Origin of the sequence: Sphingobacterium sp. UBA7855 (assembly GCA_002500745.1) — a bacterium.
Classification (GTDB): Bacteria; Bacteroidota; Bacteroidia; order Sphingobacteriales; family Sphingobacteriaceae; genus Sphingobacterium.
In genome coordinates, this window is sequence record DLST01000001.1 from 1 (window position 1) to 57,671 (window position 57,671).

A 57,671-nucleotide genomic window follows, 5' to 3' on the forward strand; every position below is an offset into this window, starting at 1 on the left:
TATTCCGTATTTCCATGTAGAAGCTATTGCCTATCCTTCGCCTATCGGTCATCGCAGCACATGACCGTCGGAGAGCCCGGTCCAGCGGCAGCTGCTCCGAAGCCGCCGCTAGCCTGCAACATTACTATTGGACAATCGTTTGCATTTGATAATCGCTTTTTTACTTCGATTTACTATTGTATTATTGTTAAGTTAATTTAATGCATTATACATCATACGCATGAAGATATCTTTTTGGTGCGCAAAAGCACAGGTAAGTTTATTAATAGGATTGGCTTCACCTTTTATTTTTCAATCCAATAGGCTTGAAGCCCGAACGAATACAATCCATTATTTGAGTACTCATTACACTGATCATACCAATAAGATTAGCACCGTTCAAAAAATTAACCCGACGACAGTAGAGATTGTATACGATAATAATCAACGGTTGACTTTAGATTTCTACGGTAATCATATTTTTAGAATGTTCCAAGATATTCATGGGGGTATTATCCGTGATCCTGAAGCAAAACCCGATGCAAAAATTCTAGTAGAGCAGCCACGTAAAACTGTCACCGGGCTTGAGGTCAAGGATGAAGGAAATAAAATAAGCATCTCCACCAAAGATATCCTCTTTTCAATGGATAAGCAGACCTCTCTGTTTAGTATCCTCAATCGTAAAAACAATAGGGTAGTCGTTGAAAGCTTAAAACCAATCAATTTGGATCATCATCAAGTCAGTCTCGAATTAAAAGAACAGGCAGACGAATATTTCTTTGGAGGGGGTGTAAAAATGGACGCTTTTCTCATAAGGGGAACACAATCGCAATCGAAAACCAGAACAGCTGGACAGATGGTGGCGTAGCTTCTCCAACCCCTTATTACTGGTCTACGAAAGGCTATGGCTTTATGTGGCATACTTTTAAGAAGGGAAGTTATGCCTTTGGAGCCAAAACCCCTGGGACAGTAAAATTGGCGCATGACACAGATTATCTGGATGTCTTTTTTATGATTAATGACGGGATAGTACCTTTGCTCAACGATTTCTATCAATTGACGGGCAACCCAATTCTTCTACCGAAATTTGGTTTATATGAGGGTCATCTTAATGCCTATAATCGCGATTTTTGGAAAGAAGATGAAAAGGGAATTCTATTTGAAGACGGCAAACGCTATAAAGAAAGTCAAAAGGACAATGGCGGAATCAAAGAATCGCTGAACGGTGAGAAAAACAATTATCAATTTTCGGCCCGCGCTGTAATAGACCGGTATAAAGCACATGATATGCCTTTGGGCTGGATTCTTCCAAATGATGGCTATGGTGCTGGCTATGGCCAAACGGAATCTTTAGATGGAAATATCCGAAATTTGAAAGAGTTTGGTGATTATGCACGTAAGAATGGTGTAGAAATCGGTTTATGGACACAGTCTGATCTCCATCCGAAAGATAGTATAAGTGCATTACTGCAACGGGATATTGTAAAGGAAGTGCGGGATGCGGGTGTCAGGGTTCTAAAAACGGATGTTGCCTGGGTTGGACCGGGATATTCTTTTGGCCTCAATGGAGTCGCTGATGTGGCGCATACCATGCCTTATTATGGAGACAATGCGCGTCCATTTATTATTTCATTAGATGGTTGGGCAGGCACACAACGCTATGCCGCTATCTGGTCGGGTGACCAAACGGGAGGTGTATGGGAATATATTCGATTCCATATACCTACTTACATCGGGTCAGGGCTTTCAGGTCAGCCCAATATTACCTCCGATATGGACGGAATCTTTGGTGGGAAAAATTTTAAAGTTAATATCCGTGATTTCCAATGGAAGACCTGGACGCCAATGGAACTCAATATGGATGGCTGGGGATCGAACGAGAAATATCCACATGCTTTAGGTGAGCCGGCTACTTCTATCAATCGTCTGTATCTGAAATTGAAATCTCAGTTGGTTCCCTATAGCTATAGTGTTGCGAAACAAGCAGTAGATGGACTGCCGATCATTCGTGCTATGTTTTTAGAGCAAGCAAATAGTTATACGCTCGGAAAGGCAACGCAATACCAGTACCTCTATGGTCCAAATTTCCTTGTAGCACCGATTTACCAGGAAACACGGGTGGATGAGAAGGGAAATGATATGCGCAATGGTATCTACCTGCCGGATGGTGAATGGATTGATTATTTTACGGGTGAGAAATACAAGGGAGGGCGTATTATCAATAACTTTAATGTGCCTATTTGGAAGCTGCCTGTTTTCGTGAAAAATGGAGCCATTATTCCGGTGACCAAGCCAAATAATAATGTGCTGGAAATCAAAAAAGATCAACGTATTTATGAAGTATATCCTTATGGAACCTCTAGTTTCCTAGAATATGATGATGATGGAAAGACAGAGGCCTACCGTTATGGTAAGGGGGCAAGTACGTCCATAACTTCGCAGTTAAACAATAATAAAGTTGTTTTTGCGATTGCTCCAACGCAAGGCGAATTTGACGGCTTTGAGAAAATGAAGTCTACGGAAATTCGTTTCAACGTTAGCAAAGCACCGAAGAAATTGACGGTAAAGGTCAATGGGAAAAATAGCAAACTTAAAGAAGTGAATAGCATAGATGCGTTTAATACTTCTGAAAACGTATATTTCTACGACGCACAACCAAACCTAAATCAGTTTGCAACCAAGGGATCTGAATTTGAAAAAGTACCTTTGGTGAAAAATCCGATGTTGCTGGTACGACTAGCCAAACAGGATGTCTCATCGACCGCAATAGAAGTACAATTGGAGGGGTTCGAATATGCTCCTGCTGACAACTATCTAGCTCAGACTGGTGCTTTGACTTCGCCCAAAGCTGTTATCACAGATCAACATACACAAGCATATACCTTAACGCCAACCTGGGAAAAGGTTGCAAATGCAGATTATTATGAAATTGAATTCAATAATCTGATCTATTCGACTATCAAAGACAGTCAATTGCTATTCGAAGGATTGGCCGCGGAAACGGATTACCAGTTTAAAATTAGAGCTGTCAATAAATCTGGTGTTTCAGATTGGAGTACATTTGCCGCAAAGACAAAGGCAAACCCATTGGAATTTGCCATCGAAGGAATCAAAGCAGAGACTTCTGTGGATAACCAAGGCGGAAGTGGTATCAATAAATTGTTCAATTATGATGAGGGGGATATGTGGCATACAAAATGGGGACAGACTGCGGTTCCGTTTGATATGACCTTAGATCTAAAATCTGTTAATCAATTGGATAAGTTTGAGTATCTCCCAAGAACCGATGGCGGAAATGGCATCCTTTTAAAAGGAAGAGTGTTCTATAGCAATGACAAGATGACCTGGATCGAAGCAGGCAGCTTTGACTGGAAACGCGATGGCGAAATGAAACGTTTTGATTTTGGAACCCATCCGGTGGCTCGATTTATTAAAATTTCAGTTTCTGAAGCTGTTGGTGGTTTCGGTTCAGGAAGAGAATTATATGTGTTTAAAGTTCCAGGATCGTCAAGCTATTTACCGGGCGATATTAATAATGACCGATTGATCGATCATAATGACTTGACTTCCTATATTAACTACACGGGATTGCGCTTTGGAGATGGAGATTTCGAGGGTTATGTTAGCAACGGCGATGTCAATAAAAATAATCTGATTGACGCTTATGATATTTCCAATGTTGCTGTTGTCATAGAAGGTGGTGCAAAACCAGCAAAAGAAGAAAAAGTGGCTGGTAAACTAAAATTGGTTCCCTCAAAAACGACTTTAAAATCAGGAGATATTGTGGAGATCAGTGTTAGTGGAGAGAATCTTAAAGCTGTCAATGCACTTAGTTTTGCTCTTCCCTACAATCAAGGCGATTTTGAATATGTCGGTATTGAGTCCGTACATTTAAAAGAGATGAACAATTATAGCAACGATCGTCTTCACACCAATGGAAGTAAGGCTCTGTATGCTACTTTTGTTAATCTAGGCAACAAGGAGACCTTGAATGGCTCTGAAGTTTTATTTAAGATTAAATTGAAAGCAAAACGAAATGTCAACTTCAATCTGAAAGCGATAGATGGTATTTTGGTTGATAAAAAGCTGAATTCCGTTACTTTCTAAAATATAAATAGCCTTAACAAAAAGGGGAGCCTCATAGGCTCCCCTTTTTTTATTAATTGATGTCTAACTAGTGCAGCTAATTAGTCCAATATCATACTGAGATCCATCAACAGGATTTCAGTATCTGCTGAGGTCACTTTAAGGTTAATTTCAGCGACATCCCATATTCCAAAGCCATCTCTGCTTTCTAATTCTTGTCCTTCGACAGTAACACTACCTTTTATTACAAAAACATATACACCATTTCCCGCCTTTTTGATTTGGTATTTTGTTTGGACGTCCTTGTCAAAATGCCCCATGGAAAACCAGGCATCCTGATGGATCCATACACCCTCGTCTTCTGGATTTGGAGAAAGAATTTGCTGGAATTTATTCTGTCTTTGTGTTATATCCAATGTAATTTGATCGTATCGGGGGCTCACATTCCGTTGATTGGGGTATACCCAAATCTGTAAAAATTTGACTGCATGATCGGTATTTTTATTATACTCGCTGTGTACGATGCCAGTTCCTGCACTCATAACCTGAATATCTCCCTTCCGGATAATTGCTTTATTACCCATGCTGTCTTCATGTTCCAAATCGCCTTCCAACGGAATGCTGATGATTTCCATATTATCGTGGGGATGTTTACCGAAACCTCTTCCCGCAGCGACGGTATCATCATTTAGTACCCGCAATACACCAAAATGCATGCGCTCCGGATTGTGATAATTAGCGAAACTAAACGTATGATTGCTTTGTAGCCAGCCATGATCCGCATGCCCGCGAGTAATTGCTTTATGGAGGACACTGTGGTTTTCCAATTTGTCTGAATGATAATTTACAGCTTCGGCATCCAGCGTTTCAAGCGGTTCTATCTCGTCAATATCATTCTTCAAGATATCAGCTGAAGACACTGTTGATGCAAATATTCCGGAACCCAAAAGTCCCTTTTTTATAAAGTTCTGTTTGTTCATGATCATTTTATTTAGTATCCAAAATTAGCCTTTTAGTAGCCGATCGCCATTGATCTAGTTCAATAAAGAAGCATTTTAGCGGTTTCCAGTTATATCGTTCGGATATTGCGCTGCTCTTGGCTGCATTAGCCTGGTAGTAAGTCTGGAAATAATGTATAAATTTCATTTTTTAAAATCCCGCTCCCGCCACCATAATGGGTAATCAGGCCAATGGAATAAGGGAGTTGCGAAAGATAATCCGTTATTTCTTGTTCTTCCTGCAGCGAGAGCCCCGAGCTTAACAATAATACATCTACAGCATCATCAATCAAATGCTTTTTACAACTATCTAACTCTTGCAGAAATGTTGCTTTCCACGTAGGGGTGCTCTCAATAATTCTTTTTAGCGTAAGCAAAATTTCTTCATTTTTGCCAAATAAGAGAAATGTTAAGTTCTTCATAATGAACAAAAGTAAACATGGACCGATTCATTTCCATTGATGTAGTTTAATAAATGCAGCTACATGCTCTCCACACGCTTTCATCATAAAAGGAACGCCCCTGAGCGATTTAGATCGATATGCCATATGTCAACAGAAAAAGAAAGGGCTGAAATAAGTACAATCACATAAATTTTCTTACTTTTAGTGATCGGATATAGATAATCTTTTAGCGATTTTAATTATTATTTAGTTTATGATGAAGAGATTTTTACTTGTCGGGCTTTTTGCTGGTGTAATTCATTTTATGGCCTTCTCGCAAACGCACGAACTTCGAGTGGGTGTGACTTCTGGGGTATCCAACTTTACGGGTGCAGGGAGTGAGGCCAAGAGCACGTTGATTGGATCCACTCAGCAGGACTTTTATACCAGTAATCCCTATGGAAAAAAATATGGAATAAACATAGGTGGAGCATTAGACTACCGTTATATTTTTGCCAACAATCTGATATTAGGTCTAGAAGGCGCCTACGAAAGATTGCAGACAAAGATTGATTTGGAGGGAAGTGAATTTATGAATGGAAGCCGTGGTCAAACCCAACTTAATCAACAGTTTATCAATTTTAATCCGTTTGTCGGCTATCGCGTCTTTTTTGAACCCATGACGATGGATATTCAGCTGGGGATGGATATCGCCAAAGTATTGAGCATCAAGGAAAAAGGTAGTATTGAGGATAAACAGGGAAATAAAACAAAATTTGATCGTGACAGAGGTAAAGTAATTGATATGGATCTGAGGCCACGTTTACAATTTAACGTAAATTATGACCGCTATACCGTGTTTGCCGGCTATTCATGGGGATTGAAGGATTATACTGGACAGATGCTGGGTAGCGACCCTGGTGCGGCACGACTAAATGTATTCCGATTGGGCCTACAATATCAGTTACTAAGACCGATATTTAAAAATGACTAAAGCTTACTCCCACGTTTGTTTTCGATTATAGGTCATTTCCGTAAATAACAGATCGGGGCGCGAAGATATTAGTGGTATTGTTTGGCAATTTTCTTCTCGGGTTCGATATAAAGCATATATAAGAAAAATAGAAATAGATATTCTAAGGGTTTCATTAAAATATAAGTCATATTTGATGCACCGGTTGAATTGATTTTGATGGAAATGTTGAAACCATATTTATCATAGCAATACCGCACAAACCGGTGCATCGAAGGTGATAGATCACTCAAAATTTCTTCAAACGCATTGGCAATCTGAAGCTGTCTATTGACGACAATGGTATTGCCGTGCCTTTTGCCTAATCTCAACGGTTTTACAAGGGCAGGATTACCTTTCGCGGCGACTGTGCATAAATAATGTCCTTTATGATCCAAAACGGGAGGATGCATTTTTTGTGAAAATGCCCAAGTAGTTGTCTCCGTGAATACTTTCGCCATTGAATCGTGATCCTGCCCCAATAAGATGAGGATGATGGTCAGTAACAGAAAGACCGGAACAAGTAATATAATAGCCCATAAGTGATAATTCAGCTTGGAAGAAAGTAAGGTATTGATCTTGTTGAGGGTGGGATTGGTATAAGTTCTGTTCATGGCGTAACCCTTTTCTTCTATGATGACTCTACGGATTAATCCGACACCGATAATTAAGCTGCAAATTGGTGTAAAAATAAAGTATAAAGTTCCTTCATTGCCAACATACATATCCAGTGTGGATGTATCGTGGTGACTGACCTGAATAAGTACAAATACACTCATTACGCTGCCTATCAATAACATCACCAGCATCATAACGAGAGGTATGGGTGGAATTTTTCGCCCTTTTATCCAGATGGTAACTGCTGAAATATTGAATGCAACGAAATAGATAAACAGCGATAAGATGTGTTTGCCGCCGAAGGGAATATAGCAGTCTCCATCCACGGGGTCCACGGGTTGGTTATATTGGCTCGAATGGAATACAAAACCAATCCCCGCAAGCAGCAGCGCTAAAAGGTAAGCAGTGACAACGGTATATTCAATAAAGGATACATCCCGCTGTTGTTTTTTTACGCGCGCGCGCAGCAGATATAAAATTCCGAAAAGCGTGATTATAATGAAAAGAAGAATTAAAATCATAATAGAATGAGCAGTTATAATGCGAAGAAGAATATAGTCAAATCAGTGTGCTGGATTCAGATTCGACGTTATAGACATATATGCCAGAAATCATCACAAGTGTTGAAAACAGTGTTATTATCGAGCGAATAATAGCTCGTTTAATCTTTTCCAAATAACCTGTTCCAAAAATTTCTTTTTTTAGTGTTTGCAAAGTTTTCGGCCGTTTCAGGCTTCTCCGGCTGCACATGTATCGTATCAGTCTTGACATTTGGCAAAGCCTCATTTTCAGGAAGTCCGCTGCGTTGTGCTATATCCTGAATCTGTTTTAAAGCTGCAGCCTGATATAAGAGTAGACCTGCTTTGTCACAGTTAAACAGGTTGGAGTAACTTTTCGATTCATTCAGGTCAAAAGGTTGCGGCTCCACGACTTCGGTTGCTTCCAAAAGGCCGAGATTTCGCTCCTTGGCATATTGCAATGCATCGAGAAAAATTGAAATCCGGTCCTCTGAAAAAAGTGTATCTAATTCAGCCCTGATGGCTGGGTTATGATGATAGTCTATCCATAATTGAGCGGTTTTCTCTGCTGGAATAAAGACACCCGAGCAATAGTTTTCAACAAGCCTATTTTCGATCGTATTGGTTAGGAATTCTGGTTGTATAAATTCTTCCCACCTTTTGTAATAGACAGACAAATGTTCATTTTGGGAGAAGGACAAAGCTCCGCCGCGAACATAAAAGTACTTTTCGAAAAAACCTTGTACCACCGCTATAAAAAAACCGTGGGTCTTGTCAAAATAATCATTTTTCCCGGTTTCACGGCCCGCATTTAAAGTGTCTTGGTACTTGGTTTTATAGAAGTCTTCGAGCTGATGAAATGTGGATATTTCCTCAAGCTTTTCGGGATTTTGGAGTAAATCAAAATACCACGTTTCTACTTGTTTTTCTGAGATGGGGTGGTAACTAATATCATAGCCCATAATGACTTTTTTTAATCTCTTGTATGTTAATTACTAAGGTATTAAAAATTAACATTTTCTACAATACTTATCGTTCATATCTCTTCTTTTATCATTGAAAAGGGCAACTGGTTGAAAGTGTATGCGACAGTCAGAGGACTTCATATTTTGTCTGTTTCATAATTATTAATTACTTTGGGAACAAACAATATGTATATATGAAGCAGTTACTAGTTATTATTCTTATGTTGTCGAGCTCGTTTTTTACGGCTTGTCAATCCACCAGTCCGGATAAGTTTTTCGGAAAAGTTGTTTTAAATACCAATCTTATTGCGGATTTTGCACCTGAGCGCTACGGCAAGCATCTTGAACAGGAGACTGTGGAATTTGCGGACATGCCTTCCAGTAAGAAAGTGGGCGATGAAGCTCAAAAATCCGTTGAGATCAAGATTCAGGTTGTCGAAAAGGCCTTAAAGGATATTAAGGAGCTGAATGTTTCCGAGGCGGAAGCTAAAACATTGAAAGAGCAGTCTATTGCGTTATTCGAGAAAGTCCTGCCCGTATATAAAAATGAATATATGGCCTATGCAAAGTTATGCGATCGCAAGGGGTCGGCTGATGAAAAGCAGGCTTTACTTCAAAAGATTGAAAAGAATGATATGCCCGAGATCAATAGTGCTTTTGACAATGTATATACCTTAGGTAAAGCTTACGCAGAAAAGCACAACCTAAACGTGAATTGGGGTAACTAACTCATGAAGGAAACTCATCTTTACAGAAATAAGCGAAAAACAACGCAAATGCTGCTAATTTCAGCAGTATTTTGTTTGCTACTCTTCATCATATTACTTTATAGTACTGGTTTGTTTGATGGAGTTTTTAAAGCTAAGCCCACGATCTTTTCTGCAGGAGTATTGTTGGTACTTCTCATCTTGTTGATTGTAAACTTGCTGAGTCTTCGGGATAATTCAGCCCAGATTGTTCTTAGTGAAAAATATTTTTTCGGAAAAACTACGCCATTGGCAAAAGCTTTTGGTCAAGGGAATTGGCAAGATGTAAAGTCTATTGATTTAGAGAAAGTGGGTGGGGATACCATGATCATTGTTACCCTAAAAAATTCAGGGAAGTATAAAGATAGACTACCATCACTACTATGGAAGATGGCCTACCAGGAATCTGCTCAGGAATTAAATATCATGTATTCGGCGTCCACCATTGATCTGGAGCCTTCAGAATTGCATCAACTGTTTTTATCTTATTGGAACAAGCAAAAGTAATGGCTCGTTTTTTTTTGTTAATTTTAGGCAAATTACGCCAATGAAACTTAAAATATATATCCTTGCTATCGCTGGACTCGGGCTGATGGCTTCCTGTGGATCAGGAGCTCATAACAGTCAAACTGTTGCTGATACCGCTACGAATGAAAATTTTAAATCGTATGAAGACCATTTTATTCTTCAGCTTTGGAAAGAAAATCCAGAATGGGCTACCCAAGTTGGTTTTCATCAGTATGATTCTCTATTAACCATACCAGATGCGAATGCCAGAAAGCGACGGCTGGAATTTTCAAAGAACCAGTTGGACAGCCTGAAAAGCTTTGATTTGAGTTCTTTGAATTTATCGCAACAAACAGATTATCATTTGATTAAAAATTATCTTGAATCAAATATTTGGTCGATAGAGCAAGAGCGTGCCTATGAATGGAACCCGTCGTCTTACAACGTTGGCGGGACCATCGCTTTTATGCTCGCAGAGCGTTATGCACCGTTATCGACGCGGCTTAAAGCCATTCAACAGCGTTTAATAAAAATTCCGGCCTATTATGAGGCTGCAAAGAAACAGCTTAAAAATCCAGCTCAGGTATTGACCGATTTGGCCATTCAACAGAATTTGGGCGGATTATCCGTTTTTGAAAAAGACTTACTGGATTCATTGAAAAAATCAGAGCTATCAATTGCGGAAAAAGAAGCCATTGGGAAGGCATGCCAGGAAGCTGTTGCGGCGATAAACGGGTATGTACAGTTTTTAAAAGTAACGCCTAATCCGTCGCCACGGAGTTTTAGATTGGGGAAAGCGCTTTACGACAAAAAATTCGATTTTGATATACAGTCTGGATCCACTGCTGAACAGGTTTATCAGGCTGCGCTTGCACGGAAAACCTATTTGCATGGTGAAATGTATAAAATCAGCAAGGAACTTTGGCCAAAGTATTTTGGGAAATCAGCTGTGCCTTCAGATAGTTTGGCTGTCATCCGAAAAATGATCGATACCCTTTCGGTAAATCATGTCAAAGCAGAAGACTTTCAGTCGGCTATCGAAGCGCAGATACCTAAATTGGTCGCTTTTGTCAAACAGAAAGATTTACTATATATCGACGAGAGTAAACCGCTCGTGGTGCGCAAAGAGCCTGCTTATATGGCTGGTGTCGCGGGCGCATCGATCAGTGCGCCGGGACCATATGATAAAGGAGGTAACACCTATTATAATGTCGGTAGTCTAAGTGGCTGGACGAAAGAGGCTCAGGAGAGTTATCTGAGAGAGTATAACCATTACATCCTGCAGATACTTAATATCCACGAAGCTATTCCGGGGCATTATACCCAATTGGTTTATGCCAACCAATCGCCAAGTCTCATCAAGAGTATTTTAGGAAATGGTGCTATGATTGAAGGTTGGGCAGTGTATACCGAGCACATGATGTTGGAAAACGGTTACGGTGACAATGCGCCCGAAATGTGGTTGATGTGGTATAAATGGCATCTACGTGCTGTTTGCAATGCCATATTGGACTACAGTGTACATGTGAAAAATATGAGCGAGATAGACGCCATGCAGCTATTGGTGGATGAAGCCTTTCAACAGCAGGCCGAAGCAGCCGGTAAATGGAAAAGAGTGTCGGTAAGCAGTGTTCAGCTGACCTCTTATTATACTGGGTATAAAGAAATTTATGAACTTCGGGAGGCTGTTAAGCAAAAAGAAGGTAAACAGTTTAATTTGAAAAAGTTCCATGAGACTTTCCTGAGTTTTGGAAATTCGCCAGTGAAGTATATCCGGGAGATGATGCTAAAATAGCCATCGTGACCATTAACTGAGCCACTCCCCGGGAGTGGCTCAATTGTTTTCAGGCAGGATGGGTGTGGGTATTTTTGTCTTCCATTTTCTTTTCTTTTTAACTTTTACTATATTCATGTAACATATCATTGTTTTGGTATACTAACCTACTATTAACAGTTAAAATTAATCATGAATTTATCCATAGAAACCCTTAGTAAGACCTATTCGAATGGGGTCAAAGCGTTAGACCATGTAGACTTGGAAATCAGACCTGGAATGTTTGGTTTGCTGGGCCCAAATGGTGCGGGTAAGTCTTCTTTAATGCGGACGATCGCTACACTTCAGAAACCCGACAGTGGCCGTATTACTTTTGGCGATATTGATGTGTTGAAAAATCAGCTGGATTTGAGGAAAGTTTTGGGTTACCTGCCCCAGGAATTCGGTGTTTATCCCAACCTCTCGGCTTCTGATCTGCTGCAATACTTTGCTAAACTCAAAGGAATCAAATCCAAGGCGGACCGCAATGCTATTATCAATCGCGTCCTTGAAGTGACTAATCTTTGGGAAGTCCGCAATAAAAGTGTAAGCGGTTATTCGGGGGGTATGAAACAACGTTTTGGTATTGCACAGTTGTTGCTGAATGATCCAAAATTGATTATCGTAGATGAGCCAACTGCGGGACTTGACCCAGCGGAAAGACATCGTTTTTTAAATGTCCTACGGGAAATAGGTACAGATCATACGGTTATATTTTCTACCCATATTGTCGATGATGTACGCGAATTATGTCATGAGTTAGCTATTCTAAATGGTGGTAAGATCCTTTTAAGAGGTACTCCGAAAGAATCGATCGACCAATTGGAGGGAAAGATCTGGGTACGTATCATCAGTAGAGATCAATTGGACGAGTATACTCAAAAGTTTAATGTCATTTCGACCAATTACAATCAGGACAATACGCTCAACATTAGGGTGCACAGTGATGAGCGTCCGGACGAGTCATTTGTGAATGCCCAAGGTCAATTGGAGGATGTCTATTTTGTTGCGCTAAAAAATGATCAACGCCATGTTTAAAGCTATCTTTAATTTTGAATTTGCGCGCTGGTTTAAAAGTTCGTCCGTTTATATCTACATGGCGCTGTTCTTTACACTCTCGCTGTTTATTATGCTTTCGTCGCTGGGCATTTTTGACGGTGTAACGGCAACCACTTCATCCAACACCATCCGAAACTCTCCTTGGGCCATTAATAGTATGGTCAATGGGATGTCAACAATTATATATTTTTTGATTCCTTCCATTGTTGGGGCCTGTGTCTATCGTGATTTTCAGTATCAGGTGCATACGATACTGTTCAGTTACCCCTTCTCAAAAACGGACTACCTGATGGGAAAATTCTTTGGTTCGGTAGCCGTGGTATTGGTTATTGTATTGGCGTCAACCCTTGGTATTGTCGTGGCACAATTTGTACCAGGCATCAATCAATCCTTGTTGGGGCCAGTGGATATTTGGGCTTATCTACAGACGTATATCGTACAGGTTATTCCCAATCTGGTTATGTTTAGTGCCATTATCTTCGTACTCGTAACGTTGACAAGAAACGTATACGTTGGTTTTGTTGCCGTGCTGATCCTTATTATTCTTCAGGTGCTTGTTCAGAGTTTGGCAAACAACATGGACAATCGTTTTGTCGGTGCATTGATCGATCCGTTTGGCGATAGCGCCATCTCGTATTATACCCAATACTGGTCGCCAGATGAGAAGAATATCAACAATCTGCCTTTTACCGGAGTAGTTATTTATAACCGCCTCATTTGGCTCGCTGTAGCGGCATTATTCATTGGTGGGTTTTACATGTTATTTTCATTCTCGCAACATTCGATTTCCTTTAAATCGTCAAAAAAAGGAGCTCGTTTAACAAAGAATAACTTTGACAGTATCTTCCGGATCAATCTGCCTAAGGTCAGCTATGATTTTTCGACATCTCATTATTTGAAAACAACATGGACAATGGCGCGATACGACTATCGTTATATCGTCAAAAATCCCGTTTTTTTAATATTGACGCTCGTTGGGGTATTGTTCATTATTTTGATGGCAAGTACCATCGGATCGATCTTCGGAACGTCGACATATCCCGTTACCTGGAAAATGCTAATGGTCCCGGGGAGTACGTTTAAGTTTTTCCTGCTGATCCTGACTTTTCTTTTTATGGGACTTTTGGTTCACCGTGGAAGCATTACGCGCATGGGAGGGCTACTGGATACTACAGCAGCTCCCAACTGGGCTTTTATGGGATCTAAAGTTATTGCCGTCCTGTTGATGCAGTTGACCCTGTTGGGTGTCGTGATCTTAACTTGTATGGCTTTTCAGGTTTACCATCGTTATTACAATTTTGAAATCAAACAATATGTGCTGCATTTGATGGTCTATGGTATGCTGTCTAATGTGGTATGGCTTTTTATATCACTGTTTGTCCATACGGTTTTCAAAAATTACCTGGCTGGATTCTTTGTGCTACTGACCTTATTTATTGGATTGCCATTTTTGTCTATGGTCGGAGTTGAGCAGGAAATCTATCAGTTTAATCAGGGGCCAAATCTTGACTACTCCGATATGGACGGTTTTGGTTATGTACTTCCCTTTTTGACGTATCGGATCTATTGGCTGCTCTTCGCAGTTGTTTTTGCTACGCTCGCACTAGTATTGTGGCGAAGAGGTAGTTTTTCGGGTTTTGGGGAGCGTTGGGCTATTTTTCGGGCCAACTGGAGTCCGACGACAGCTACGATACTCGTGATCGCTTTCTTAGGCTTTGTTGGTATCGGCTGTGCAATATACTACGAAAACCACGTCAAAAACCCTTATTATACAAGTTTGGATCATGAAAAGCAAGCTGTCGAATGGGAAAAGAGATATAAGAAATATCAATATCGCCCGCAGCCACGCGTTGTGGATATTCAGTTTAATCTCGATATTTTTCCGGATACGCGTAGTTTTAAAGCAACAGCAGCCTATGTACTGAAAAATAAGACCAATATCGCTATCGATTCTATTTTTGTCAATTATAATGATTACGATTATCAATTTTCTTTCAATGTGCCAAATAAGCTACTTTCTGCCGACGATGTATATAATTTTAATATTTATAAGCTCGATAAGCCCATGGCTCCGGGAGATTCCATTGTGTTGAAATTTAGTACGGAAAGTCCGGCCAATACCTGGATAAATGAAAAGTCACCAGTGAAAGGAAATGGTACATTTATCAGTAATATGCTTTTTCCGAATATAGGCTATTTGGATCGGGGCGAGCTGGTGGATAATGATGTGCGCAAGAAGTATGGTTTACCGTTTCGAAATAGGATGGCCCCGCAGACTGATCGAAGAGCACTGCAAAATAATTATATCTCCAATGATGCGGATTGGATCCGTTTTGAAGCGACCGTAAGCACGGCTAAAGATCAATTGGCTATTGCTCCGGGCTATCTGACAAAAGAATGGGAAAAAGATGGCCGCAAATATTATCAATATAAAATGGATTCAGAGATCCTCAACTTTTTTGCTTTTAATTCGGCCGAATATGAAGTCAAAAAAGATAAGTGGAACGGGGTTAATTTGGAAATCTATTACCATAAGGGGCATACCTACAACATCGATCGGATGATGGCTTCCAGTAAGGCTTCTTTGGCTTATTATACGAAAGAATACAGTGCCTACCCGCATCGACAATTGCGTATTATTGAATTTCCGCGTACCGCTGGAACGTTTGCGCAGTCTTTTGCCAATACCATTCCTTTTTCCGAAGCGATCGGTTTTATTGCCGATGTCGATGAAAAAAAGGAAGATGCAGTAGATTATCCGTACGCGGTAACAGCTCATGAGATTGCCCATCAGTGGTGGGCACATCAAGTGGTAGGAGCCAATGTGCAGGGTGCTACTTTGATGTCCGAAAGTATGTCTGAATATTCATCGCTCAAGGTGTTGGAAAAAAGATATGGCAAAGGGCAGATGCGTAAGTTTCTTAAAGATGCACTTGACGGCTATTTGAAGGGGCGAAGTGCCGAAAAGCTAGGGGAGAAGCCATTGATGTACAATGAGAATCAAATGTATATCCATTACCAAAAAGGATCTTTGGTGCTGTATGCATTGAGTGATTATTTGGGTGAGGATCTTTTTAACAAGACTGCGCGAGCTTATTTGCAACGCACAGCTTTTCAAAATCCGCCCTACACAACCTCAACCGAGTTTGTGGATAGCTTAAGGCAGGTAACTCCAGACTCACTGCGCTACCTGATCAAGGATATGTTTGAAACGATTACTTTGTATAACAATAAAGTTGACAAAGTGAGCGCTAAGAAACTTAAAAATGGCAAATATCAGGTTGATATCCAGTTTGAAGTAGCTAAATATCGTGTCGATGGCAATGGAAAAAAGAGCTATAGTGACGCAGGGGGGCAGGCGCTGTCATTTAAAAAATCGGATCGGCTGACACTAAAGTCTTTGCCTCTTGCAGATTATATTGAAGTTGGCGTTTTCTCTAGTAAAAAAGCCAAAGATGGAAATAACCGGCAGGAACTTTATCTCAAAAAGCATAGAATTGATCGGATCAATAACTCCCTGACACTAGTTGTTGATCAAAAACCCGAACAGGTAGGCATAGATCCTTACAATAAACTGATTGATATTGAATCAGATGACAATAGGAAGGAGCTATAGAAAAGGTTGTGGAATAGAAAAGGGTATGAAAATCCTCATCGGAAGATGAGGATTTTTTTATTCGGGCAATTTAGGAGTCATCATACGTTGTTGCGTACTGCTACTGATTGCTCCCAGAAATTTGAGGACAGCGTTAATCTCTTCATTGGTTAGATTTAGCTTTTTCAACTTTGCCGAATGTATAGGCCTTGTTTTTGGGTCTATCGTCACACTACGTTGTATTGGTTCGGGATTGCCGAGGTTATAGAGTTGAACGACATCTAACAACGTCGGAAAATTACCGTGGTGCATCCACGGGCCAGTTAGCGTAATCTCACGCAACGAAGGCGTCCGGAATGCGCCTATATCTTCCTGTTTACCACTAATATGGTAATGGCCGAAATCCTGCTGCTTGGTACCATATAACGTCTGTCCATCGTTGTGGAACTGATTATCTGAAAATAGAGGCGTATTGTGACAGTTGATACAACGTGCTTTTGTCCGAAAAAGATGCAGCCCCCATACCTCTTCATCCGTCATAGCATTCTTATTTCCCTGGACAAAGCGGTCAAACTTGCTGCTATAACTACGAATGCCCCTTTCAAAAGTTGCAATCGCCTGTTGAATGCGCAAGATATTGACCGTACTGTCTCCAAAGGCCGATTGGAACAAAGGGGCGTAACCAGCGATCTCCTGAATATGGCGAACAGCTACTTGGTGATCGGTGTTCATCTCCACACTGTCGGTTAGCGGAAACAATACCTGTGCTTCCAATGAAGATGACCGTCCATCCCAGAAGAAGGAGCGGTAGTAACCTACATTGTAGAGGGTCATGGCATTTCGTTTTCCTACTCGTCGACTATGTCCATGGGCTACACTCTTTCCATCTCCCCAGCCCAGTTGCGGATCGTGGCAGCTCGCACAGGCCAACTGTTTTGTAGCCGAAAGCCTGGGGTCGAAAAACAGTATTTTCCCCAACGCCGACTTTTCCTTGCTAAACGGGTTATCGGCAGGATACTGAACATTGGGCAAGGTGCCAATATCGACAAAGTTTGCCTTTACATCATCATCCAGATGTGGTTTCGGCCATCGCTTGCTATCGCCCGAGGAATATAATTTGCGCCATAAGGCAATATCAGGAATATCCTGATCCTGCACAAAAGAAAGTAAGATCAGGACGACGCCCAATAAACCAAATACAAGTAATCTTCGTATCATTTGTTATTTACAATTCTAACGCTTTGGTACTTAATTTATATTTACGGGTAACCTTATTGGGTCCGCCGATCGCTGTCTCGTTAAAATTCACCTCCAGGTCGATTAAACCCTGTTTTAAATCGTAGGTTCCCGCACCACTGATACCGATTTCGAAAAATTCCATATCTTTCCGTTCTTTGGCAGATTCGGTTTTCTTGTAGATTTTTACCTGTTGCTCCTTTACAGTCACTTTACCGAGCTGGTTGTTATGCTGATCGGGTAAGAATTGCAATACCTGGTCCACATTGATACCCGCCGTTTTGATGTTTGTCGTACCGATCTTATCGCTATATAGTGTGACCATTTGGAAAAGATTGACTCCACTATCGGTTACATAGGGATTGGTAAAGCCCATGTATGTGGTGTCCGTTTTAGACACTGTGGGATAATGTGCGCGGATACGTTTTCCCCAGGTTTCTGTGGCCTCATCAAAACGGTAGATATATAGTTCAAAATAAGGATCCGTACTCGTAAAGGTAGCGATAGCATTATTGTCTGGCTTAGGAATATATTCTGGCTCCGGAGCCACGGTACTATCTTTACTGCAGGAGATGGTAAAAAACAAGATGCTGAAGATAGTGACGAATTTGGATAACTTAAGAATTGCTTTTAAACTGTTCATGTCGTATTGTATTAATTTGTATTTTATTGTTAATGATTAATATTAATAGCCAGGATTCTGTATCATGCGGTTATTGGAAAGCACGGACTGCTTTGGGATGGGCAATACCATATGATCATTTGGAAAAGTGACGTTACAGTTTGTTCCTGTACAGTCATTGCGCTTAACAGATAGCCCCCTGCGCATCAAATCAAGGTATAAAACACCTTCAAGACAGAGCTCACGGCGACGTTCGTCAAGGACCTCATTGATCAACAGATTTTTCGTGGTGAAAACATAGGCTTCGAGTTTCGGATTACCCCTTAGCCGGATGGCATTCAGACTGACAATAGCTTCGTCAATGTGGCCGAGTTCAGCTGCTGCCTCAGCGTGAATCAGGTATATTTCCGAGAGGCGGATCAACTTCACACTGGTTACTGCCGTTTGTAGTGTTGGATATTTAAATATTCCACCTGTAGCCCTCACATCATCCGCACCATACAATCCGAGGAGATCTTGACTTGGCGCGAACTGATAATAAGAATTGCCGGCATCCTTGACATAGTAACTGCCGATTGAGTTGCCGGAATAATTGCTCGGAACGGCCAATTCGAAAATAGATTCTTTGGTATTGGCCTGTTTCCAGCTACCGACATACTCAGCGTTGGTGTATAGCGAATAGTTTGCTTTGAGCAGTTCGGCACTCAGCTGGTAAGCTTTCTGCCAGTCACCGCGATTGAGAGCTAACCTTGCTTGAAGCGCTTTGGTTGCCTGCAGATTCATATATATTTTGGCATTGCCCTCAAACACGGTTTTGCTATTGGCAAATAAAGAATCAGCCATATTCAGATCACTTTCGATATGTTGGTATACTTCTGCCACGGTAGAGCGTGCTATTTGTGCATCTTTGGGTAGAATTGTGCTTTTGGCAAGTATGATGCCCATATGCGAAGCATCCTTTGTATAAATATAGGGCTGTGCATAGAACTGTACGAGGTCAAAATGAACCAATGCCCGCAAGCCATAAGCCTGCGCCATGATGTGATTGCGTTCAAGTGGATTGAGGTTGGCTATTTCCGGGACACGCTTGATGATATTGTTGATTGCATTGAGCAACGTATACTGATAGCTGTATAACTTGTTCATGGTATCATTGTCAGCGTCGGTTTCAAATGAATAAAGAGTTAACAGCGTTGTTCTACCCGCTGCGGCAAATGTCAAATTTCCGCCGAGTAGATCCGGGTAAACCATGCGTAAACCATTGTAATAGTCCGACTGAAACAGGTTGTTGTATACCCCTGCAAGTGTTGATTTTGCGCCCTGCATATCGGAGAAAATCAGTTCGACCGATACTTCGTTTTCGGGTTCTTTATCTAGAAATTTTGAGCAGCTTATTGTGCTACAGGCCAAAAGGAAAGCAACACTTAGTGTCTTTATGTTCATAACTCGAATTATATGAAAGATTAAAGTGTGGTTCGTAAACCAATCGAAAAATTACGTGTCTCCGGATAGATAAATCGGTATTCGCGGATGCCGTTTCTGCCCGCCGGACTTTTGTCTTTGAACCAGTAGAATACATTGGTCACGTTAAAGCTCAATGCTGTCTGTCCTATACCTATGCGTTTCATTAGACGATCGGCCAGGCGATAGCTTAAGGAAACGTTGCTTAGCTTGATATAGGTCGTGCTGTACAAATAACGGGAAGAGTTATTAACTGGTGAGCTGGAGTTTAGCCTTGGAACTGCCGTGATATCGCCCACCTGCTGCCATCGGTCCAGTAAATTGACAGACATGTTGGAGTTTGACAGACTGTTTCCATCCCGTAAATAGGTTGTGGCTACAAACTTGTTGCCACCAAGATTATATTGTAAATTGAGCGTAAGCTGAAATCCTTTCCATCCCAAATTATTAATAAGACTGCCCTGAAAATCGGGCATCGTATTCCCCAGCAATTGGTAGGCGCTCTGTCCCATAGCCCGTATTTCAGTTCTGTTGACCACATCACCGGCAGGGGTGTAGAATCCTTCCTCCCCGGTATTAGGATCGACGCCGGCCCATCTGACTCCCCACAATGAAGTAGAGCTGTATCCTACCCGCTGGCCTGTACCTATATTATCTGAAGAGTTTGCAGCATACTGCTCAATCAATGGATTATTAAACGAAGTCACCTTATTTTTATTCCAGCCACCAATAAGGGTGCTGTTCCAGGTGACCTTGGACTGTTTTAACCATTGGTAGGCAATGCTCAAATCCAGTCCTTGATTGTACATATTTCCTGAATTGAGCGGCATACCAGCATAACCGGTTTCCAATGGCACACTGATATTTGCGATCAGATTGCGGATATTATTTCGGTATAAATCCAGGGCCACACGTAATCTATTGAAAGCATTCAGGTCAACGCCAACATTGAACTTAATATTCGTTTCCCAGCCTAAGTCGGGGTTTTGTGCCGCAGTAGAGGATGGGCTTGCACTTGTCTGTCCGCCATAAGTCACATTGTTGAATTTGTATAAACCTCTGGATGCATAGGAACCAATCCGCGAATTGCCTGTCGTACCGAAGCTACCGCGTAAACGCAAAAAGTCTATTGCCTGAATTTCTTGCATAAATTTTTCATTGCTGATATTCCAGCCCAATCCAAGCGCTCCATTTAGTGCTACCTGTTTGTCCCCACCAAACATAGACGACTGATCGGCGCGGCCACTGAGAGCAGCATAAAGTCGCTTGTCATAGTCGTAGTTCATCTGCACATAGTTGGATACGGTCGCGTCGGAGATTTTCGACGAGGAAGACGTCTTGGTGCTTGCGAGCCCGATTGCGATCACGCGATCGTAAGTAAACCCGCTACCCTGGCCGACTAGTAAATTGCTGTATTGATCTTTTAGCTCCATCCCCGCGATTCCGACAAAGCGGTGTCCACTTTGCCATTTTGGGCTGTAGGTAAGCTGTAGCATGGAAGTCCAGCTGTATGTCGTTCGGTCGTTGATGCGCAGGCGCCCATCTTTCGCCGTGGATGCGCCGGCTACACCCGAAAGGAAAGTTTCCTGCTTGGACTGCAGCATATTTCCACCTATTGCTCCGCGCAGACTCAGAAAAGGTAAAAGGGTATATTGCAGTTCGATACGTGCTGTACCTGTAAAAGCCAACGCATTATCCTTATTTTCGGCTAATGCTGCAACTGGATTGACGAGGCCTAAGAAGGTGCTGTAACTTCCATCTTCCTGGTAGGGAGGTATATTGGGTGGCATATAAGCGGCATTGGCAAATTGGTCGAGACCTTGCCGCTGCATCAGAGCCGGCGATATGGTCGTGGTCATTTGCAGTTTGTCGCTAAACTGATTATAATAACGTATGGAGCCTGTGTATTGCTTCAAACCATTTCCAGGACTGGCGTTCTGCTGATTACGGTAGCCCATGGATAGATAATATGTATCTTTACCTTTCCCGCCTGAAAGAGATAAATTGATATTATCATAACGAGCATTACGTGACGTCAGTCCAAACCAGTCGGTATCGATGCTGTTGTTACCGGCCTTTTTTGAGGCATCCGTTGCCGTTGAGCCCGTATTTATATAAAATTCCCGCAGTAATTCGTAGTATTCCGGTCCGGAGAGTAATTTCATCCGGTTGATAAACGTGGAGACCCCGGTATTGTAAGAGGCTGTTAACTGTGCCTTGCCACTGCGACCAGATTTGGTCGTGATCAAAATAACACCATTTGCGGCGTTTGCACCGTAGATTGCTGTTGCGGCAGCATCCTTAAGTACCGAAATAGATTCAATATCCAATGGGTTGATTCCTGCGATCGGATTCAATAACGTCTCGCCAGAGAAAAGTGAATTCGCATCGCCTATTTCCTGTTCTTGTACAACAACACCATCAACAACGTACAGCGGCTGCGAAGAGGTCGATCGTCCGGTATTGCTTGTGAGGTTTGTTAGTGTGCCCTGGCCACGGATATGAAGCTTGACAGAGGTCCCTAGTGAAGTACTCGGTTCGACATATAACCCCGGCACTAGTCCTTCTAGCATCTTATCTACGCTTTCTATTGGCCGGTCGGCTTGTAAATCCTTGGCGCTGATCGTATATACACTTCCGATCATTTCCTCGCGAAGTTTCGGTGCTTCGTAGGTGCTGCTGACAAATACTTCCTCGAGTTGTTGATCTAAGGGAACGAGGTTGATCCGCTGAAATGCGGTATCCACCTTGATATCGTAATTCTGATAGCCCATGTAACGTATCCCAATTTCTTGCCCGCGATTTTCAGCGGCGGTCAGTATACGATATCGCCCTAAGCTATCCGTGCGATAGGTTTTGTTTTCTTTCCTAAGTATTAGCGTTGCTCCGGTCAACGGCAAGCCTGTTTTGGCATCTTTCACAATACCGTTGAGCAATATGGGCTTAGCTGCCTTGTTGACGGCAATAACGTTGGAGCGTTTGATTCGCTGAAAGCGCAGCTGATGGGTCGATGCTAATCTAGACAAATACGTGTCTAGGTTTTCTTTGGCTGTGGGAAGAGGAACACGCCGCTGCAGTCCAATGGAAGCATCATAGGAAAAATGTACGGCGTGCTGCTGGGTCAATAATTGAAAAGCAGTTTCCAGGGTGCCTTGCCCAGATGTGCTTTGTGCGGAAGCGGCCCCAGCGGATAGTAGAAAAATGGTGTTCAATAAGAAGGTTCGTCTTACTGTTTCTTTAATAGAGCACATACGTATCTGTTGCTATTTTTTTTGATGACAATTTTTTTGAAAAACAAATCGCGGCGAGTGCAGCCTCAACAGGCAGCTTCTCAAAATGGCCGGTATATCTCCATCGCGCATTGGGTTTGCGGAGGGAGAGGTTGATTCCATAATATTGCTTCATTTTACGAGCGACTTCAGCGAAAGAAGCATTTTGAAAATGTAAAATACCTTCCGGAAAATTATTGATCTGTGTGGGCGCAAATTTATCGAGATGGATAGTTGTATTGGTGACATATCCCTGTTGCCCGGGACTGAGCAGCATTTGTCTTTTATTGTTGCGGTTGGTCAATCTAATCTTTCCGGAAAACAAACTTACACGTGTATTTTTTGAATCAGCTTGCTCCACCAAAAATTGTGTCCCCAGTACCGTCACTATGGCATTATCTGTTTCTACTGCAAATGTACGGCCTGCGTTTTTTGAAATATTAAAGCGTGCATCACCGTTCAGCAGAACACACATGGTATCCTTACCGAAATGTTTTGGATAGTGTAGTGTACTTCCACCCATCAACGTAATCTGGCTTCCATCACTGAGGTTAACCTTCATTATTCTGCCATTTTGGGCGGAGACATGAAGCCATTCTTCGGTGGAAGTAGGTTGTAAGGTGAGCGTAGGCGGAGTTGTGCCTTTTAAAAAAATCTGATGGAATGAAAATATAGCGATGAGCAGGATAGAAGCTGCAGCAATCCATCGCCATTTTCCTCCAAGCCGATGTGTTTTTGCAGGTGCTTTGCTTTCCAGCTTCGCCAATAGTTTATCTTTTTCAACCTGAAATTCCGCTTCGCTGATATGCACGTTTAGGGCATTCAACATCGTCCTTGCTTCGGTAACAAGATGTAATTTATCTGGATTTTCTGCAATCCATATCGTCCAAAAATGAATTTCCGCGCGTTTTGCGTTTCCATTGTGATAAGACACAAAGCTCTCATCCGTTATTAAATCAACGCTATCGTTGTAAATTTTTTTCATCTATATATGAGTGTAGAGGAGAGAAATCCGGTTTTTTACCGGATTATTTTTCATTTTTTTTCTTTAGAATCTTAATAGATTCATAAACAAGGTTATAGATTGTACGCTGACTATTTCCCGTTTCAGCTGCAATCTGTTCATAAGACTTGTTTTGAAAAAACTTGAGATCAATTACCTGTCTTTGTTTTGGTGTGAGGGATTTCAAAGCTTGGCTTAAGCGAGAGCTGGTTTCGCGAACGGATTCCAGTTGTATGAGCACAGTTTCATGTGAGGGAGCATTGTCATTGGACCGATAATTTATTAGTGCCAATTTCTCATCCAATAACCGATGGTCATTCAGAATACGCCGCAACCATGTCATCAAATATGATTTGATATTATCAACGGGGGACAGGCGGTCACGTTTTTCCCATAATTCTAGAAATAGATGTTGTATACCATCTTTTACGGCTTCACGTGAATATCCGAGCATCATGCCGTAGGCAAAAAGCTCCCTGTATACTAAGTCATATAAGGATTCAAAGGCCTCACTTGACCCTTTCAATGTAGCTATCCAATGTTGTCTCATGGTATGAAGGCGCAAATCTACATTTTTATTTAGAATAATTACAAATAAGATTGCTATTTGGTTGGTTTCTGAATGCATGTAGTCGTCCTTGTGCTGTTTGTATCACGTGGCTTAGATCAAATGTATTTCTCGTTCTTCCCACTGATTAAATTTTGACTATTGTTAAAAAGTTGCTGCAAAAGCCTTAAAGGTCAATAGCGTATGATTGGCGGTTGGTGCCTTCAACGACGATTGCGAGTTAAGCAGATTGAATGGTCGTTGCCGATGGTTGTTTTGAGATCGATTGCGTAGAAAAAATAGTAGAATACATTCGTAAAAAGCTATTTTTAACTGGTAACCAAAATTAAAAAGTAGCAGATAAACCTAAGGTATCATTTCATAACATGCTGGCTATAGAAATGAGCTTAAGAATTTAAATGAATATTTTATGCTCGAATTGTATGATAAGAATTAAAAATAAAACGATTGGAACGATTTGCCTGATCGCTTATATGACCTTGTCTAGCTGTTTATTGACATTCGGACATAATTACACTTCTGAGGTGTGGCTTCCGGATGCGATCCGTGTGCTGCCTGGCCGGGCTGCACATCCCGAATTGATCACAGTAGACCAACAGGGAAAGGGTGATTTTACAAGTATACAAGCAGCTGTAAATTCAGTTCGTGCATTTCGCGGCGAACAGGCCGTTCGGATTTGGATCAGGAAAGGAATTTATCATGAAAAAATAGTGATCCCAACGTATATCGAAAATATGGAGCTTATAGGTGAGGATGCTATCCATACTAAGATTGTTTTTAATGATTATGCGGGTAAGCAGGTTGACTGTCCAGATGAGCGGGGGGATCTTACGCTTGGAACATTCAGCAGTTATACCCTATTGGTTCGGGGGAGTAGGGTGCTCCTCAAGAATTTAACGATCGAAAATGCAGCTGGTTCAGTGGGGCAGGCGGTGGCACTTCATCTAGAAGGCGACCAGATCGCATTGGTCAACTGCCGTCTGTTGGGTTTTCAGGATACCTTGTATCTAGGTAAAGGTGGTGCAAGAAGCTATTTTTTTGGTTGCAGTATCAGCGGAACGACGGATTTTATCTTCGGGCCGGGGATTGCTTTTTTTCAGCAATGCCGGATTCTATCCCTTCGAAATTCGTATGTTACAGCTGCTGCTACACCTGAGGGGCAAAAGTACGGTTATGTCTTCGAGGAGTGTGATTTTGTTGCTGCAGATGCAGCGGTCGATAAAGTATTTCTCGGCAGACCGTGGCGTCCCTACGCAAATACGGTTCTGGTAGACTGTACCTTGGGGGCTCATATTGTTCCTGAAGGTTGGAATGATTGGAAGGGTGATAGCTTGTTTCCAGATAAGCATAAAACAGTGTTTTATGCCGAATTGGGGTCGAAAGGAGCTGGGGCATCGAATCTCTCCAAGCGTGTGGAATGGTCACATCAGCTCCAGGAAAAAAAACGGGATGTATATAAGCTGAATCGTGTACTGGGCGATTGGAACGTTAAAAAGATGATAACGCCGTAGCTGTTGCTGCAAAAAGGCGAGCGGGATGCGAAAGAAAAAAGCGGATTTTCTAGCTAGAAAATCCGCTTTTTTGCTTTGTGCTCCCACCTGGGCTCGAACCAGGGACCAAAAGATTATGAGTCTTCTACTCTAACCGACTGAGCTATAGGAGCAGGTCTGTAATTTTGTCAATTTAAGCAGCTGTTGTGCACTTTTGACGATGCAATTATCGATATTTGTATCGATATTTCAAAATAATTCGATGGAAAAAATTAAAAATATTGTTCTTGATTATGGCAATGTGATCTTTATGATCGACTTTGTGAAATTGAAAGGTGCTTTTACTCAGTTAGGTATAGGGAATGTAGATGCTGTATTTGGACATCATGGTCAAAGTGCACTTTTTGATAATTTTGATAAAGGAAAAATTGATCCGGCTCAATTTCGGGATGGAATAAGAGAATTGACCCAAAATTCGGCATTGACAGACGACGAGATAGACGCTGCCTGGAATAGCCTGCTGATTGGTGTGCCACAAGGTAATCATGAAATTTTAATCCAGTTGAAAGAACGATATCGAACCTTCTTATTAAGCAATAACAATGCTATTCACTATGCCTATTGTATGAATGATATCCAGCAGAAATATGGCGTTGCAGACAACGAAGGGTTTTTTGAGAAGACCTATTACTCTCATTTGGTAGGAATGCGTAAACCTGATGCGGAGATTTTTGAGTTGGTTATGCAAGAACAACAACTGGACCCAGCAGAGACTTTATTTATCGATGATAGTCCGCAGCACCTAGCCACAGCTAATCAATTGGGATGGCGTACGGCATTATGTACCAAAGAGAAACCGCTGCAAATTTTACTGGAAGAATTCAAGTTGTTATAAAAAAACAATTTTGTTTCCCTTTTTAGAAATAAATAGCTTACCTTTGTCCCACTTTAAATTTAAAAGCGGCGAAAGGAGGTATATATAACGCATGATTATCGTAAATGTAAAAGAAGGAGAATCTTTAGATAGAGCATTGAAACGTTTCAAAAAGAAATTCGAAAAAACTGGAGTTTTAAGAGAGTTGCGTTCACGTCAAGCTTACGAAAAGAGATCTGTAACTCGTCGCATTCAAGTGAAAAAAGCGATTTACAAACAATCTTTGAATCAAGATCTAGCTAACTAGTTGATTCGTTGATAATTTTAAAATATAAAGGGAAAAGCATTGCTTTTCCCTTTTTTTTGTGCTTTTAAGTTCGTAATTTAAGGCATATAGCAAGGGAAAAATGTTGGAAAAGGAGTTTATTCGGTTTTTGCAAATTGAGAAAAGGTATTCAGAACATACAGTTGTCGCGTATAAGCATGAGCTGGATCTGTTTCATTCTTTTTTGGGTCGGGAAGGACTGACGGTGCAGGATATCTTGTATCGTGATTTGCGGCATTATTTTGCGCAAATGGTGGAATCTGGGAAGAATGCCAGCTCCGTAAACAGAAGCATGTCTGCATTGCGCACATATTTTAAATTTTTACAACGTGAGGAATGTATCCCCAAAAATCCCATGACACTTATTAAAGTGTTAAAAACTCCTAAAAAATTACCGGTAGTTGTCGAAAAGGAAAAATTGGTGCGCTTATTGGATCAGATGGAGCAGGAGCAGGATGGATTTGAATCCTCTCGTGATTATATGGTGATGGAATTATTGTTTGGTACAGGTATCCGATTATCGGAATTGTTGAAAATTAAAGAAGAGGACATTGATTTTTTTAATAAAAACATTCTTATATTAGGTAAAAGGAACAAAGAACGCCTAGTTCCGATCAATAATCTTTTATTGAAAGAATTGAAAAACTATTTACAACAAAAAGCGACGCAATTTGTTGATACTAATAATAGCTTACTGATCGTTACTAAAGAGGGGAAGCCGGCATACGCAAAGCTGATTTACGATATCGTACATCGGCAGCTGACACTGATTTCCACACAAGGTAAACGAAGTCCTCATATTTTGAGGCATACGTTCGCAACGGCCCTATTGGACAATGGGGCAGATTTAAATGCAATTAAAGAGCTGCTGGGGCATGCAGGACTTGCGGCAACACAAGTATACACGCATAACTCAGCAGAACGATTGAAGTCAATTTATAAACAAGCTCATCCAAAAGCTTAAAAAAAGGAGGAAAAATGAACATTACTGTGCAATCCATTCGATTTACTGCTGATCAAAAGCTAATCGATTTTATTAAAAAGAAAACAGGAAAATTGGAGCAGTTTTTGGATTCCATTATTGGTGGCGAATGCTATCTGCGATTGGAAAATGTCGATGATGAGGCAAACAAAATTTCGGAAATTAAATTGAATATCCCAGGAAGTCAACTTTTTGCAAAAGGGCAGGCAAAAAGTTTTGAAGAGGCAACAGATATTGCTGTCGAATCGCTTCGTAGGCAGATAAATAAGCATAAAACAAAAACAAAAAATACCGTGATCAATAATCGTAATGACGTTCTTGTGGTAGAGGAAGAAGAGGAAGAAGAGTACGATTGAAAACGATTAAAATAAAGTTATTCATGTAAGAGGTCAGTATCACTGGCCTCTTTTTTTATGCATAATGAATGATGAAAAAGGCTTATTTATATTAAATCAAAATAATCTACAGTTTTACTTGGATTGATTATAAATAATATTTATTTTTGATCGATTTAAATGATAAGCGAAGTAAAAATGTCAGAATTGGTTTGTTCGTTAGCACAGGTAGAGGAAGTTTTTTCAACTAAGGCAGGTAAAGTCTATCAATGTAGCCGCAAAAATTGTTTTTGGTTGGAATATAACAAGGAGACTACTTCTTTCTCGGTATCTGATTTTTTACTATTCAAAAAACGTATAGACGCCATTGATGTCGAACATATGCTTCATGACACTACCCGGTCTTCGGATTTTGAAATCATCATGCCCTTCCGTACGGAAAGATGTTTCATCCTAGCTGTCGAAGATGTACTTCAGTTACGTGAATTATTAGACGGAGCTAAATTTATGATTGAGCTGAATAGCGTAATTAGAACGTGTCTCCAGGTTTCGCCATTTGCAGTTTTTGCGTAGTCGATACATCAGAGGAATCGTATTAAGCCTAATCTTTATTTTAAATAAGCAGTCTATACTGCTGTCCCTCTCTTTTGTTGGTATACACTATTTTCAGCAATAATCTCTCCAATCGTTTTAATTGATCGCTTATCGAAAGTATTGATGAGCTGTATTTGTAATTGTATTGATTCTAAACAAGTTGTGCTCGCATAGCCTAATTTAGACTGAATTCGTATTACATATTCTTGATACAAATTTTAAAGTTCTGCTGTATCTTTGTCTTACAATCAGGTGAGGATGTGTTTCACCTGTGCATGTTTTAGAATTTAAACTTAAGGTAAATATGAAAGATTTATTGAAATTAAAATCTTCTTTGAAAGAAGAGATCGAAAATATATTGAATGCGCAAATTAAAGTTGAAGCTCACTCTTCGGCATTGTATTTGGCTATGTCATCTTGGTGTGATGATCAAGGTTTGGAAAACGCTTCAGAATTTTTTGCGAAGCAATCCAACGAAGAGCGTGAACACATGTTGAAGCTTTTCAATTATATCAACAATCGTGGTGGACGTGCAATTTCTCCGGAGGTGGTCGGTATTCCTCAAGATTTTGAGTCGTTCCGCGGCGTGTTTGAACAAACTTTGGAACAGGAAATGTTTGTCACTGAACAATTCAATAACATCGCTGATAGATGTGCGAAAGAAAAAGATTATGTTACCTTTAATTTTGTTCAATGGTTCTTGGAAGAGCAGGTCGAAGAAGAGTATGTAGCAAGACGCATTCTTGAATTATTCGATGTAATCGGTGAAGACGGTACTGGCCGTTGGGAAATTGACAAACACCTTCTTAAAGTTAGTTTTCCGGGGGAATAGTCATTTTAAAAAATAGGCATAAAAAAACGAGCTGTTTATCCGACAGCTCGTTTTTTTATATACAAAATCACAACTTTTTACGTTAATAGCTTAAGAATTCTTATATTGAATTGTATTATCGCAAAGTCTGTTTGATGGAACTAAGGGACGGGAATATTATCCGGTTAGTACTTTTTTTAGCTATAACGAACTTGTTTTTTTTACCTAAAAACGCCTTAGGGCAAGTGTCAAAAAAAGAGGTGTATGGTATTGTTGTAGATACAGCAGGAAAGCCGTTAAATGGTGTGAGTGTTCATCTGACAAGCTCTCGCGATACCTTGTTCTCTTCAACGTCCGCCACAGGGTATTTTCATTTCAGCCGTGTGCAAGGTAATGATATTCGTATTAGTTGTAGTCAGTTGGGCCTGAGTATATTGGAGCGTAGCTATCCCCTGTACAATAGTACAACAGCGACATTGGATGTGGGAAAGCTAACGATGTTTCCCCATGTGTCTTTGCTCAAAGAGGTTGTTGTACTGAAATATAAGCCTATTGTCTATAAGCAGGATACTGTTCAATTCAATTTGGATGCCTTCCAATTCGATCACCGCGCACTGTTGGAGGAAGCTCTCAAGGCGTTGCCAAATGTACAGGTTTCAAGGGATGGTTCTGTTTATGCCTTTGGCAAACCTATATCCTCCGTTAAAGTCGATGGAAAAAAATTCTTTGGCGGCGATGTACTTACAGCTACACGCAATCTACCGGCAGATTTTGTGAAAAGTGTTCAGGTGATCGATTTTTATGGGGATGAGGCTACAGCGAAAGGAATTAAAAGTGCTGAATCTGAAAAGATTCTGAATATCGTCCTTAAAGATGATAAGAAGAAAATTACTTTTGGACAGGTCACATTAGGCGGTGGTTCGGCCGATCGTTATTTGGGCAGTGCTGGACTGAACCGCTTTAATGATGGAAGGGAATATTCTATTATCACATCAGTAAACAATACCAATACAAACCTCTTTTCTTTCGGTTCCCCCAATGGTGGAGAGCGGGAGCGGGAAATGGGCGAACTTGCCGACTTTGCAGACCCTACAGATGGACTGAATAAAATCGGATCTGTGGGAGGCAGTTTTTCTAGTCCGCTTTCTAAAAACGTGACCGCCAGTGGTAAATATTCTTTTACACAGCGGAATAATTACATCCAGGGAAATTCATTATTGCAGTCCATATATGGATATGGGAAAGGGGTTAACAATTTGATCAGCAATTCTGAAGAATACAGCATAAAATCGATTGATCGTACTCATAAAATGGACTGGGATTTTGATATCAAGCTGTCTCCCAAAGATCAGCTTAAAATATCGCCGAAAGTGTCATATACCAATGCTACCAGCCATACGTGGAAAGATAGGAAGATACAGAATAATTTATTGAGTAGTACGGGTAACTATGATGCGGGCAGTAGTACGGAAAGTCCGGCAGCAGCTTTAGATCTTTTTTATGTCAGAAGTTTTACCAAACCGGGACGCAAAGTGCTTTACACCTTGCATACCGACTTTAATTCTTTGGATAAAGATGAGGAAGTCCGCGACTTTAATAAAGCAATCGATAGTAGCTCAAACTTGCCCAGAATAACAGAGACGTATCTAAACCAAGGCGTCCGATCCAGCAGTGAAAATAAAAATATCCAAAGTCGCTTATCCCTCGTCGAACCCGTTGATTTAGGAGGGACTTTGGAAATCAATTACGATTTTGACTATACAAAGATTGATGCTAGACGTTCCACTTTTGACAACAACTTTGACAATGGGCCTATCTTGGTGGATTCGCTGAGTTTGAAGTACGACTATGCTTTTGCAAGCAATAAAGTCGGCATGGTGTATCGGCAGGATCTGAGTGACAAAGTGAAAGTGAGTTTCGGCTTTGCTGTGCAACCTTCGGAACTGACAGGAAGTTCTACAGACAAGCTGATAAAAACTTCCTATTCCAATGTGAACCTTGTGCCATCCGCAGGATTGAAATGGAAATTCAGCAAAGAGGAAGACCTTTCGATGGATTATTATGGTCGTAATAATCAACCTAGTTTCTATCAAATACAACCTGTGGTGGACAATACCAACACACAAAATATTGTCGTCGGAAATAAAGATCTAAAATCGGAATTTGCACATAGCTTTGTTTCAAAATACCGGAAATCAATTACACGCCGTGGTCAGTACTTGGAAGCTAGTCTTGCTCTTAATCTGGTGAATGATAAGATTGTTGCCAACCGCACAATTGATCCCAATTCGACTATACAAAAAACGACCTATCGCAATACCGAAGGATATTACGATGTTAAGAGCTATTATCTGTTTACCGCCTCGTTGTTGTCCGATAATCTGCAGATGAGCCTGAATGGAAATGCAGATTATTATAACAATATCTCGTATGTAAACGATAAAAAGAGCTTTGGTGGCCATCTTTTGGTTACTCAAGCGATTCAATTTCGCTATACGTGGAGTGATATATTCGAAGCCGAATTAAATGGTAACTATTCCTTGAACAGGGCGACATTTGATTGGCCTGTTCAAGACAATATCACCGTGCATTCGGGTATTGTTGGCCTGGGATCTAAGGCGTATTTGGGTACACATTTTACGATGGGGCTTGAGCTTTCCCAAAAGTTTAACGCAGGATATTCAAGCTCTTGGAGCAATATTAGCCCAACGATAATCAATGCCTATATGGAATATACGTTTGGTCGCAATAACCGCGGTATGCTGCGTTTTCAGGGATTCGATTTGATGAACCAGAATACAGGAATTTCGCGCGTCGTCTTAGGAAATGACATTTTAGATGTACGTAATAATCGACTGGCGCGTTACTTTATGCTTTCCCTTAATATAAGATTACAAAAATATCCTAAAAAATCATGATGAAAGCTGTTATTATTACTGCACCCGGTGGACCGGAAGTTTTGCAAGTTAGCGATGCGGAAATGCCGCAGCCCGGACAATACGAAGTTTTAGTGGAAGTAAAAGCTGCAGGAGTCAATAAACCTGATGTATTCCAACGTAAAGGGAGTTATCCTGCACCAGCCGGAGTAGATCCTCGGATACCTGGCTTGGAGATCGCCGGTGTTGTCGTTGCGAAAGGGAAGGATGTTACGGACTGGAATGTCGGCGATCGCGTCTGTGCACTCGTAGGGGGCGGAGGTTATGCCACCTATGCCAAAGTCTATCAGGGTCATTGTTTGCCTATCCCAGATCATCTGGATTTTGCCGAGGCAGCCTCACTTCCAGAAACCGTTTTTACGGTATGGGACAATGTTTTCCGACGGGGGAAATTACAGACAGGTGAGCACTTTTTGGTACATGGCGGCGCTGGTGGGATTGGTAGTACAGCAATTCAGCTCGCATCATTGTTTGGTGCGGAAGTATATTCGACAGTCAGCTCGCCCGAGAAAGCTACTTTTTGCGAATCATTGGGAGCCGTCAAAACTATAAATTATAAAACAGAAGATTTCGAGCAGCAGCTCAAGGCTGTAGGCGTGGATGTTATTTTAGACAGCATTGGTGGTTCCTATTTTGAGAAAAATATCCGCCTCTTGAATCCCGATGGCCGACTGGTGTATATTAATGCGATGGAAAACGCAAAAGTTGAATTGAATTTGCTCCAATTGATGCAAAAACGCATCCTTTTAACAGGGAGTACACTACGTTCCCGAGACCGCGAATTTAAGCAAATATTACGTGACGAGATCTGGTCTCAGGTATGGCCCAAGCTCAATACTGGACATTTTAAACCCACGATATACCAGGTGCTTCCTTTTGCTGAGGCTCCCGAGGCTCATCGGCTGATGGAAGACTCAAGTGTATTGGGTAAGATTGTTTTAAGCTTTTGATCGCTGAAAGTTGAGGGGAGTAGTACCGGTTACGTTTTTGAAGTACTTGTGAAAGCTGGAGAAGTTTTGAAAACCGGCTTCAAAACAGATTTGCTTTACCGTCTGTTTGTTTTCTATCAATAAATTGCAGGCTGTCTTCACGCGCATTTCGATTAAAAACTGAAAGAGTGTTTTTCCGGTCTGTGACTTGAAAAAGCGACAGAATGAATTTGGTGTCATACCCGTTAGCGAAGCAAGGTCCTGCAGCCGTATTTGGTCGCGGTAATTTTCACCTATAAATTGCATTGCAACCTGCATACGGTTGGCATCCTGATCTTGCAATTGGATGGTAAAATTGGCGCTGGTTAATAAGTCATGTTTTTCTTCTTCCGAAATGCACGCTAAGATTTCCAGTAAATGAATAATGCGTGGCGTGCCTGTTGTTGTCAAAATAGCATCAATTAATTGCATGGTTTTTAATCGGCTGTGCGTTGCTAAGGAAATGCCTCTTTTGGATACGCGAAAAAGCTCTTTGAGGGCTTTATTTTCAGGTAAACTGATAAAATCATTCCCCCAGAAGTTCTCTTTAAAATGAAGTACGCGGATATCTGCGTGTTCAGCTTTTTCCTTTTGCAGATAAATGGCATCAAACAGCCAATAATGAGGTAAATTGGAACCCACCAGTGTGATGTCGCCCGATTCAAAACGCCTAACGCTGTCTCCAATAAATTGAGTACCCGAGCCTTTAGCAAAATAAATCAATTCCAGTTCTTCGTGATAATGCCAAAGGTTGTGGTATTGCGGGGTATTGTCTCTTCTGGCATTGAATGAATGCTCAGGGTTACTATTTAAATGAAGCAGCTGTGCTTTCATAATTGTGAAATATATGCTGTAAAGTTACCAATTTGAGTTCGGTTATGGTAATATAGCTTAATAATTTGATAATATACTTGAATGTTGTCTAGCATTTTTAAACTTATTTTACATAAATAACTACTTATAACCATTTGAAAGATATGACGAATAAAAAGAGTTACACATTTGCCTTGATTTTGGTGACATCCTTATTCTTTTTTTGGGGATTTATTCATAACCTAGATCCAATCTTAATTCCGCATTTGAGGAATGCGTTTAGTTTGACGCACTTCCAAGCGTCATTGGTCGATTCTGCCGTCTTCATTGCTTATTTTGTGATGGCCATTCCTGCAGGTATTATTATGAAACGATATGGCTATAAAGCTGGTATTTTGATCGGATTGATCTTTTTCGCGATTGGCTGTTTTCTTTTTGTACCTGCTGCCAACACGATCAGTTATGTTTTCTTTTTGGGTGCCCTATTCGTTGTTGCCTGTGGTCTTACCATTCTGGAAACCGCTGCCAATCCTTACGTTGCTATCTTGGGGGATCCGGCTTCATCGGCACAACGGCTTAATTTTGCCCAGTCCTTTAATGGATTAGCAGCCTTTGTGGCTCCGATTTTTGGTGGCAAATTTATTTTATCACATGAACCCAAATCACAGGCGGAACTTGCGCAAATGGCTGAACAAGCAAAGATGGCGTATATTCAGTCGGAAACAGCTGCTGTAAAATTGCCCTATGTGGTACTGGGGATATTGATTTTATTGATCACTGCCTTGTTTTTCTTTACCAAATTGCCTGATATCAAAGATGCGGAGGAAGAAGGTAGAGCCGGTTTTTTCCATGCACTGCGTCATAAAAATGTGCGTTGGGCGGTGGTGGCTCAGTTTTTCTACGTCGGAGCGCAAGTTTGTATTTTAAGCTTCCTGGTATTATATGCAACAGAAGCTGCCGGCATATCGGGTAAAGATGGTGCCGATTATGCTGGGTTTGCTGGATTGGCTTTTATGCTGGGCCGGTTTATCGGTACATTTTTTATGCGTTTTGTGTCCGCATCCAAACTCCTGGTCATCTATTCCGCTATAGCGATTGTGCTATCGCTATTTGTCATCTTCGGATCAGGTATTCAGACCCTATATGCTTTGATTGGCATTGCTTTCTTTATGTCCATTATGTTTCCGACGATATTCGCGTTTGGTGTACAAGGCATCGGTGCCGACACCAAATCTGCCTCTAGTTTGATCGTCATGTCTATTGTTGGTGGCGCTTTGTTGCCTCCAATATTGGGTTTTATCTCGGATAAAACGGGACATTTCCAATATGGATATTTTGTGCCATTGGTTTGTTTTATTGTTGTCTTGTTGTTTGCTTTCCAAAATAGAAATGTCAGTATTGCGGAAACGGAAAATCTTAAATCACATTAATTAGTTAGTAATGAAAAGATATGTCATGGCCCTGGATCTTGTAGACGATCCACAATTGATCAAGGAATATGAGGATTACCACCGTGAAGTGTGGCCCGAAATAAAACGCTCGATACTGGATGCAGGAATTCTGCAGATGGAGATCTATCGTTTTGAAAATAGATTGTTTATGAACATGGAGGTTGGCGAAGATTTTTCATTTGAGAAAAAATCTGCTATGGATGCTGCCAATGAAAAGGTGCAGGAATGGGAACAGCTGATGTGGAAATATCAATCGGCTATTCCGGGGGCACAGCCGGGAGAGAAATGGGTAATGATGACAAAAATATTTGAATTAGTATAATGATGGCTATACAACGCTATTTACAGATCCATCCAATGGATAATGTCCTTGTTGCATTACAGGACTTGGCTGCGGGAACAACGATTCTTTTTGAAGGTAAGGAATTTACATTAAAGCAAGCTGTTGCTGCCAAACATAAATTCACCATTCAACCCATGGAACAAGATACGGAGATACTGATGTACGGTGTTCTGGTTGGGAAATTGAACACACCCTTAACGGAAGGTGAACTCATTACCACTGAAAACTTGCGTCATGCTTCGGAAGATTTTAGAATGGGGAACCGTAAGACAGCTTGGACAAAACCAGATGTTTCTGCATTTAAAGATAAGACGTTCAATGGATTTCACCGTTCAAATGGGACTGTTGGAACGGCCAATTACTGGTTGGTTATTCCATTGGTTTTTTGCGAAAATAGAAATGTATTGACCTTGAAGGCTGCCTTTGAGGAGAAACTCGGCTATAAAGTAAAAGCAAATAATTATGTTTCTGAAGTAGAAGATTTGATTGAGCGCTATAAGTCTGGTGCGGACGTTACTGACATTCTTAACCACGAGCTACTGGCTAATTCGAGTGCGGGCGAGCACGACCGTCTGTTCAAAAATGTTGATGGAATCAAATTTTTAAATCATGAGATGGGATGCGGTGGAACGCGTATGGATTCGGATGCGTTATGTGGTCTTTTGGCTGGTTATATCACACATCCAAATGTGGCAGGGGCAACTGTGTTGAGTTTAGGATGTCAGCATGCGCAGGCTTCTATTCTGAAGGCGGAAATTGAAAAACGAAGTCCCGGTTTCGATCGGCCTTTATATGTTTTCGAGCAGCAGAAAGAGGGAACTGAAAGGGAGCTTATGCAAAAGGCCATCAAAGCAACTTTTGCAGGGATGATGCAAGCCAATCAAAATGAACGCAGACCTGCTCCGCTGGACAAATTGTGTATCGGTTTGGAATGTGGCGGCTCAGATGGGTTCTCGGGCATCTCTGCCAATCCAGCGCTTGGTTTTGTGTCGGATATTTTGGTGAGCTTGGGTGGCTCTGTGATTTTGGCGGAGTTTCCAGAGTTATGTGGTGTAGAACAAGAGTTGAGTGATCGTTGTATTGACGAGCCAACAGCAGATCGTTTTATGTCGCTGATGCGTACATACAACGCAAAAGCCGAAGCTGATGGTTCGGGTTTCTATATGAATCCTTCGCCAGGCAATATTCGTGACGGTTTGATTACAGACGCGATCAAATCTGCAGGTGCTGCCAAAAAAGGAGGAACATCGCCTGTTATGGCGGTGGTTGATTATCCTGAACTGGCTAACCGCCCGGGATTAAACCTATTATGTACTCCTGGTAACGATGTAGAAAGTACCACTGCAGAGGTGGCAGCTGGTGCCAATATCGTCCTTTTTACAACAGGGTTGGGTACGCCTACAGGAAACCCAATCGCTCCAGTAGTCAAGCTTTCGACAAATACAAAGACTTTTGAGAAAATGCCGGATATATTGGATCTAAATTGTGGAACTATTATCGAGGGAACAGAAACTATTGAGGAAGCTGCACACCGCATTTTGGATTATGTGATTGAAGTTGCTTCTGGTAGAATACAACCAAAGGCCGTGCTGTTGGGCCAAGATGATTTCATCCCTTGGCGTCGAGGTGTTTCTTTGTAGTTGGATATCATGAGTTTATTGGAAATCAAATGACAACTAATCATTTACATATGAAACTTAAGCATGTAATCTTTTGTTTGGCCTTGCTAATCGGATCTTTATCTGCGAGCTATAGCCAACAACATGATCAACCGAGTTCCGAAAATTTGAAAAATAGGGAATGGTTCGCACAATCCCGGTTTGGAGTATTTATCCATTGGGGGGTATATAGTGTGCTGGGAGATGGTGAGTGGGTCATGAATAATCAGAATATCAGTTTGGATGAATATGCGCTCTTACCTAAATTTTTTAATCCGATTTCTTTTGATGCAAAGGAATGGGCAAAGTTGTTTAAACAGGCCGGAGCAAAGTATATCACCTTTACCACGAGACACCATGATGGCTTTTCGATGTGGAATAGCCAGGTTTCCGACTACAATGTGGTTAAGAAATCTCCTTTCAAACGGGATATCGTAAAAGAATTGGTGGAAGCCTGTCGCGCGGAAGGGATAAAAGTGATGTTCTATTATTCGCTTTTAGATTGGCACCGGGATGATTATTTGCCTGTGGGTAAGACGGGGGGCGGTATTGCAGGTCGGGAATCAACAAAAGGTGACTGGAATCATTATATACAGTTTATGAAAAGCCAATTGACCGAACTTTTGAGCAACTATGGCACGATCGATGGAATCTGGTTTGATGGTCATTGGGACAAGCCCAATGAAGATTGGCATTTCAAAGAGATCTATGAACTGATTCATACGTTACAGCCACAATGTTTGGTCGGGAACAATCATCATCTAGCTCCATTTGAAGGAGAAGATTTTCAGATGTTCGAACGCGATTTACCTGGAGAGAATACCACTGGGTTTGGCACGAATGCACGTGATGTTGGGAAGTTACCGAAGGAAGTCTGTGGAACAATTGCTGGATCGTGGGGATTTGAGCTGAAAGATCGGACACGTAAATCATTTCAGGAAGTACTGAAATACCTGGTCAAGGCAGCTGGTCATGGCTCCAATTTATTGCTCAATGTAGGTCCCATGCCCAATGGTGAGATTCAGGACTATCAGCAGGAGCGTTTGAAAGAGCTTGGAAAATGGCTATCGGTATATGGTGAAACAATCTATGGAACAGAAGGGGGAGCGGTGCCGCCAACAGAGGATTATGCGTTGACAAAAAAAGGAAATCAGGTGTATCTACATGTGTTTAAAACGGATAAAAAGGAATTGTTGATCAATAACCTGCCTTATCAGGTGAAAAAAGTAAGCACATTTATCGGAAAGAAAGAGATTAAGTTTAATTATAAGAACAATAGTCTACGCGTGGATTTGCCAACATCGACAGATGAAGCAGATTTGGTATTGACATTAACAATTAAGTAAAAATGGGAAAGTTAGAACAAAAAGTAGCTGTTATTACAGGGGGAGGGAGTGGGATAGGCCGTGCCATCAGTTTGCAATTTGCTGCAGAAGGAGCAAAAGTTCATATTTTGGATTTAAATGAAGAGGGGGGCGAGGCTGTGGTTACCGAGATCGTGTCTTTAGGAGGACAGGCTGTCCTTCACCGATGCAATGTAACTGATCAGCAAGAAATTAGTTCTATAGCACAAAATATCGGAAAAATTGATATTTTAGTAAATAATGCTGGCATTGCTCATGTGGGTAATTTGGAAAATTGTCAATCAGAAGATTTTGACCGTGTTTTTAATGTGAATGTCAAAGGTGCTTATCATGCCTTGTCTGCTGTTGTACCTATAATGAAAGCGCAAGGTTCAGGAGCAATCCTTAATCTCGCTTCAATTGCTGCATGGGTGGGTATCACGGACCGTTTTGCTTATTCGATGAGTAAGGGCGCTATCCATGCGATGTCGATGTCTGTTGCGCGGGATTATATGGCCTATGGGATCCGTTGCAATAGCATTTCGCCTGCACGCGTGCATACCCCGTTTGTGGATGGATTTATCGCAAAAAATTATCCGGGCAAAGAGGACGAGATGTTTGAAAAGTTATCGGCAAGCCAGCCAATAGGCCGTATGGCACAACCGGAGGAAATTGCAAAATTAGCGCTCTTTCTGTGCAGCGATGATGCAGCCTTTATTACCGGAAATGACTACCCGATTGATGGTGGTTTTATTAAATTGAATAATTAATAAGCTAAAAATAAATATCTATTATCTCAATACTATAAACATGAAATTAATACGTTTTGGAGCTCAAGGCAAAGAGAAGATCGGTGTTCAGATCGATGGCGTAAATTACGATGTAAGCGCATTTGGCGGTGACTATGATGAACAGTTCTTTGCAGAGAATGGTATAGCCCGTTTAGAAGAATTTGTAAAAGCAAATGATGGTAAGTTAATTGAAGTTCCCCAAAGCGAACGTATAGGAGCACCATTTGCCCGCCCATCCAAAATTGTTTGTATTGGATTAAATTATTTAGATCATGCCAAGGAAACAAATGCTCCTATTCCGGCCGAACCAATCATCTTCTTGAAATCGACCACATCGTTGATTGGTCCATATGACGAGGTAATGATTCCCAAAGACTCGTTAAAGACCGATTGGGAAGTGGAATTTTGTATTGTGATCGGTAAGAAAGCATCGTATGTAGAAGAAGGTGAAGCGTTGGACTATGTCGCTGGTTATGTATTACACAACGATGTTTCTGAGCGTGAATATCAGCTGGAACGCGGTGGTACATGGGATAAAGGAAAAGGATGTGATACTTTTGCACCTATGGGACCTTTTATGGCGACAAAAGAGGAGATCAAAGATATCAACAACGTACGTCTGTGGTTAAAGGTAAACGGAAAAACCTATCAAGATGGAAATACGAAAGATCTGATCTTTTCAGTAGCACATGTTGTATCGTATGTATCTCAATTTATGACCCTGTTGCCTGGCGACGTTATATCAACAGGCACACCTGCAGGAGTAGGTCTAGGGTTTAATCCGCCTATTTATTTGAAGCCTGGCGATGTGATCGAATTAGGAGCTGATGGTCTTGGTGAATCCCGTCAGACAGTTGTCGCCTATTCAAAAAACTAATTGCTCACAAGTTTTCTTTTCATTATGCGTATAGATACCCATCAGCATTTCTGGAAATTCGATCCGATTAGATATAGTTGGATCACAGAAGAAATGCAAGTTATAAAACGTGATTTTACCCCTTTAGATATTCAGTTCCTGCTGGAGCGGAATGGATTTGGCGGAAGCATTGCTGTTCAGGCGCAAGAATCTGACGAGGAAACTGCTTATTTGGTTCAATTGGCCCGCGATTACTCTTTTATAAAAGGGGTTGTGGGCTGGATCGATCTTCAGGCCCAAGATATCCGCCAACAATTGGAAGCGTATCAGTCGACTGCAGTCATCAAAGGATTTCGTCATATTGTTGAAGGGGAAGCGGATCCCGATTTTCTTATCCGTCCGGCAGTCTTAAATGGGCTGAAAGCTTTGGCGGACTATGGTTACACGTATGATCTGCTTATTCGCCCACGTCATTACGCTTCAACGCTGGCTTGTGTACGACAAAATCCCGAACTCCAGTTTGTGTTGGATCATATTGCAAAGCCGCCCATCAAATCAAAGGAATTTGATGAGTGGGCCGTATTTATTGATGCGCTTGCCGCTTTTCCGAATGTCGTATGCAAAGTTTCGGGGCTAGCTACAGAGGCCGATTGGGAGGGGTGGAAGCTGGATGATTTCAAACAATACGTGGAACACATATTTTTATGTTTTGGAAAGAAACGTATCATGTATGGATCAGATTGGCCCGTATGCCTTCTAGCAGCATCTTATGAGGAGAGTATTGCCATCGTCGAAAATAAATTGGGGCAATTTACAGCTGCAGAAAAGAATGCCTTTTGGGCGGAGAACGCTATACGTGTGTATAATCTTTAACAAATAAAAGCGTCAGCATGTTATCAGTACGAAAAATAGCATGCTGAAGTTTTTGTTGGTCATGAAGCCAGATAATGAGCCGAATGACGTCACTATAAATTAATCGATAACCAGTGAAACAAGTTCATTGTTGCGAATGTTAACCACAATCAATGAATCAAACCATTCAATAAAAGTATTATGGATCTTCATTTAAAAGATAAAGTTATTATTGTTACCGGCGGAGCAAAAGGCATCGGACGCGCAGTAGTCCACGCTTTGGCTAAAGAACAGGCTATTCCGGTCATTGTTGGCCGTAAGCAGGTCGATAATGAAAAAGTAAAGGCAGAAATCCAACAGTTTGGTATTGAGGCACTCTGTATTGAAGCAGAGTTGTCCAGGCCCGAAGATTGTGAAAAGGCGGTCCAAAAGACATTGGAAGTGTACGGTCGCATTGATGGTTTGGTGAACAATGCTGGACAGAATGACGGTGTTGGACTAGCATCTGGAAATTACGAAAAATTTGTTGCTTCGTTGCACAAGAACTTAATTCACTATTACCTCATGGCACATCATGCTTTGGATGCATTGAAAGCATCGAAGGGCAGTATCGTTAATATTTCTTCCAAAACTGGCGAAACAGGTCAAGGCAACACCTCAGCCTATGCGGCATCCAATGGCGGACGTAATGCACTTACACGGGAATGGGCTGTAGAACTGTTGCCTTACTCGATCCGTGTAAATGCTATTATCGTAGCTGAATGCGCAACACCCCAATACGATACCTGGATTCAGACCTTAGCGAATCCAGAAGAGACATTGAAAAAGATAACCGATCGCATTCCATTAGGGCATCGGATGACAACAGCTGCGGAAATTGCCGATACAACAGTCTTTTTGCTTTCCGATAAGTCGAGCCATACAACGGGACAGTTGATTCATGTCGATGGTGGGTATGTGCATCTAGACCGATCAATTATCGCTGAATCGTAAGAAACCGTTGTGTATTCTTAAAACAAAAAAAGCTTGTTCAGATGAACAAGCTTTTTTTGTGGTGCCACCTGGGTTCGAACCAGGGACACAAGGATTTTCAGTCCTTTGCTCTACCAGCTGAGCTATGGCACCAGTTGACCTTTTATTTAAATCTGTGATCATCAGATTGAAGCGTGGTGCCACCTGGGTTCGAACCAGGGACACAAGGATTTTCAGTCCTTTGCTCTACCAGCTGAGCTATGGCACCGCTTTTTGCTATGGGTTTGTTCCCCTATTGCGATGCAAATATAGTCTGATAATTTGAATTCTAAAACTTTTATGCAGATTATTTTCGCACTTTTTTCGAACATGTTGATTTTGATCGAGATAAAATTACAAGAAACTAACATAGAGAAAAAGGAATAAGCTGTATCTTTGCATTTCAATAAATAGAGATGAGTAAAAGAGGAAGAGTTTTAGTTGCAATGAGTGGAGGGGTAGATAGCTCCGTTGCTTCTGTTATGCTCCACGAACAGGGATATGAGGTTATCGGTATCACGATGAAGACGTGGGATTATGCATCCGCAGGTGGTTCATCGAAAGAGACCGGATGTTGTAGCCTTGATAGCATCAATGACGCCCGCACATTAGCCGTAAACTATGGTTTCCCGCACTATATATTAGATATACGCGACGAGTTTGGAGACTTTGTAATTGATAATTTTGTTGAAGAATATATTGCTGGTCGGACGCCGAACCCATGTGTATTGTGTAATACACATATCAAGTGGGAGGCTTTAATGAAACGTGCTGACAAATTGGACTGTGAATTTATCGCTACCGGCCACTATGCCAATATTCGCATGCACGACAATGGCCGCTATGTGATATCAAAAGGTAAGGATGAAAATAAAGATCAATCTTACGTTCTATGGGGCGTTTCACAAGAGAATCTTGCGCGCACCCAGTTTCCATTAGGATCTTTCACGAAAAAGGAAATTCGTCAGATGGCCTTGGATATGGGACAAAAGGAACTGGCCAATAAGTCGGAGAGTTATGAAATCTGTTTCGTACCTGACAACGACTACCGTGCTTTTCTGAGACACAAAGTACCTACTTTGGATCAACAGATTGGTCCGGGTAATTTTATCCTTTCCGATGGTACCGTCGTCGGTCAACATATTGGCTACCCTTATTTCACTATTGGTCAACGCAAGGGATTAGGTATCGCGTTGGGTAAACCGATGTTTGTGATCGAAATCCTTCCAGAGAGTAATACGGTGGTATTGGGTGAAGAACATGAACTTGAAAAGTCACATGCCTATGTTCGCAATGTGAATTTTGTGAAATATGCCGGACTGGATCAACCGATGGAAGCCATCTCAAAAGTGCGTTATAAAGATTCCGGTGCATTGTCTACCATTTCGCAAGAAGGAGATAAAGTCCGCATCGACTTTGTGCATAATGTAAAAGGTATTGCTCCAGGGCAATCGGCCGTTTTCTATGAAGGCAATGATCTACTCGGTGGTGGTTTCTTAATGAAATAAGAAGAAGCTGGATTGAGATCTAGCATAAGAATTTTAATCCCTATACTGTAACGGCAGTATAGGGATTTTTTTATCCATTCTATATGCTATCCATTAAATTTACTATCGCGTTGGTGAGTTTGATCGGCTTATTTAATAGCATTTTTTGGTTTTATACCTGAAGCTTAAGAGTTCAAATAACTATCAACCTTTTTTTTGTTTTTACTAAAATAATTAGTAATTTTAACCTATGAATTCGTCGGAATATTTCAAGGGTAGAGGGGCACAGATCAATCCTAATAACAAATTTTTTTCTAACCAATACGTACAGGAGCATGTTGAAGGGCTGGATGAGGAGTTTTTGGGGGCCGAAAAAACACAATTTATTCCGACACATCCAAAATCCATTATTTCTAAGTCAAATAGTCCGGATCTCCGTTTTGAAAGATCCATTAACCCCTATCAGGGCTGTGAACATGGGTGTATTTATTGTTATGCGCGCAATTCGCATGAGTATTGGGGTTTTAGTGCAGGAATGGATTTTGAGCGTAAGATCCTGGTAAAACATAATGCCGCTCAGCTTCTCGAACAGGAGTTTAGAAAATCGAGCTATCAGCCCGATTTGATTATGCTTTCCGGCAATACAGACTGTTATCAACCTATTGAACGGAAGCTGGGTATCACACGTTCACTTTTAGAATTGATGGTCAAATACCAGCATCCGGTCTCTATTATCAGCAAAAATGTACTGATGCGGCGGGATTTTGATCTTTTGCGTGAGCTTGCAGCGCACAATTTGGTTTCTGTTGCCGTAACCATCAATTCGTTGCGCGAGGAGGTACGCCAGAAAATGGAACCCCGTACTGCAACGGCATCGGCACGATTGAAACTGATCGAGGGATTAACAGCGATAGGTGTACCCGTCATGCTGATGATGGCGCCCATTGTTCCGGGGATCAATAGTGATGAGATTTCAGATCTGATTCGCTCAGGGGCAGATGCGGGAGCAATTACAGCCTCTTATACCATTGTGCGGCTCAATGGACAGATCGGTGGTATCTTTAAAGATTGGCTCTATCAGAATTATCCTGACCGTGCTGAAAAGGTATTACATTGGATTGAAGCCTGCCATGGCGGAAAGATTAACGATACCGATTTCGGACGGAGGATAAAAGGGGATGGCCATATGGCCGAGAGTTTACAGCATTTATTCAAGCTTTCCGTCAAGAAATATATGAATAATGGGACGCTTCCATCCTTGAGAAGGGATCTTTTCCGCTTACCCGATGCTGGGACACAGCTGGGCTTGTTTTAGTTAGTTGGAGCGACAATTATGAATTTGCTATTCTCGAGGAGGAATACCCGCTTTAAATTTTAGCAAAACAGCCTGATTCATCCAATGAATCAGGCTGTTTTTATTGATAAGATCGAGGTTCTGTGCACTAAGATTTCTTTCTTTTGATCAAAACAAAACTTACATAGAGTAATATAAGCCAAGCAGGAATCAATTCTACCGGTAGCTTCATGCCTGTTAGCCACATAATGCCGAGCATGGCAATTAAGAAGACCAAACAGATGTAATTACTCAATGGATATAGAAAAGATGGGAATTTGGTTTGTAAATGCGCATCGAGTTTATTCTTTCTAAAGTACAGATGTGTTATAGAAATCATGACCCAGTTAATAATCAGTGAAGAAACCACCAGTGACATTAAAATCTCCAGTGCATTTTTTGGTGCGACATAGTTGATAAATACACAGATCGCAGCGAACAATGCCGAGACCAAAATTGCATTGATAGGTGCATGGTTTTTGTTGAGTTTCGAAAGAAAACGAGGAGCATTCCCCTGTTCTGCCAATCCATATAACATTCTACTGTTGCTGTATACACTGCTGTTATAGACAGACAACGCCGCTGTGAGGACAATAAGATTTAGTGCATTTGCAATAATTTTTGTGAAATAGAAGGTCTTTCCAAAGAGGGTAAATTCAAATCCATTGAGTTTGTCAAACACCAATACAAAGGGACTTGTATCGGCGGTGATATTTGTCCATGGCGTTAAAGAGAAAAGAATGATCAAAGCACCTACGTAAAAAATTAAGATCCGATAGATCACCTGGTTGGTCGCTTTGGGGATGTTCTTTTCAGGATGTTCGGCTTCAGCAGCGGTAATACCGACCAATTCCAGTCCGCCAAAAGAAAACATAATCAATGCCATGGCCGAAAGTAGACCTTCAAAATTTCCATCCGATGTTTCGTTAAACCAGCCTTTGGGGAAGAAGCCACCATGTGAAGTCAGGTTGCTGAGGCTTGCCTGGTCTCCTCCCGTACCGCTGAGAAGCAGGTAAACGCCAAAAACAATCATTGCAATAATGGCGACTACTTTAATAATGGAAAACCAAAATTCGGTCTCCCCATATATTTTTACGGAAGCCAGATTCAGGGCGTTGATCGCAAAGAAGAAAAATAAGCTCGACGCCCATAGCGGTATTTCAGGCCACCAGAACTGCACATAAACGCCTATTGCTGTGAGTTCGGCCATGCTCACCAAAATATACAGGACCCAATAGTTCCAGCCCGAAGCATAACCAGCAAAAGAACCCCAATATTTATTGGCGAAGTAGCTAAAACTTCCTGAAACAGGCTCTTCAACGACCATCTCGCCCAATTGGCGCATAATAAAAAAAGCAATAATTCCAGCGAAAGCATAGCCGAGTATAACTGCCGGACCAGCAAGTGTGGCTGCTTTTCCAATACCTAAAAATAAGCCTGTTCCGATTGCACCACCGAGGGCAATCAATTGGATGTGTCTATTTTGAAGACCTCTCTTTAACTCTTCCTTATTGTTCTGTTTCTCCATATGAATGGTAATACGGTTACTAGTCTGTTTTGACCGATCCCTGGCAGGGGAAACCTGTGAAGACTTTACACCGTACCAGAATCGAATTTGGTCAAAATTGCTGCCGCTGTGTGATGTGCCGACGAATAACGTGGCTCCCAGTGCATCTTTTGACCTAAGCGCATAAAGTTAATAAAACACTTAGGTATTTGTACACATTATTGCTAAGAAACAGCAAGCGCCGTAATTTTCCTTAAAAAAAACGGCGCTTTACCTTATAGTAGCTAGTGTGATTTTTGGCTACACTAACTAATAACGAAATCTTATTTGCAAATGCTACTTAATAGTGTAAATTAATTTGCTTTTGGAGCTTTTTCTGCACTGCAGTCACATCCGCAACCTTTTGAACAGCTCGACTTGCCCTTTAGTGATTTTAGGACATTATTAACGACATACCCTATAGCCGCCAAAACGAGAATTCCCACGATGATATATTGTACGGTTACATTATCCATAGCTTTTTTATTTTAAAAGTTGATAAACGATTAATGCACTGAGGTAGGCTACGCCCGTCATAAAACCAAGTTGTATTAAAGTCCATTTCCATGAGCCTGTTTCCCTTTTTACCGCCGCGATCGTACTCATACATTGCATAGCAAATGCGTAAAACAGTAGTAAGGATACACCTGATGCCAAATTGTAAGCGGGTAAACCGGTATTGCGGTTAATTTCACTTTTCATTTTGCCCAATACTGTTGTTTTAGAGGCTTCATCTTCGATATCTACTTCATCTCCGAGACTATATACCGTAGCCATTGTGCCAACAAATACTTCACGTGCAGCAAAAGAAGAAATTAGGCCGATGCCCATCTTCCAATCGTACCCCAATGGTTCAACTACAGGTTCAATAGCCATGCCAAGATAGCCCAGGAAAGAGTGCTCCAGGCGATAAGATGAAACCTCATGTTCTAAATCTGCTTCGGACAAATTCGGGTTATTCTTTGTTACGTATTCTTCTGCCCGGCTAAATTTATCATTCGGTCCAAAGCTGCCTAATGCCCATAGTATAATGGAAATTGCCAGAATGATTTTACCAGCACCAAAGACAAAACTGGAAGCTTTTTCCCATACATTTAAAGCAACATTTTTCCAATCCGGAGTCTTATAAGTGGGAAGTTCAAAGATGAGAAATGATTTGTGCTTCGATTTAATGACTTTGGTCAGGATAATAGCAGATAGCAGGGCTGCAAATATCCCTAGGAGATACATGACAAACAATACAATTCCTTGAATTTGAAATCCACCTACTCGTGTATCTGGTATCACTAGTCCGATCAGCACAATATAGATAGGTAGTCGTGCCGAGCAGGTCATAAATGGTGTCACTAGAATAGTCACTAATCGCTCTTTGCTATTTTCGATGTTACGCGCAGACATGACCGCAGGAACAGCACAGGCCACACCGGAAATCAACGGAATGACTGATTTTCCACTCAATCCGAAGGGACGAAGCCAGCGGTCCATCAGAAAAACGACACGGCTCATATAGCCTGTTTCTTCCATAATCGAAATAAAGATATACAAGATGACGATCTGCGGAATGAAGATGACGATCCCGCCGATTCCCTTAATGATACCGTTGCTCAACAAGTCGGTCAATGGTCCCGCAGGAAGTGCCGACTGCGTATAGGCCGCAAAATCCCCAAAAAGGCCGTCTATAAAATCCATCGCAGGTCCAGACCACGTGTAAATTGCCTGGAAAATGAGAAATAAGATTCCAAAAAAGATCACATAACCAAAAATCGGGTGAAGCAGGATGCTATCGATCGCATTTGTTTTATTCTTATTTGAAGCCTCATCTTTCACATAGATTTCTCCAAGACTATGGTCTAACGATTTGCTGCGTAATATGGCTTCCTCTTTCTGTAGTTTATCCGCCCGTAATTGGTATTTCTCCCGGATTTGCTGAATAGCCTGATTCTTTTCCTTCGACAAAAACGATACTTCGCCCTTAGCTAAATATTGCCAAGTATGGTATTCTGTCTCTAACGGGAAGAGACGTTTCGTTTCTTCCAATGCAGCATCCGCTTCCTTTGGTAGGCGAAACGTACTGATATACATTGGTGGAACGGCATCAAAGTTTTTGATTAACTGTTCTACCCCTTGCCCTGTACGCGCATTGGTTTGGTATACCTTGGTATTTAACAAATGCTCAAGTTTTTGAACATCTATGGTAATACCTTTTTCCCTGGCTTCGTCGATCATATTGATGACAAAGATAGCCGGTAGGCCGAGCTCGCGTGCTTGCTGATAAAGAATGATCGACCGTTTTAGATTGGTGGGTTCGGCAACGACAACCACAAGGTTTGGTCTGAAACTACTGTCTTTATTGACTAAAGTGTTGAAAACAACCTCTTCGTCCATCGAACTTGGAAACAACGTATAGGTTCCGGGTAAATCAATAATACGATACGTTTTATTGTTGGCTTTTACTTGCCCCTCACGTTTCTCGACCGTAATTCCAGGATAATTTCCTACTTTCTGATTTAATTTTGTAATCCGGTTAAATAGAGATGTTTTACCCACATTTGGATTCCCCAAAAGTGCAATAATCGGGTTATTCATTATTTCTGATCAATAAGGATGACTTTAGCTTCTGATTTGCGGATAGCAATTAGGGCATTATTCGCACGGATGTTTAGGCATATCGGCCCATCCAGCGGGGCAATATGTTTTACCTCGACTTCAGTACCGGGTATAAAGCCCAATTCGAAAAATTTAGCTGGAATATCGTGTGATTCAAAATCAATAATTACCGCTTTTTCCCCTTTTTTTAGCTTATCTAAGCTAGTTCTATTACGCATTTGCCTTTTTTTTTGAATTCCTCAAATATACAGAATTTCCACCATTTAGAATGATTCTAATGTCATAGTTATGTATTTACTAAAAAACAGCTATCTTTATGCTATAAAACGATTAATTATCAACCAGAATGAAGATTGAGGACGAAATCAAAGTAAATAAGTTCAGCAATGAATGGCACCGTTGTACAGTAAATATTCTCTACACCTACCACTGTATTAGCACTGCGCTCGAACAGCGAGCTGCTAAAGAAGGAATCACTTTGAAACAATTTAATGTCCTGCGTATATTAAGAGGACAATATCCTAAGCCTGCAACCAATAGTCTCATTAAATCAAGAATGCTGAGTTTTACACCAGACATCTCGCGCATGATAGACCGCATGGTTTCGAAAGAACTGGTTTCGCGCTGTCAATCGGGAGCGGATAAAAGGGCCGTGGATCTGTTTATAACCGAAAAGGGCCAGGAAATTCTAAAAAGGCTTGATGAGGATATGCTGATGATGGATGTTTTGCCCAGCCGAATTAGCGAAGAAGAAGCTATGGCATTAAATACGCTGCTAGATAAACTTCGTGGCTAAAATGTTAGTGCGCATGATCATGATGCTCATGATCATGCGTTTGATGATGCTGATCATGCCCATGGTCATGTTCTCCAACAAATAAGAAGCTTCCCAGTGCAATGGCAACTCCTGCTATCACAGCAATCATTTTCTTTTTATTGAATTTGTGATGGTCAATAGAACCCGATTCAAAAAGTATAGTCGTGGATATGTGTAAGAAAATACCAATAACCACTGCCATGATTTTATCGAAATATTGTTGGATATTACCCACTTCTCCTGCACTGATAGCTTTACTCAGTAAAAACCCAAAAGGGGTCATTGCCGCAAATAAAGCGAGTGTAATCAGGATGGTATTTTTCTTTAAATGCGTACTGAGTAAAATACTTCCCAATGCAAATGCTGCTGGAATATGGTGGATGGATATCCCCAGTGCAAGCTCTGTCTGGTGCGTCGCAGCCAAGGGCATTCCTTCGAGGAATGCATGAAGGCATAGACTGAACATAATACCGATTGGAAAACGATGATTATGATGATCGTGTTCAGTGTCCGCATGGATATGGCCATGTTCGATCCCCTGGGAAAACTGTTCAAGAAAAAGCTGAAAAAGAAATCCAGCTAAGACATAGATACCCAATACTTCGGGTGAGGTATTGGTCGACTGGTAAACATGGGGCATGAGGTGAAGTACAGTAATGGAGAATAAATAGGCTCCACTGAAAGAAAGAATGAGTTTAAGAAAATTAGTCCCTTTCTTTTGTACAAAAAATACGGCAATTCCACTTGCAAATGCAGGTACGAATAAAATTAAAATCAATAAAATTGAATTCATTATACTTGTTCAGTTTTAAAAAAGCTTGGTACAAATCGTTTGAATAAATAACCTGTTGCCAAGCCAACCAAGATGCCTAAAACGGCACCACAGAGGATATCAAAAGGGTAATGAACACCGACATAAATTTGAGCGACTGAAATCAACGTTGCCCAGGCAATACAAAGCCAGAGCACATGTTTCCATCTTCTCCGAAAAAGCACAATCCAGAAGCAAGCTAAAGAAAAATGATTGGCAGCATGCGAAGAAGTAAAGCTAAAGCCAGAGCCACAGCGCACCCGGATGTTAATATTTTCCTTAAACTCCACATCGTTACAAGGTCGAATACGTTTGACAGTTTTTTTGATCAATTGTGAAGACAGACCATCGGAAATTCCAAAGGTGGCCAGCGTCATGGCAACAATCAGTATACCTGTTTTACCGTAGGTCTTAATGAAAAATATGATCAGAAACAAATACAGAGGTGCCCATGTATATGGATTGCGCAATATAGGCAATAACCAATCAAACACAGGGTTGCTCAGGCCTTGATTGATGGCTAGAAAAATCTCTTGATCGATATGTATTAACTGTTGAATCATAAATGTTGCTGATGACAATGAAATTCCCAAACTTTAAAAACTCGTTTTTCAAAAGTAAAAATAATTTCATTGCGAAGAACTGTTTCTTTTAAAAACAACTTTGTTGCAACAAATATACGTTAAATATTTATTATTTATAATTTTAATTCGAGATTTTATTGCCATTGTGCTAAATTTACGCGTTAATCAATTCAAAAGAAATGACTTTAATTAAATCAATATCAGGGATACGAGGTACGATAGGCGGGCGTGCTGGAGAGGCGCTTACCCCCATAGATATCGTTAAATTTACAGCAGCTTATGGCAAAATCATTGTCAAGCAGAGCGGTATCAAAAAAATTGTAATTGGTAGAGATGCGCGTGTTTCTGGTGAGATGGTCAGTAATCTGGTGATCGGTACCTTGCAGAGCATCGGTGTCGATGTGGTCGATCTGGGCCTATCCACGACTCCAACAGTAGAGATTGCTGTACCGATGGAAAAGGCAGCTGGCGGTATTATTTTGACTGCTTCACATAATCCGGGTCAATGGAATGCGCTGAAACTGTTAAATGCAAAGGGTGAATTTATTTCAGATGCCGAAGGACAGGAAGTATTGGCTCTTGGCGAATCTTTGGACTTCGATTTTTCAGAAGTGGGCGAATTAGGACAGCTCCATAAAGACTATTCCTACATGCAGAAACATGTAGATGCTGTTTTGGCTTTGGAATATGTCGATAAAGAAGCCATTAAAGCCGCTAATTTTAAAGTCGCTTTAGATGCAGTCAATAGTACTGGCGGTACCTTTATCCCTGCGTTATTGGATGCGTTGGGGGTACAGACCATTTATAAGATCCATTGTGAACCCAATGGTCAATTTCCGCATAATCCTGAACCGTTGAAAGAGCATCTCACAGATTTGTCTGCTGCAGTGATCGAGAACAAGGCTGATTTGGGGATTGCTGTAGATCCGGACGTCGACCGCTTAGTCTTTATGATGGAAGACGGCGAATTATTCGGTGAAGAATATACGCTGGTTGCCGTAGCAGACTACCTGTTGCAGCATAAAAAAGGAAATACCGTTTCTAATTTATCTTCTACACGTGCACTGCGTGATGTCACTAAAGCACATGGTGGCGAATATTATGCAGCGGCCGTGGGTGAAGTCAATGTGGTTACAAAGATGAAAGAAGTCGATGCGGTGATCGGCGGAGAGGGAAATGGCGGCGTAATTTATCCGGCATCTCACTATGGCCGTGATGCGCTGGTCGGGGTAGCGATCTTCTTAACGCACTTGGCAAAACTTGGTAAAAAGGCATCGGAATACCGTGCTTCTTTACCGCAGTACTTTATGTCCAAAAATAAAATTACCCTGACGCCCGAATTGGATATTGACAATCTCTTGGCGAAAATGCAGGAGAAATATAAAAATGAGGACCATTCCACGATTGATGGACTGAAAATAGACTTCGAAAATGAATGGGTGCACTTGCGCAAATCGAATACTGAACCGATCATCCGCATTTATTCTGAGGGCCCGACGCCCGAAGCTGCTGAGCAGATCGCGCAGAAGATTATTAGTGAAATCGAAGAAATAATTAAATAGAAGAAATAATTAAATAAAAACAAAAAGCTGCGTCTGCAGCTTTTTGTTTTAGGACTAATTGGCGAATACAAAATAGGCCTAGATAGAAAGATGTTTTAGAATTTATGATTAGAAAGATCATTTTAAGTATATGTTGTTTTGTTCATGTAGTGTTATTTGCCTTGCCAACAAGCGCCCAGCAAACTGTAGAAGAAATCAATAGGGTGTTAGACCAATGGCACAAGTCCTCGGGTGAGCTAAAGTATGGCCCATTTTTGAATGTTATTGCTTCCGATGGAATCATTATGGGTACTGATCAGAATGAAAGATGGGATAAAGCACATGCTGAGAAGCTTGCCAATCAATATTTCAATCCCAAGAATGCATGGACATACACGTATGACACTAGGCATATCAGCTTCAATGCAGATAGTACCATTGCTTGGTTTGACGAATCTTTTAAGATAAATACCAAGTCCTTTCGAGGTGTAGGCGTATTGAGCAAGCTGGATAATGCGTGGAAGATCCGCCAATACAGTATGTCGGTTTTGGTGCCCTATTCGGATGTGAAAGCTGCGGTAGGCGGAAAGGCTGGCCAGAAAATCCACAGCAATCTCTTATTGGTGATGCTGCTCTTTTTCTTTATGGCCATGTTGTTTGTGCTCAGTCAACGCTTAAAGATCTCTTATCCAATTTTGTTAGTGATTGGAGGACTCGTGATTTCCTTGATTCCGGGTGTTCCCGTCATTAGTGTGGATCCTGATATTGTGTTTATGGTCTTTTTGCCGCCTTTACTTTTTGAAGCCGCCTGGTATACCAATTGGGGTAATTTTTTAAAGTGGCGAAGGTCTATTTTTATCATGGGCTTCGGTCTGGTTTTCTTCACATCCTTGGCCATTGCCTACTTTTCAGTGAGTATTATTCCCGGATTTACCTTGGCACTGGGCTTTTTGCTGGGCGGGATCATCTCGCCTCCCGATGCTGTTGCGGCGAGTTCAGTATTGAAAGGTATCAGTATTCCTAAACGGGGAATAGCGATATTGGAAGGAGAAAGCCTGGTCAATGATGCTGCCTCACTCACTGTATTTCGATTTGCATCGATCGCAATCCTTACGGGCCAGTTTGTAATGACCAATGCGGCGACGCAATTTCTTGTATTATCGGTGATGGGCGTTGTGGTTGGCCTGGTCATCGGCCACATCCTCTATTTCTTCTTAAAATATGTGGCGAAATCGTCCAGCATATCAACACCTATTACCCTCATCGCACCCTACTTAATGTATATTGTCGCAGAACATTTTGAATGGTCGGGCGTTTTGGCAGTGGTAAGTGGTGGATTGTTTCTTTCTTTTCGGGCAGGGGATTATCTCAACTATCATACCCGTATTCAAACCAAAGAAGTATGGGCAACAGTAGGCTTTCTCTTAAATGGATTCGTCTTTATTTTGATTGGGCTTGAGTTACCCGTAATTATTAATGGATTGGGCGAATATTCGATGGCGGAGGCCATTGATTATGCGCTGGCAATCGCCGTGATCGTCATTATTTTGCGATTGATTGCAGTGTATCTCTCGGCTTTTGTTCCTAGAATATTATTTAAGCGGATTCGGATAAAGGAAAAAAGCCCGGGATGGAAACTGCCCTTGGTTATTGGCTGGGCAGGAATGCGAGGAGTGGTTTCGTTGGCATCAGCTTTGGCGATTCCATTGACTTTATATGATGGGACAGCTTTCCCGCACCGTAATCTGATTTTGTTCATTACGTTTGTCGTTATTTTGGTGACGCTTGTCTTTCAGGGGCTAACATTACCCTTTTTAATTAAGCTGATAAAGATGGAAGATGTCGAGGAGCAAGTTTCCATGGAAGAGCAGATTGATGAGATTCGCTTACGCCTTGGTAAAGAATCCATTGCCTATTTGGATAAGCACTATGCACAGGAAATGTTGGAGTATGAAACCATCGCCCGCGTTAAAGAGCAGATCATCCGAAGTGTAAATGCATCCGAACGTGCAAAAGAAGAGGATACACGTGCGCAGCTTTCGGCAGTGAGAGGACTGTATAATAAAATTATGCTGGAACTTCTGGCCTTACGTCGTGATGGATTGTATAAGATCAAAGAAAGTAAGGCGTACGATAGCGATGTCATCAGAGAAATGGAATATTCGCTAGATCTGGAAGAATCGCGTTTGTCGCGTAAGTAATAGCTATTCATACCATGTCACGGGATTATGCCCGAAAGGGCAAGACATCATGTTGCGAGCAATAGCGAAGTTAACTTACATTGTTAACTTCGCTATTTTTCCTTTATCACCGGCCAGATATATGGCGTTGCCTCTTTTGGCTTTTTGAACAGCATTGAAGCTTTCCTTTCCAATCGCTATCCAGTTTTTACCACCGTCAGTCGACAAGTCTGTGCCCGAAGTACCCGTGCTGATCAGTTGTTTTTTTGAGCAATAAACAACAGCGGATTTAAATCCATTGGGCGCTGTCTGTGGTGCAAACCAGGTTTTACCACCATCGTTGGTCAGAAAGCTGTTTCTGTCCTTGTTGGTGTCTTCTTTGTAATCTCCGCCAACGACAATTCCGGTCGTTGCGGAATAGAAAGCAATAGAAAAGGGGCCGGTGCTATTTTTTCCCTGCAGGATCGGGCAGCTGTAACGTGCCCATGTGTTGCCCTGGTCGTCGCTGCGATAGATATTGGAAACTGTACCCCCAGTGGCAATCCAGTATGTTCCTTTGTTGTTGCAGTAAATGGATGTCCCGCTAGCAGCAAAACCAGCTTCTCCATCAGTTATTGAAAAGGGCATGTTTGCCGTGATGTCTTTCCATGACGCTCCAAAATCGACACTTTTTAATAGCGGCATTTTGCCTTGAATGGCATCACCGAAAGCAATACCCACACCTTCTGATGTAAATGCCATGCCGTCATAAAATATTGCTGGTCGCTTGTCACTGAAAACCTCCTTCCAGCTTCGGCCGCCGTCGCTGGTACGTAAGATGATGGCCGGGGAACCCGCAGAAATAACGATGGCTTCATTTTCATCAAACGCTTCAATATCTCTAAAGTCTGTTTTTTCATAGCCAATTGGGTTGACCCACTGCCAGTTTTTTCCAGCATCTGTACTGAGCCCAACGGTGCCATTGCTACCGCTCACCCATACGGTCTCATCATCGACGACGCTTAGCCCTCTGTAGCTGCTGTTACGCTCCTGATTGACCAAGCTAAGTATTGCCTGTTGCGCTGTAAGCGGGTTTAGCCAGAAAATTTGAATAATAAAGACCAGAAATAAAGGTTTCATGTTTAACTATTTATTTAAACAAATCTACTTGTCTTTTCGATACTTTCCGTTGTTTTTTTAAGATTGTTTTACGGAGCTGCAGAAAGCCAACGGTCATTTTTCGGCGCGATTTGAAATATGGAATACTTAAAACGACCAATAAAGCAATGCAGGCTGATGTGCCCAGCGCGCCACCATACCCGGCAAAAAACTTGCTTGTGTTGAGCAGGATCGTTGTAAAGATAATACCGGCAAGGGCCAAACCGAAATAGGTTGATAACTGGTTTTTGGAAACCATGCCTATAAATGAGGCCCCAATAAAAACCGGAGGAATATATTGAGCCAGATACGGCGTCACAGTTTGTGGGAAAAAATGAAGAAAGCCGGCGACAAGCAATGTCAGCAATGCCGAGGAACGTACCGCACCTTGATTAAACTTGGTATTGACGTAGTAGGTCGCCGTGCTGGCGATCACACCTACGAGGTATAAAATGAATGTTTCCATATTACTTAAAAAGATATAACAGCAGGTAGGTCAATGAAACACCAAGAAAGGCCAATGTGCCTAATTTACCGCCGACCCCATTCAATAGACTTTTCGATACTATCAGAAAAATCGCTGTAAAAACGCTGGCGGCCAGAACAAACGAGAAGCCATGAGCTACCTGCGCATTGGACATGCCTACAAATGCACCGCAATAAATTGCCGCCGGAAGATGAGGGAGATACGTTGAATCTTTATGGATATTGGGTATGAAGGAGCCTAGTGTACCTGTGAGTGCTGCGCCCAAGACCG

The 57,671-nt window shown here is 41.4% G+C and carries 51 protein-coding genes and 3 tRNA genes (1 of these 54 running past the window's edge); 31 read left to right on the forward strand and 23 right to left on the reverse strand.

Annotation, left to right across the window (positions count from 1 at the left end; all coding sequences use genetic code 11):
• The 3 genes from B2107_RS00005 to B2107_RS00015 all read left to right on the forward strand — a co-directional run.
• The coding region (locus tag B2107_RS00005) for a hypothetical protein (protein ID WP_293951899.1) at positions 1-201 on the forward strand (201 nt) is incomplete at its 5' end.
• A 19-nt stretch (positions 202-220) separates the two neighbouring features.
• Positions 221-847, forward strand: coding sequence for a hypothetical protein (locus tag B2107_RS00010; RefSeq protein ID WP_293951901.1), 627 nt, complete (start codon positions 221-223; stop codon positions 845-847).
• Positions 848-891: 44 nt separating this feature from the next.
• Positions 892-4,086 (forward strand): TIM-barrel domain-containing protein, encoded by a 3,195-nt coding sequence (locus B2107_RS00015; RefSeq protein ID WP_293951903.1) that lies wholly within the window; start codon positions 892-894, stop codon positions 4,084-4,086.
• An 80-nt stretch (positions 4,087-4,166) separates the two neighbouring features.
• On the opposite strand, the gene B2107_RS00020 is transcribed toward B2107_RS00015, so the two are convergent.
• Together B2107_RS00020 and B2107_RS00025 are read right to left on the reverse strand one after the other, a co-directional pair.
• A complete protein-coding gene (locus B2107_RS00020) occupies positions 4,167-5,045 on the reverse strand; it encodes a pirin family protein (protein WP_293951906.1) in 879 nt (292 codons plus the stop codon).
• Between the two features lie 125 nt (positions 5,046-5,170).
• Positions 5,171-5,485 (reverse strand): hypothetical protein, encoded by a 315-nt coding sequence (locus B2107_RS00025; protein WP_293951908.1) that lies wholly within the window; start codon positions 5,483-5,485, stop codon positions 5,171-5,173.
• A gap of 235 nt (positions 5,486-5,720) precedes the next feature.
• Here B2107_RS00025 and B2107_RS00030 point away from each other — a divergent pair, with 235 nt between their 5' ends.
• Complete coding sequence (locus tag B2107_RS00030; RefSeq protein ID WP_293951910.1) at positions 5,721-6,440, forward strand: outer membrane beta-barrel protein; 720 nt, start codon at positions 5,721-5,723, stop codon at positions 6,438-6,440.
• A gap of 68 nt (positions 6,441-6,508) precedes the next feature.
• Here the strand turns inward: B2107_RS00030 and B2107_RS00035 are convergent, their stop codons facing one another.
• Both B2107_RS00035 and B2107_RS00040 read right to left on the reverse strand, forming a co-directional pair.
• Positions 6,509-7,597 (reverse strand): DUF6688 domain-containing protein, encoded by a 1,089-nt coding sequence (locus tag B2107_RS00035; protein ID WP_293951912.1) that lies wholly within the window; start codon positions 7,595-7,597, stop codon positions 6,509-6,511.
• 140 nt (positions 7,598-7,737) lie between these two features.
• A complete protein-coding gene (locus B2107_RS00040; protein WP_293951915.1) occupies positions 7,738-8,556 on the reverse strand; it encodes a hypothetical protein in 819 nt (272 codons plus the stop codon).
• Positions 8,557-8,753: 197 nt separating this feature from the next.
• Between B2107_RS00040 and B2107_RS00045 the strand changes: the two genes are divergently transcribed.
• The 5 genes from B2107_RS00045 to B2107_RS00065 all read left to right on the forward strand — a co-directional run bounded on the left by B2107_RS00045 (position 8,754) and on the right by B2107_RS00065 (position 16,300).
• On the forward strand, positions 8,754-9,287 hold the full coding sequence (locus tag B2107_RS00045; RefSeq protein WP_293951918.1) for a hypothetical protein: 534 nt from the start codon (positions 8,754-8,756) through the stop codon (positions 9,285-9,287).
• Between the two features lie 3 nt (positions 9,288-9,290).
• Positions 9,291-9,812, forward strand: coding sequence for an STM3941 family protein (locus B2107_RS00050; protein WP_293951921.1), 522 nt, complete (start codon positions 9,291-9,293; stop codon positions 9,810-9,812).
• A gap of 40 nt (positions 9,813-9,852) precedes the next feature.
• The gene (locus B2107_RS00055; RefSeq protein ID WP_293951923.1) at positions 9,853-11,607 is read left to right on the forward strand and encodes a DUF885 domain-containing protein; all 1,755 of its coding nucleotides are present in this window, start codon (positions 9,853-9,855) and stop codon (positions 11,605-11,607) included.
• A gap of 171 nt (positions 11,608-11,778) precedes the next feature.
• Positions 11,779-12,663, forward strand: coding sequence for an ABC transporter ATP-binding protein (locus B2107_RS00060; protein WP_293951925.1), 885 nt, complete (start codon positions 11,779-11,781; stop codon positions 12,661-12,663).
• Complete coding sequence (locus tag B2107_RS00065) at positions 12,656-16,300, forward strand: M1 family aminopeptidase (protein WP_293951927.1); 3,645 nt, start codon at positions 12,656-12,658, stop codon at positions 16,298-16,300. Before B2107_RS00060 ends, B2107_RS00065 begins: the two co-directional genes overlap by 8 nt.
• Positions 16,301-16,357: 57 nt before the next feature.
• Here the strand turns inward: B2107_RS00065 and B2107_RS00070 are convergent, their stop codons facing one another.
• The 6 genes from B2107_RS00070 to B2107_RS00095 are packed head-to-tail and all read right to left on the reverse strand — an operon-like array spanning position 16,358 to position 24,498.
• Positions 16,358-17,497 (reverse strand): cytochrome-c peroxidase, encoded by a 1,140-nt coding sequence (locus B2107_RS00070; RefSeq protein ID WP_293951929.1) that lies wholly within the window; start codon positions 17,495-17,497, stop codon positions 16,358-16,360.
• A gap of 7 nt (positions 17,498-17,504) precedes the next feature.
• On the reverse strand, positions 17,505-18,158 hold the full coding sequence (locus B2107_RS00075; protein ID WP_293951931.1) for a hypothetical protein: 654 nt from the start codon (positions 18,156-18,158) through the stop codon (positions 17,505-17,507).
• Positions 18,159-18,200: 42 nt separating this feature from the next.
• Positions 18,201-19,580, reverse strand: coding sequence for a RagB/SusD family nutrient uptake outer membrane protein (locus B2107_RS00080; protein WP_293951933.1), 1,380 nt, complete (start codon positions 19,578-19,580; stop codon positions 18,201-18,203).
• 20 nt (positions 19,581-19,600) lie between these two features.
• Positions 19,601-22,849, reverse strand: a complete 3,249-nt coding sequence (locus B2107_RS00085) for a SusC/RagA family TonB-linked outer membrane protein (protein ID WP_293951935.1) — start codon at positions 22,847-22,849, stop codon at positions 19,601-19,603.
• Positions 22,836-23,852 carry a FecR family protein gene (locus tag B2107_RS00090; protein WP_293951937.1) on the reverse strand — a complete coding sequence of 339 codons (1,017 nt, stop codon included), beginning with the start codon at positions 23,850-23,852 and terminating at the stop codon, positions 22,836-22,838. The genes B2107_RS00085 and B2107_RS00090 overlap by 14 nt, the downstream gene beginning before the upstream one ends.
• 43 nt (positions 23,853-23,895) lie before the next feature.
• Entirely contained in the window at positions 23,896-24,498 is a 603-nt protein-coding gene (locus tag B2107_RS00095) for an RNA polymerase sigma factor (protein WP_293951938.1), read from the reverse strand.
• Between the two features lie 362 nt (positions 24,499-24,860).
• On the opposite strand from B2107_RS00095, the gene B2107_RS00100 reads away from it, so the two are divergent.
• On the forward strand, positions 24,861-25,949 hold the full coding sequence (locus B2107_RS00100) for a pectinesterase family protein (RefSeq protein ID WP_293951940.1): 1,089 nt from the start codon (positions 24,861-24,863) through the stop codon (positions 25,947-25,949).
• A 78-nt stretch (positions 25,950-26,027) separates the two neighbouring features.
• Here B2107_RS00100 and B2107_RS00105 read toward each other — a convergent pair.
• Positions 26,028-26,101 (reverse strand) — tRNA-Ile (locus B2107_RS00105).
• An 89-nt stretch (positions 26,102-26,190) separates the two neighbouring features.
• Here B2107_RS00105 and B2107_RS00110 point away from each other — a divergent pair.
• The 8 genes from B2107_RS00110 to B2107_RS00145 all read left to right on the forward strand — a co-directional run bounded on the left by B2107_RS00110 (position 26,191) and on the right by B2107_RS00145 (position 33,735).
• Positions 26,191-26,823: an HAD family hydrolase gene (locus B2107_RS00110; RefSeq protein WP_293951942.1), complete on the forward strand. Its 633-nt coding sequence runs from the start codon at positions 26,191-26,193 to the stop codon at positions 26,821-26,823.
• Between the two features lie 91 nt (positions 26,824-26,914).
• Positions 26,915-27,109 (forward strand): 30S ribosomal protein S21, encoded by a 195-nt coding sequence (gene rpsU / locus B2107_RS00115; RefSeq protein WP_209577848.1) that lies wholly within the window; start codon positions 26,915-26,917, stop codon positions 27,107-27,109.
• 100 nt (positions 27,110-27,209) lie between these two features.
• Positions 27,210-28,091 carry a tyrosine-type recombinase/integrase gene (locus B2107_RS00120; protein ID WP_293951945.1) on the forward strand — a complete coding sequence of 294 codons (882 nt, stop codon included), beginning with the start codon at positions 27,210-27,212 and terminating at the stop codon, positions 28,089-28,091.
• A 14-nt stretch (positions 28,092-28,105) separates the two neighbouring features.
• Entirely contained in the window at positions 28,106-28,465 is a 360-nt protein-coding gene (gene hpf, locus B2107_RS00125) for a ribosome hibernation-promoting factor, HPF/YfiA family (RefSeq protein WP_293951948.1), read from the forward strand.
• A gap of 177 nt (positions 28,466-28,642) precedes the next feature.
• Entirely contained in the window at positions 28,643-29,017 is a 375-nt protein-coding gene (locus B2107_RS00130) for a DUF6686 family protein (RefSeq protein WP_293951951.1), read from the forward strand.
• Positions 29,018-29,342: 325 nt separating this feature from the next.
• Positions 29,343-29,870 carry a ferritin gene (locus tag B2107_RS00135; RefSeq protein ID WP_293951954.1) on the forward strand — a complete coding sequence of 176 codons (528 nt, stop codon included), beginning with the start codon at positions 29,343-29,345 and terminating at the stop codon, positions 29,868-29,870.
• A gap of 224 nt (positions 29,871-30,094) precedes the next feature.
• Positions 30,095-32,767: a TonB-dependent receptor gene (locus B2107_RS00140; RefSeq protein ID WP_293951957.1), complete on the forward strand. Its 2,673-nt coding sequence runs from the start codon at positions 30,095-30,097 to the stop codon at positions 32,765-32,767.
• Positions 32,764-33,735 (forward strand): NAD(P)H-quinone oxidoreductase, encoded by a 972-nt coding sequence (locus B2107_RS00145; protein ID WP_312378846.1) that lies wholly within the window; start codon positions 32,764-32,766, stop codon positions 33,733-33,735. Before B2107_RS00140 ends, B2107_RS00145 begins: the two co-directional genes overlap by 4 nt.
• Here B2107_RS00145 and B2107_RS00150 read toward each other — a convergent pair.
• The gene (locus B2107_RS00150) at positions 33,724-34,587 is read right to left on the reverse strand and encodes an AraC family transcriptional regulator (protein ID WP_293951960.1); all 864 of its coding nucleotides are present in this window, start codon (positions 34,585-34,587) and stop codon (positions 33,724-33,726) included. The two genes, B2107_RS00145 and B2107_RS00150, sit on opposite strands and share 12 nt — an antisense overlap.
• 143 nt (positions 34,588-34,730) lie before the next feature.
• Here B2107_RS00150 and fucP point away from each other — a divergent pair, with 143 nt between their 5' ends.
• From fucP to B2107_RS00190, 8 genes are all read left to right on the forward strand, one after another.
• Positions 34,731-35,996, forward strand: coding sequence for an L-fucose:H+ symporter permease (gene fucP / locus B2107_RS00155; protein WP_293951962.1), 1,266 nt, complete (start codon positions 34,731-34,733; stop codon positions 35,994-35,996).
• A gap of 10 nt (positions 35,997-36,006) precedes the next feature.
• Positions 36,007-36,339 (forward strand): L-rhamnose mutarotase, encoded by a 333-nt coding sequence (locus B2107_RS00160; protein ID WP_293951965.1) that lies wholly within the window; start codon positions 36,007-36,009, stop codon positions 36,337-36,339.
• Entirely contained in the window at positions 36,339-38,000 is a 1,662-nt protein-coding gene (locus tag B2107_RS00165) for a UxaA family hydrolase (protein WP_293951967.1), read from the forward strand. Before B2107_RS00160 ends, B2107_RS00165 begins: the two co-directional genes overlap by 1 nt.
• 50 nt (positions 38,001-38,050) lie before the next feature.
• Entirely contained in the window at positions 38,051-39,364 is a 1,314-nt protein-coding gene (locus tag B2107_RS00170) for an alpha-L-fucosidase (RefSeq protein WP_293951969.1), read from the forward strand.
• A 2-nt stretch (positions 39,365-39,366) separates the two neighbouring features.
• The gene (locus B2107_RS00175) at positions 39,367-40,131 is read left to right on the forward strand and encodes an SDR family NAD(P)-dependent oxidoreductase (RefSeq protein ID WP_293951971.1); all 765 of its coding nucleotides are present in this window, start codon (positions 39,367-39,369) and stop codon (positions 40,129-40,131) included.
• Positions 40,132-40,171: 40 nt separating this feature from the next.
• On the forward strand, positions 40,172-41,029 hold the full coding sequence (locus B2107_RS00180; RefSeq protein ID WP_293951973.1) for a fumarylacetoacetate hydrolase family protein: 858 nt from the start codon (positions 40,172-40,174) through the stop codon (positions 41,027-41,029).
• A 24-nt stretch (positions 41,030-41,053) separates the two neighbouring features.
• The gene (locus tag B2107_RS00185; RefSeq protein ID WP_293951975.1) at positions 41,054-41,881 is read left to right on the forward strand and encodes an amidohydrolase family protein; all 828 of its coding nucleotides are present in this window, start codon (positions 41,054-41,056) and stop codon (positions 41,879-41,881) included.
• Between the two features lie 180 nt (positions 41,882-42,061).
• The gene (locus B2107_RS00190) at positions 42,062-42,853 is read left to right on the forward strand and encodes an SDR family oxidoreductase (protein WP_293951977.1); all 792 of its coding nucleotides are present in this window, start codon (positions 42,062-42,064) and stop codon (positions 42,851-42,853) included.
• 59 nt (positions 42,854-42,912) lie between these two features.
• On the opposite strand, the gene B2107_RS00195 is transcribed toward B2107_RS00190, so the two are convergent.
• Together B2107_RS00195 and B2107_RS00200 are read right to left on the reverse strand one after the other, a co-directional pair.
• A tRNA-Phe gene (locus B2107_RS00195) sits at positions 42,913-42,985 on the reverse strand.
• A gap of 42 nt (positions 42,986-43,027) precedes the next feature.
• Positions 43,028-43,100: transfer RNA gene (locus B2107_RS00200), tRNA-Phe, on the reverse strand.
• A gap of 187 nt (positions 43,101-43,287) precedes the next feature.
• Here B2107_RS00200 and mnmA point away from each other — a divergent pair.
• Positions 43,288-44,379: a tRNA 2-thiouridine(34) synthase MnmA gene (mnmA, locus tag B2107_RS00205; protein WP_293951980.1), complete on the forward strand. Its 1,092-nt coding sequence runs from the start codon at positions 43,288-43,290 to the stop codon at positions 44,377-44,379.
• A gap of 229 nt (positions 44,380-44,608) precedes the next feature.
• Positions 44,609-45,673: a PA0069 family radical SAM protein gene (locus tag B2107_RS00210; protein ID WP_293951983.1), complete on the forward strand. Its 1,065-nt coding sequence runs from the start codon at positions 44,609-44,611 to the stop codon at positions 45,671-45,673.
• Between the two features lie 127 nt (positions 45,674-45,800).
• On the opposite strand, the gene B2107_RS00215 is transcribed toward B2107_RS00210, so the two are convergent.
• From B2107_RS00215 to B2107_RS00230, 4 genes are all read right to left on the reverse strand, one after another.
• Positions 45,801-47,219: an amino acid permease gene (locus B2107_RS00215; RefSeq protein ID WP_293951986.1), complete on the reverse strand. Its 1,419-nt coding sequence runs from the start codon at positions 47,217-47,219 to the stop codon at positions 45,801-45,803.
• A gap of 332 nt (positions 47,220-47,551) precedes the next feature.
• A complete protein-coding gene (locus tag B2107_RS00220; RefSeq protein ID WP_293951989.1) occupies positions 47,552-47,713 on the reverse strand; it encodes a FeoB-associated Cys-rich membrane protein in 162 nt (53 codons plus the stop codon).
• A 7-nt stretch (positions 47,714-47,720) separates the two neighbouring features.
• Positions 47,721-49,823 (reverse strand): ferrous iron transport protein B, encoded by a 2,103-nt coding sequence (gene feoB, locus B2107_RS00225; protein ID WP_293951992.1) that lies wholly within the window; start codon positions 49,821-49,823, stop codon positions 47,721-47,723.
• Entirely contained in the window at positions 49,823-50,062 is a 240-nt protein-coding gene (locus B2107_RS00230) for a FeoA family protein (protein WP_209577867.1), read from the reverse strand. Before B2107_RS00230 ends, feoB begins: the two co-directional genes overlap by 1 nt.
• A 128-nt stretch (positions 50,063-50,190) precedes the next feature.
• Here B2107_RS00230 and B2107_RS00235 point away from each other — a divergent pair, with 128 nt between their 5' ends.
• Entirely contained in the window at positions 50,191-50,640 is a 450-nt protein-coding gene (locus B2107_RS00235) for a MarR family winged helix-turn-helix transcriptional regulator (RefSeq protein WP_293951995.1), read from the forward strand.
• Between the two features lie 4 nt (positions 50,641-50,644).
• Here the strand turns inward: B2107_RS00235 and B2107_RS00240 are convergent, their stop codons facing one another.
• On the reverse strand, positions 50,645-51,454 hold the full coding sequence (locus B2107_RS00240; RefSeq protein ID WP_293951998.1) for a ZIP family metal transporter: 810 nt from the start codon (positions 51,452-51,454) through the stop codon (positions 50,645-50,647).
• Positions 51,454-52,035 carry a phosphatase PAP2 family protein gene (locus B2107_RS00245; protein WP_293952001.1) on the reverse strand — a complete coding sequence of 194 codons (582 nt, stop codon included), beginning with the start codon at positions 52,033-52,035 and terminating at the stop codon, positions 51,454-51,456. The genes B2107_RS00240 and B2107_RS00245 overlap by 1 nt, the downstream gene beginning before the upstream one ends.
• Positions 52,036-52,235: 200 nt before the next feature.
• Between B2107_RS00245 and glmM the strand changes: the two genes are divergently transcribed.
• Both glmM and B2107_RS00255 read left to right on the forward strand, forming a co-directional pair.
• The gene (gene glmM, locus B2107_RS00250) at positions 52,236-53,618 is read left to right on the forward strand and encodes a phosphoglucosamine mutase (RefSeq protein ID WP_293952005.1); all 1,383 of its coding nucleotides are present in this window, start codon (positions 52,236-52,238) and stop codon (positions 53,616-53,618) included.
• 104 nt (positions 53,619-53,722) lie between these two features.
• A complete protein-coding gene (locus B2107_RS00255; RefSeq protein ID WP_293952008.1) occupies positions 53,723-55,798 on the forward strand; it encodes a Na+/H+ antiporter in 2,076 nt (691 codons plus the stop codon).
• Between the two features lie 75 nt (positions 55,799-55,873).
• On the opposite strand, the gene B2107_RS00260 is transcribed toward B2107_RS00255, so the two are convergent.
• The 3 genes in view from B2107_RS00260 to B2107_RS00270 are tightly spaced (at most 10 nt apart) and all read right to left on the reverse strand, a layout consistent with a single transcriptional unit that may run on beyond the window.
• Positions 55,874-56,896, reverse strand: a complete 1,023-nt coding sequence (locus B2107_RS00260; RefSeq protein WP_293952010.1) for a WD40/YVTN/BNR-like repeat-containing protein — start codon at positions 56,894-56,896, stop codon at positions 55,874-55,876.
• A gap of 10 nt (positions 56,897-56,906) precedes the next feature.
• Positions 56,907-57,380 carry a hypothetical protein gene (locus B2107_RS00265; RefSeq protein ID WP_293952012.1) on the reverse strand — a complete coding sequence of 158 codons (474 nt, stop codon included), beginning with the start codon at positions 57,378-57,380 and terminating at the stop codon, positions 56,907-56,909.
• 1 nt (position 57,381) lies between these two features.
• Positions 57,382-57,671, reverse strand: the 3' portion of a protein-coding gene (locus tag B2107_RS00270; protein ID WP_293952014.1) for a hypothetical protein. It continues 268 nt past the right edge of the window; the window shows 290 of its 558 coding nt (coding positions 269-558); its start codon lies off the right edge, out of view; the stop codon is at positions 57,382-57,384.

What these genes read in the sequence shown, in the direction of transcription:
- B2107_RS00010 (WP_293951901.1), top strand. Translation starts at nt 221, where the DNA reads ATGAAGATATCTTTTTGGTGCGCAAAAGCACAGGTAAGTTTATTAATA.
- B2107_RS00015 (WP_293951903.1), top strand. Translation starts at nt 892, where the DNA reads ATGTGGCATACTTTTAAGAAGGGAAGTTATGCCTTTGGAGCCAAAACC.
- B2107_RS00020 (WP_293951906.1), bottom strand. Translation starts at nt 5,045, where the DNA reads ATGAACAAACAGAACTTTATAAAAAAGGGACTTTTGGGTTCCGGAATA.
- B2107_RS00025 (WP_293951908.1), bottom strand. Translation starts at nt 5,485, where the DNA reads ATGAAGAACTTAACATTTCTCTTATTTGGCAAAAATGAAGAAATTTTG.
- B2107_RS00030 (WP_293951910.1), top strand. Translation starts at nt 5,721, where the DNA reads ATGATGAAGAGATTTTTACTTGTCGGGCTTTTTGCTGGTGTAATTCAT.
- B2107_RS00035 (WP_293951912.1), bottom strand. Translation starts at nt 7,597, where the DNA reads ATGATTTTAATTCTTCTTTTCATTATAATCACGCTTTTCGGAATTTTA.
- B2107_RS00040 (WP_293951915.1), bottom strand. Translation starts at nt 8,556, where the DNA reads ATGGGCTATGATATTAGTTACCACCCCATCTCAGAAAAACAAGTAGAA.
- B2107_RS00045 (WP_293951918.1), top strand. Translation starts at nt 8,754, where the DNA reads ATGAAGCAGTTACTAGTTATTATTCTTATGTTGTCGAGCTCGTTTTTT.
- B2107_RS00050 (WP_293951921.1), top strand. Translation starts at nt 9,291, where the DNA reads ATGAAGGAAACTCATCTTTACAGAAATAAGCGAAAAACAACGCAAATG.
- B2107_RS00055 (WP_293951923.1), top strand. Translation starts at nt 9,853, where the DNA reads ATGAAACTTAAAATATATATCCTTGCTATCGCTGGACTCGGGCTGATG.
- B2107_RS00060 (WP_293951925.1), top strand. Translation starts at nt 11,779, where the DNA reads ATGAATTTATCCATAGAAACCCTTAGTAAGACCTATTCGAATGGGGTC.
- B2107_RS00065 (WP_293951927.1), top strand. Translation starts at nt 12,656, where the DNA reads ATGTTTAAAGCTATCTTTAATTTTGAATTTGCGCGCTGGTTTAAAAGT.
- B2107_RS00070 (WP_293951929.1), bottom strand. Translation starts at nt 17,497, where the DNA reads ATGATACGAAGATTACTTGTATTTGGTTTATTGGGCGTCGTCCTGATC.
- B2107_RS00075 (WP_293951931.1), bottom strand. Translation starts at nt 18,158, where the DNA reads ATGAACAGTTTAAAAGCAATTCTTAAGTTATCCAAATTCGTCACTATC.
- B2107_RS00080 (WP_293951933.1), bottom strand. Translation starts at nt 19,580, where the DNA reads ATGAACATAAAGACACTAAGTGTTGCTTTCCTTTTGGCCTGTAGCACA.
- B2107_RS00085 (WP_293951935.1), bottom strand. Translation starts at nt 22,849, where the DNA reads ATGTGCTCTATTAAAGAAACAGTAAGACGAACCTTCTTATTGAACACC.
- B2107_RS00090 (WP_293951937.1), bottom strand. Translation starts at nt 23,852, where the DNA reads ATGAAAAAAATTTACAACGATAGCGTTGATTTAATAACGGATGAGAGC.
- B2107_RS00095 (WP_293951938.1), bottom strand. Translation starts at nt 24,498, where the DNA reads ATGCATTCAGAAACCAACCAAATAGCAATCTTATTTGTAATTATTCTA.
- B2107_RS00100 (WP_293951940.1), top strand. Translation starts at nt 24,861, where the DNA reads ATGATAAGAATTAAAAATAAAACGATTGGAACGATTTGCCTGATCGCT.
- B2107_RS00110 (WP_293951942.1), top strand. Translation starts at nt 26,191, where the DNA reads ATGGAAAAAATTAAAAATATTGTTCTTGATTATGGCAATGTGATCTTT.
- rpsU (WP_209577848.1), top strand. Translation starts at nt 26,915, where the DNA reads ATGATTATCGTAAATGTAAAAGAAGGAGAATCTTTAGATAGAGCATTG.
- B2107_RS00120 (WP_293951945.1), top strand. Translation starts at nt 27,210, where the DNA reads ATGTTGGAAAAGGAGTTTATTCGGTTTTTGCAAATTGAGAAAAGGTAT.
- hpf (WP_293951948.1), top strand. Translation starts at nt 28,106, where the DNA reads ATGAACATTACTGTGCAATCCATTCGATTTACTGCTGATCAAAAGCTA.
- B2107_RS00130 (WP_293951951.1), top strand. Translation starts at nt 28,643, where the DNA reads ATGTCAGAATTGGTTTGTTCGTTAGCACAGGTAGAGGAAGTTTTTTCA.
- B2107_RS00135 (WP_293951954.1), top strand. Translation starts at nt 29,343, where the DNA reads ATGAAAGATTTATTGAAATTAAAATCTTCTTTGAAAGAAGAGATCGAA.
- B2107_RS00145 (WP_312378846.1), top strand. Translation starts at nt 32,764, where the DNA reads ATGATGAAAGCTGTTATTATTACTGCACCCGGTGGACCGGAAGTTTTG.
- B2107_RS00150 (WP_293951960.1), bottom strand. Translation starts at nt 34,587, where the DNA reads ATGAAAGCACAGCTGCTTCATTTAAATAGTAACCCTGAGCATTCATTC.
- fucP (WP_293951962.1), top strand. Translation starts at nt 34,731, where the DNA reads ATGACGAATAAAAAGAGTTACACATTTGCCTTGATTTTGGTGACATCC.
- B2107_RS00160 (WP_293951965.1), top strand. Translation starts at nt 36,007, where the DNA reads ATGAAAAGATATGTCATGGCCCTGGATCTTGTAGACGATCCACAATTG.
- B2107_RS00165 (WP_293951967.1), top strand. Translation starts at nt 36,339, where the DNA reads ATGATGGCTATACAACGCTATTTACAGATCCATCCAATGGATAATGTC.
- B2107_RS00170 (WP_293951969.1), top strand. Translation starts at nt 38,051, where the DNA reads ATGAAACTTAAGCATGTAATCTTTTGTTTGGCCTTGCTAATCGGATCT.
- B2107_RS00175 (WP_293951971.1), top strand. Translation starts at nt 39,367, where the DNA reads ATGGGAAAGTTAGAACAAAAAGTAGCTGTTATTACAGGGGGAGGGAGT.
- B2107_RS00180 (WP_293951973.1), top strand. Translation starts at nt 40,172, where the DNA reads ATGAAATTAATACGTTTTGGAGCTCAAGGCAAAGAGAAGATCGGTGTT.
- B2107_RS00185 (WP_293951975.1), top strand. Translation starts at nt 41,054, where the DNA reads ATGCGTATAGATACCCATCAGCATTTCTGGAAATTCGATCCGATTAGA.
- B2107_RS00190 (WP_293951977.1), top strand. Translation starts at nt 42,062, where the DNA reads ATGGATCTTCATTTAAAAGATAAAGTTATTATTGTTACCGGCGGAGCA.
- mnmA (WP_293951980.1), top strand. Translation starts at nt 43,288, where the DNA reads ATGAGTAAAAGAGGAAGAGTTTTAGTTGCAATGAGTGGAGGGGTAGAT.
- B2107_RS00210 (WP_293951983.1), top strand. Translation starts at nt 44,609, where the DNA reads ATGAATTCGTCGGAATATTTCAAGGGTAGAGGGGCACAGATCAATCCT.
- B2107_RS00215 (WP_293951986.1), bottom strand. Translation starts at nt 47,219, where the DNA reads ATGGAGAAACAGAACAATAAGGAAGAGTTAAAGAGAGGTCTTCAAAAT.
- B2107_RS00220 (WP_293951989.1), bottom strand. Translation starts at nt 47,713, where the DNA reads ATGGATAATGTAACCGTACAATATATCATCGTGGGAATTCTCGTTTTG.
- feoB (WP_293951992.1), bottom strand. Translation starts at nt 49,823, where the DNA reads ATGAATAACCCGATTATTGCACTTTTGGGGAATCCAAATGTGGGTAAA.
- B2107_RS00230 (WP_209577867.1), bottom strand. Translation starts at nt 50,062, where the DNA reads ATGCGTAATAGAACTAGCTTAGATAAGCTAAAAAAAGGGGAAAAAGCG.
- B2107_RS00235 (WP_293951995.1), top strand. Translation starts at nt 50,191, where the DNA reads ATGAAGATTGAGGACGAAATCAAAGTAAATAAGTTCAGCAATGAATGG.
- B2107_RS00240 (WP_293951998.1), bottom strand. Translation starts at nt 51,454, where the DNA reads ATGAATTCAATTTTATTGATTTTAATTTTATTCGTACCTGCATTTGCA.
- B2107_RS00245 (WP_293952001.1), bottom strand. Translation starts at nt 52,035, where the DNA reads ATGATTCAACAGTTAATACATATCGATCAAGAGATTTTTCTAGCCATC.
- glmM (WP_293952005.1), top strand. Translation starts at nt 52,236, where the DNA reads ATGACTTTAATTAAATCAATATCAGGGATACGAGGTACGATAGGCGGG.
- B2107_RS00255 (WP_293952008.1), top strand. Translation starts at nt 53,723, where the DNA reads ATGATTAGAAAGATCATTTTAAGTATATGTTGTTTTGTTCATGTAGTG.
- B2107_RS00260 (WP_293952010.1), bottom strand. Translation starts at nt 56,896, where the DNA reads ATGAAACCTTTATTTCTGGTCTTTATTATTCAAATTTTCTGGCTAAAC.
- B2107_RS00265 (WP_293952012.1), bottom strand. Translation starts at nt 57,380, where the DNA reads ATGGAAACATTCATTTTATACCTCGTAGGTGTGATCGCCAGCACGGCG.